Raw genomic sequence first — 57,671 nt, 5'->3', positions numbered from 1 at the left:
GGAAAACCGGTAGTATTTGAGGTAACAGTTAATACCATTAAAGAAAAGCAGACTCCTGAGCTGAATGATGCGTTTGTTCAGGAAAACACAAAGTATAAGAATGTAGATGAATATAAGGAAGACAAGAAACAGACTCTCATTCAGAATAAGAACGATGAGGCAGATCAGAATGTGAAAGGCAGCATTTATGAAGCTGTTTTAGCAAATTCCAAGGTTGAAGCGAATCAGGAAGCCATTGATGCCAATGTTGAGAATGTAATCGCCAGATATACCAATCAGGCAGCATCTTATGGTATGGATTTCCCTTCATTTATCACAGCGTTTACCGGAATGAAGGAAGAGGACTTCAGAAATACAGTGAAGACCCAGGCAGAAGGAATCGTAAAACAGAGACTGGTATTAAATGCCATTGCTGATAAAGAGGGAATCACGGTCAGCGATGATGACCGCAATGATGTGGCACAGAAAATGGGCTACGAAAATGTAGACAGCATGATCCAGGCTGCAGGACAGTATGAAGTGGATGATTATATCATCAGCAACAAAGTACTGGATTTCTTAAAAGAGAACGCAAAGATAACGGAATAAATCACATACCATAGGGGGAACCTTTATGCAGCTTTTAAAGGACAGAATACGGAAGGACGGAAAGATCAAGTCCGGTGACGTACTGAAAGTAGACAGCTTTTTAAATCACCAGATGGATATTAAGCTGTTCGTGGAGATCGGAAAAGAGTTTAAAAGACGATTTGCAGATGAAGAAGTCAATAAGATCCTGACCATTGAGGCTTCCGGTATCGGTATCGCATGCATCGTAGCACAATATTTTGATGTACCTGTGGTATTTGCCAAGAAATCCAAGACGAAGAATATAGCAGGAGATGTTTATACCACTCAGGTTGAATCCTTTACCCATGGCAGAACCTATGATGTTATGGTATCCAGGGAATTTATAGGAGCCGGTGACAAGGTGCTGCTTATCGATGATTTCTTAGCCAACGGGAAAGCGCTGGAGGGACTTGCAGCAATAGTAAAAGACTCCGGTGCAGAACTGGTCGGAGCCGGGATTGTTATTGAAAAGGGATTTCAGCCCGGCGGAGACAGCCTTCGCTCGGAGGGTATCCGGGTAGAATCCCTGGCAATCGTGGAAAGCATGGATGAAACCTCTGGTACCATCTGTTTTAGGGGTGATCGATGACCGGGAAGAGAAAAGCCCTGTTTTTTGATATTGACGGCACACTTTTTTCGGAAATTAACCGCAATGTACCGGAGAGCGCAAAACATGCCATTGTACAGGCAAGGGAGACAGGGCATCTGGTTTTTATTAACTCCGGACGTACCTACTGCCTTACCAGTCCAATTCGGTCTCTCCTGCAGGTGGATGGCTATTGCTGCGGCTGTGGGACACGGATTGTAGCGGGGGAAGAAGTTCTCTACTCCGCTACAATTCCTCATGAAACGGGTATAAAAATTAAAAAAATGATTCTGAAATATGGTCTTGACGGGATCTTAGAGGGAACAGAAAGCTGCTATTTTAATAAAACGGAATCACGGATCGCTAAGGTCAGAACCATGAAGGAAAATGTAGCACTTGAGGGAAACTGCTCTCCATATAGCTGGGATGAAGATTGTTATGATTTTGATAAATTCTGCGTTATGGAGGATGAGCAAAGTGATATGAAAGGATTCGCCCGGGAATTAGGACTGGATTTTGAGATTATCAACCGGGGCGGCGGATTCTACGAATGCATTCCCGCAGGACACTCCAAGGCGACTGCCATTGAGGCAGTGATAGCGCATTATGGAGTGGAACTTGAGGATACCTATGTATTCGGTGACAGTACCAATGATTTATCCATGTTTGAGTATGCAAAGAACTGTATTGCCATGGGACATCACAGCGTGGAACTGGAGCCTTATGCCACGTTTTATACAAAAAATGTGGAAGACAACGGAGTTGCTTACGCAATGAGAAAGCTGGGAATAATTTAACTGATGGATCAGGTATAGATAAAAACATGGGATCGGCGATAAACCGTTCCCATGTTTCTTTTTTAACTCATTTTATTTAAGATGCTTCTGGCAACGCTGATACCGTTAGCCGAAGCCTGCTGAAGCCCTCTGGTTACAGATGCACCATCTCCGATGGCGCGAAGTCCCAGAACACTGGTCTCAAAATCACTGTTAACGACAACTTTATTGGAGTAGAATTTAACCTCCACGCCATAAAGAAGAGTTTCATCGCTGGCGATACCCGGTGTAACCTTATCCAGAGCCAGGAGCATCTCTTTGATATCAACCATAATTCTGTGAGGGAATACCAGAGACAGATCGCCGGGAACCGCATCCTTTAAAGTAGGAATGATATTGTTACGGCATAAGCGCTCTTCTGTGGTACGTCTGCCTCTCTGGAAATCACCGAAGGTCTGTACCAGAATTCTTCCGTCACACAGCATGTTGCTTAGCTGTGAGATATGCTTTCCATATTCGATGGGTGTTTTAAAAGGCTTAGTAAAGTTTTTAGATACAAGTATCGCAAAATTCGTATTATTGGTTTTAAACTCCTTAGACTTGTAGGCGTGTCCATTGACTACTGCAAGTCCATTTTCATAATATTCAGTCGCTACTTCACCAGATGGATTGGTACAGAAGGTACGTACTTTATCATCAAAGGTTGGTGTATAATAAACCAGCTTTGCTTCGTAAAGATTCTTATTCAGGAATTCCATTACTTCATCTCTGACTTCAACACGGACTCCGATATCAACGGTTCCCACCTTTGTCTCAATTCCATGATTTCCGCAGATATGACTGAACCAGTCAGATCCTTCGCGGCCGATGGCAGATACGATCTCAGATGCCTCATAGATCACATCCTTATCAGTGATAATCCCATTTGCCTGATTATCCTCAATCAGGATGTCCTTCACCATGGTATTAAATTCCATCTCCACGCCCTGTTCCAGTAAATGCTCCTGCAGACGGGTGTAGATTTTATAGCCTTCCTCCGTGCCAAGATGGCGGATGGGGCATTCGATCAGTTTTAAATTGGCGTTAATGGCTTTGCGGCGGATCTCCTGGATCTCCTTTTGCTTGTCCACACCGTATACATTGGTGTCAGCGCCGAATTTTAAATAAATATTATCAGATTCCTTTAACAGTTCCACGGTTTTATCATATCCCAGTATTTCAGGAAGATTCCCTCCTACATCCGGGGATAACGATAACTTTCCGTCTGAGAATGCTCCTGCACCTGCAAATCCAGTGGTAATGGAGCAAGGTTTGCAGCCTACGCATACTTTGGTTGTACGTTTGGGACAGGTACGTTTTTCAATTGGGCGGCCCTTCTCAATCATGAGGATCTTTAGATCCGGTTTTTTCTCGATCAGTTCATAGGCGCAGAAAATGCCGGAGGGGCCTGCACCGATGATGATCACATCGTATTTTTTTGAAGCTTCCTTCATGAACATCACTCCTTTTTCCTTCTAACTCTTATAGTCAACTATTGAGGTAGTTGGTAGAAACGTTCAACCAATTTTGAACTTATATAAGCGCAACGGTATTATTCTATCATAATGCCTGGAGATATGACAAGGTACAATATACCATTTTCATCAACTTTTTGTTTTGATATGCTGCTTTATGGCCCGGTTGATTTTATTTCTGATTAATATCAGATATGCTGCTGATTTTGGATAAGTCTTAAATGTGATCGGTTCCGACAAATCCTCTTCCAGAAGCGTTATAACTGCTTCCCTGCCAATATACTGTTCTAACAGCTTTAATGCCCTGTGATCCTGTATGGCTTCGTATAAAACCATAAGGCGGATGGATTCTTCCGGCTGTCTGTCTGCTTCGGGGTAAACTAAAAATGCATCGCCAGAAGGGAAACTTCCACCGCTGTCAGTGACCAGATAAGGATTTATATGATCTACGGAATATTCGGAATTATAAAAGTTAAAACCCCAGTGAAGAATTCCTTCCATCCCAAACTTATAGACCTGAATTCCATAGATCCGGTTTCGCGGTGATGGCATGGCCATAAAACGGTTGGCGACACCGACGCATTGCGCAGTGCAATAGTAGCTCCATAAATGAGGAACACCATGCTGTAAAAACGGTTCGATATGGTCGGTGGCACAAACAGGCCTCTCGGCCAGACCTGCCTCATAAAAAGAATAGTCCGAAAGAGCATCGATCACCTTACAGCCTTTTAAATGGCTCATAACGGATTTTCTTGCTGCGGCATAGGATTCTAAATGATCATTTCTTGGCTCGTCTGAGATATGAAACCAGGTGTCATCTAAAATATCCAGAAGCGTTAACTCCTCTTTCAGTGCCGGCAGGAACTGATTGAGAAAACAGGTATATTCCCCTAGGGCAGGGGTATGCCACCCAAAACGTTTCACGGTTTTCCCATTTTTAATAACCAGGATCTTTGGTGCAAAGCCCGCGCCCCATTGGGTGAACAGATGAGCCATCTCAAAATATTTGATTCCGCAGGCTTTACAGATTGCAACCCATCGCCTCAACCGGGTGAAGTCAAACTGATAGCAGCCGTCCGCTTCGGTTATGCCGACCAGCTGTATTGTGGTTCGTTCCCCGCCTTTTGCAGTATCAAGCGGCGGTGTAAAGATGGGGGTCAGTATCATATTCATACCCCGTTTTCCATAAAGAGCAATAAAATTTCCAAGGATTTCCCAGTGTTCGTTTGAAAATACAGGAACATGATAATAATCAGCCAGACAGTCTCCATGAAACCATTCAGTATGAATCAGTTCCTGCCTGGGCAATGAGGCAGCAATGACTTCGATTGTGGCAGTTACTGAGGCAACGATCTGTTTATCTTCGTTTATTATGGAAACTGTGACGGGATAAATACCCGCGGGAATTTCACTGGTGAGACTAATCTCAGTCCACAGGCTCTGCCATTTGCCGGGTACCAGTATGAGCTGATTCTTGTCCGGGCTTCGAAGAAGATCGGGATAAAGACCTGGTGTGTGGCGCAGATAATTGCTGTCTCGCTTCTCGTGGGCAGGATATGCTGAGGGGACAGAAATCACCTGGCGGATGTTTATATATTTTTTCAGAGGAGAATCTATAGTAACTTCCATTGTCTCCTTTTCGTTTCCGGAGAAAGAACAGGCGGCCTGAAACGAAACCGTCTCTCCCCAGAGACCGCTAAGACGGCAGCATTCCGGATAAAACAGAGGCTCTTCATCAGTAAATACTTTAGTCAGTGAACTTAGAAGGATCATTTGGTAAGAACTTTTATATTGTTCCATGTCAGGTTCCTTTCTTAAATATTTACATTATAACTTCCTGTATGCAGGTTTTCAATGGAATTAAATTATTCTGTGATTCTATCTTTACATCCTTCTTTGGAACTGTTAAAATGATATGAATCGCGTTAGGTACCCCTGTGAGGGAAATCTAACGCTTTTCGGGCGTTCATAAAACACCCGGATCAGTCATGAAATGCAACTGCAGTTAATATAGACAATAATAAGGAGAATTATCATGTACATCATCGCAGGATTGGGTAATCCAACAAGAGAGTATGATAAAACAAGACATAATGTAGGTTTTGAAGCTATTGATGTTCTGGCGGACAAACTGGGAATCAGGGTAACGGATAAAAAACATAAGGCTGTTTACGGGCTGGGAATGGCAGGATACCAGAAGGTGATTCTTTCTAAACCTCAGACCTATATGAATTTAAGCGGAGAGAGCATCCGTTCTATGGCTGACTTTTATAAGGTAGAGCCGGAGAACATTATTATCATCTGCGATGACATCAATCTCACAGAGGGACAGCTTCGGATTCGTAAGAAAGGAAGTGCCGGGGGGCATAATGGTCTGAAAAATATTATTCAGCATTTAGGAACCCAGGAATTCCCCAGAATCAGAGTGGGAGTTGGTGAAAAACCTAAAGAGATGGATCTGGCAGATTATGTGCTGGGACGTTTCCCTAAAGAGCAGGAGATGATTATGGCGGATGCTTACCAGGCAGCAGCAGATGCGGCGGTCATGATGGTGGAAGACGGGGCTGATCAGGCGATGAATTATTTCAACAGGAAGAAATAAGGAGATTTCATGAACGATCTATTTGAAAAACCATTAAGAGAACTAAGGGACTTCGAAGGTCTTTGCTCTGATCTTGCAAAGAAGGCCGGACCGGTTATAGCAAGCGGATGTATGGACTCCCAGAAAGTTCACCTGATGTATGAAGCGGCAAAGCAGACAGGCCTGAAGCTGGTAGTAACCTATGACGATACCAGAGCAGGTGAGATCTATGAAGATCTTCGCTTTTTTGATTCCAATGTGTGGCTTTATCCGGCAAGGGACTTGCTGTTTTTCAATGCGGATATCCATGGAAACCTGCTGACCAAGCGGCGAATGGCGGTTTTTCGTCATTTAATGGAACAATCATCCGGGTGGGTGGTTACAACCTTTGATGGTCTGATGGATCATTTGATGCCGCTTGCTGATATGAAAAAGCAGACACTTCTGGTTGAGGGCGGCCAGATTATTGATGTGGAGAAATGGAAAAAACGGCTTGCAGAGCTTGGATATGAACGGATGGCACAGGTGGATGGAATGGGACAGTTTTCCGTCCGTGGCGGTATCATAGATATTTTTCCTCTCACAGAAGAGCTTCCTGTCCGTATAGAGCTTTGGGACAATGAGGTGGATTCTATCCGTACCTTTGATTTAGAGAGCCAGAGGTCAATCGAGCAGCTTGACGAGATCCGTATCTACCCGGCAACGGAAATGATTCTTACCTCGCAGCAGATCAGCGATGGTATTGATGCACTTCAAAAAGAGCTGAAAAAATACGAAAAAGATCTTAGGGCACAGTCAAAGATTCAGGAGGCAGCCAGGATCCGCTCCATTATATCAGAACTATTAGAAGGATTAAGAGAGGGCTGGAAGCAGCACGGCCTGGACGGATATATTCATTATTTTTGCAGAGACAGCGTATCCTTTCTGGATTACTTTTCGCCTGAGAATACGGTGTTTTTCCTGGATGAACCTGAACGGCTTAAGGAAAAGGGAGAAGTTGTTGAGGCGGAATTCAGGGAGAGCATGATTCACCGACTGGAAAACGGATATCTCCTGCCAGGTCAGACAAATCTTCTTTATCCGGCAAAGGAGATGCTGGCCAGAATCCAGATGAAGAGCAGCGTGTATTTAACAGGCCTGGAACAGAAGCTATCAGGTTTTGTGGTAAAAAACCGCTACAGCTTTCAGGTAAAGAACGTAAATTCTTATCAGAATAGTTTTGAGCTGCTGATTAAGGATTTAACCAGATGGAAGCGGGAAGGCTATCGTGTGATCCTTCTTTCTGCTTCCAGGACCAGAGCCAGCCGTCTTGCCGGGGATTTAAGGGAATACGACTTACACGCCTACTGTCCGGACGATCAGGACGGAGAGCATGACGTAAAACCAGGAGAGATCCTGGTTACCTACGGTAATATCCACCGGGGCTTTGAGTATCCAATGATTAAATTTCTGGTTATTACCGAAGGTGATATGTTCGGTATGGAGAAAAAGAAGCGCAAACGGAAAAAGACGGTTTATGAAGGTACCAGAATCCAGAATTTTTCCGACCTTTCCGTAGGGGATTATGTGGTACATGAGGATCATGGGCTGGGAATTTACCGGGGTATCGAAAAAATTGAGCAGGACGGCGTGATTAAGGATTACTTAAAGGTGGAATATGCGGATAACGGCAATCTTTATCTTCCTGCCACACGGCTTGACGGAATTCAGAAGTATGCAGGTGCTGAAGCAAAGAAACCAAAGCTGAACCGACTGGGAGGAGACCAGTGGAACAAGACTAAAACCAGGGTTAAGGGGGCAGTAAAAGAGATTGCAAAGGATCTGGTCATGCTCTATGCGGCCAGACAGCAGACACATGGATTCCGGTATGGCGAGGATACCGTCTGGCAGAAAGAATTTGAGGAAATGTTTCCTTATGATGAGACAGAAGACCAGTGGGACGCAATCGAAGCAGCCAAAGCAGATATGGAAAGCGGAAAGATCATGGACCGGCTGATTTGCGGAGATGTGGGATATGGTAAGACTGAGATCGCGCTAAGGGCTGCATTTAAAGCGGTTCAGGATGGGAAGCAGGTAGTTTATCTGGTACCCACTACGATTCTGGCACAGCAGCATTATAATACCTTTGCCCAGAGAATGAAAGATTTCCCGGTGCGGGTGGATTTAATGTCCCGGTTTAAAACCTCTTCCCAGATTAAGAAAACCGTGGAAGACTTAAGAAAGGGAATGGTGGATATTGTGGTAGGCACCCACCGGGTCTTATCTAAAGATGTGCAGTTTAAAGATCTGGGACTGTTAATTATTGATGAGGAACAGCGGTTTGGTGTTGCACATAAGGAAAAGATCAAACAGTTAAAGGAAAATATCGACGTTCTCACCCTGACAGCTACCCCTATCCCAAGGACTCTTCATATGAGCCTGGTGGGAATCCGGGATATGAGTGTTCTGGAAGAACCTCCAGTTGACCGTATGCCCATACAGACTTATGTGATGGAGCATAACGACGAGATGGTGCGGGAAGCAATTCACAGGGAACTGGCCAGGGGAGGTCAGGTCTATTATGTATATAACCGGGTCAATAATATTGACGAGGTGGCGAACCATATAGCAAAGCTGGTCCCGGAAGCAGTGGTAACGTTTGCCCATGGACAGATGCACGAGCATGAACTGGAGCGGATCATGTTTGATTTTGTAAATGGTGAAATTGATGTTCTGGTGTGTACAACGATCATTGAGACCGGGCTGGATATCTCCAATGCCAATACGATGATTATTCAGGATGCAGACCGCATGGGACTTTCCCAGCTTTACCAGTTAAGAGGCCGGGTAGGGCGTTCCAGCAGGACCGCTTATGCATTTCTTATGTATAAACGGGATAAAATGCTAAAGGAAGAGGCTGAGAAACGACTTCAGGCAATCCGTGAATTTACAGAGCTTGGCTCTGGTATAAAAATTGCCATGAGAGATCTGGAAATAAGGGGTGCCGGCAATGTCCTGGGTGCGGAACAGCATGGTCATATGGAAGCGGTTGGATACGATTTATACTGTAAGCTTCTAAACCAGGCTGTTTTGGAACTGAAGGGAATAAGACGGGAAGAGGATACCTACGAAACTGTGGTAGACTGCGATATTGATGCCTATATTCCGACTTCTTATATTAAAAACGAATATCAGAAACTTGACATTTACAAGCGTATATCTGCCATTGAAAATGAAGATGAGCATATGGATATGCAGGATGAACTGATGGACCGTTTCGGCGAGATGCCAAAGCCAGTTGAGAATCTTCTTAAAGTTGCTGCATTAAAGGCCCTGGCACACAGCGCATATGTGACGGAGGTCAATATAAACCGTCAGGAAATCCGCCTGACGATGTATAAAAATGCTAAGCTGAAGGTGGAAGGAATTCCAAAGATCATTGAAGAATACCGGGGTGATTTGAAATTCCACATGGGAGAAGAACCGAAGTTTGCCTACCTTGACCGGAAGAAAAATGCGACAACTGACACAATGATAAGTCAGGCAGAGATCATCTTGAAGCAGATTGGACAGTTATCTGAATAATAGAAAAATATAGAAAAAATAACTAAAAAAACATGGCTTGTCTTGTTGATTTTTTGTCATTATGTGATATACTAATAGTAGAAGTGGGATTTAGTCCCGGATGCTTTCTTACTTCAATTCATTTTGTTTCGAAGAAAGGTGGTAGCTATGGACGTTTTAGGTATGTATCTTCTCCAAAGAGTTTCAGATGAATTAACCATTCAGCGCTATGGTTCTTTTGAAAACAGATTTGTGGCGCCTGTCCCCGACAGTGAGGCAGCAAAAGTGGCACATGAGGCATATATATCCTCTTCAAAAGAAGTTCCCCATCGTGTCAGGCAAGGTGATTTTTAATCTGGGAATGGAATATATCCCTCTTCGTAAAACATTATAATTATCAGTAAGAATCAGGGTTTGACTTAAAGTTTAAGTCTGACCCTGATTTTAAATTTTGGGAAAAATGGCAGACTTAAGTATAATCTGGTGTATTCGAAGCAAAATAATATCAGTGATATTAAAATGCACACGATGGAGGAATATTAAATATGAAAGCAACGGGCATTGTAAGAAGAATTGACGATCTTGGACGTGTAGTAATACCAAAAGAGATCAGAAGAACACTCAGACTTAGAGAAGGTACTCCGCTTGAGATATTTACAGACAGAGAAGGTGAAATAATATTAAAAAAATACTCCCCAATGGTGGAGCTGACTGCTTTCGCATCCCAGTATGCAGAAGCTATGGCCCAGACAACCGGACTGACCGTATGTATCTGTGACCGGGACCAGATTATTGCAGTAGCCGGCGGATCAAAGAAAGAACTCCTTCAGAAAACAATCAGCAAACAGCTTGAGTCTGTCATTAATGAGCGCTCGGTTGTTGTGGCAGGAAAGGATGATAAGGGATTTATTGCATTAACAGGGGAAACTCTGGAAGGAATAACGGCCCAGGTTATAGCCCCCATTATCTGTGAAGGCGATGCGATTGGAGCGGTTGCTCTTTTGAGCAGGGAACCAAGAGCCCGGTTTGGGGATATGGAAACAAAACTGGCAACTACAGCAGCAGGATTTTTAGGACGGCAGATGGAAGGGTAAGGAGGTGAGAAAATGAGAGTTTTTATGCCAGAAGAAGACGACTACAGCGATGGCGATATTCCTGAAATTGATACGGATCCCTACAAAGATGGCTTTTATGTAGAACCGCTGCCAGAATCAGAAAGGCCGAGACGGGATGGTCCGGGCGGGGATTAAAAGAACAGGAACAAAACAAAAAAACGGCAGCCAGATATTAGTATGGCTGCCGTTTTGGTTAAGAGTTTATGGGTTAGTAGATAATCTGGTCTCCATCTTTAATACAGTAATTAACTTTTACACCCAGATCTTGCATCCACTGTCTGGTCTCCAGGGTCTTCCAGTCACCGCTTCCGATTCCCCCGCCGTTGTCATTATTCCAAAGCCAGAGGGGACAGGGCCATAATGCAATCTGAGGTTGAATGGCAGCGTAAACATCACGGTTTACACCGTATTGGCCATGGTGTGACATCTGGACAATATCGCTTTTTAAACCTGAGGCTCCCGTTTCTTTTAAGAGAAGCTCGCCTGCTTCTGGTCCCATATCTCCAAGCACCAGAATGCTGACGTTGTTTAAGAAAAATTTGTAAGCGACGGAACTGTTATTAACTGATGTCGAATCCAGAAGGTAGGGATCATTAAGAACCCTGGCTTTTATGGAGCCAATCTGGAGCTCCTCCCCTTTTTTTACGGTATGGAGACTTTCTGCCGGAAGAGTGGCTAAAGCGGAACGTAAATCAGAAGCCAGCTGGGATCGGGAAGATTCTACCCGGTCATACCACGACTGGTCCGCCAGGGAGCTGTATACATGGTCAATGGTGATCTTGCGGTCCGGATTGTTTAAAATCTTAACCAGTGCTCCCACGTGATCTGAATGGGGGTGGGTGATGAACCAGGCGGATACATGCCCTCCTTTTGATTGAATGACATCGCTTAAATGATCCGCATCAATATCCCAGCCGCCGTCAATGACCACCAGTGCGCCGTCTTTATCCTGCAGGATCATGGAAAGCATCTGGCGGTTGTCATAATCTGCAAGAAGGGAAAGGCTTCCACCATGAAAGAGTTTGCTGCCAGGTCCGATATTTAAAGAGGTGCCGATGCCCATGCGCATGGCCGTTAATTCATCGGCAGTCCTTCCTGGAGTCACAATTTCAGGTGTAAAGGCACTCAATGCAATGTTAAGAAACAGCAGGCAGGCTGCGATCCGTTTCCATATACTAAAATGTTTCATGATTACCTCCGGTTTATTAAATTAACACTCATTATAATAGATATACCGTATTTTTAACAGGGGTCCGGATCAAATGTCAGAAAATCTTCAGAAATGGAAACAGATTCCTCTGGATCTGACCGGTATGTGTTATAATGGAGAAAAGGAGGTTACGTGTATGTATACTTTTCAGGATTTAGTAGATATTACAAATAAACTGCGGTCGGAGGAAGGCTGTCCCTGGGACAGGGAGCAGACTCATGAGAGCTTAAAAAAGCATCTGGAGGAAGAGAGCGAGGAGGTATTCCTTGCAATTGACCATAAGGATATGGACAACCTATGCGAGGAGCTGGGGGACGTTTTATATCAGGTAATGCTTCACAGTCAGATTGCAAAGGAGAATCAATGCTTTTCCATTGATGATGTGGTAAATGGAATCTGTGAGAAAATGATCCGAAGGCATCCACATGTTTTTGGTGATAAAAAGGTGATTTCGTCGGAAGAGGGTGAGGCAGTCTGGAATGCGATAAAAATGCAGGAGAAGTCCCGTGAAAACAGCAAAAAACCTTGACAAAAACAGGAGAAACAGCTATAAATGATATAGTAATCGTGTCAACGAGAAAATTAGTAGCCTGGTGCTACATTCTAGGAGGAAGATATCAATGAACAAAGCAGAGTTAATCGCGGCAGTTGCAGAGAAGGCAGAGCTGTCCAAGAAGGATGCAGAAAAGGCAGTGAAGGCTTTAACAGATGTAATATCTGAAGAATTAGTTAAGGGCGAGAAAATCCAGTTAGTTGGCTTTGGTACATTCGAAGTATCTGAGAGAGCCGCAAGAGAAGGAAGAAATCCTAAGAGCGGTGAAGTAATGAATATTCCGGCTTCCAAAACTCCAAAGTTCAAAGCAGGTAAGGCATTAAAGGATATGGTGAACGCATAATTCATGAGACTTGATAAGTTTCTTAAAGTGTCCAGAATCATTAAGAGAAGAACCGTAGCGAACGAAGCCTGTGATGCGGGCCGCGTGCTTGTTAATGAAAAACCTGCAAAAGCTTCCCTGAATATTAAGGAAGGTGATGTAATTGAAATTCATTTCGGTACCAGTTCCGTTAAGGTAGAAGTTCTTGATGTCGCGGAAACTGTAAAAAAAGATGAAGCAAAAGAGCTTTATCGATATCTTTAGTCTTTGATGTGATACAAAAGATCAATTTCAGGAATATTGGAGCTTGCCTCCTAATATACTTTATAAGGTATATTAGGAGGTTTTTTTATGGAAGAAAAGCTAAGCGTACGCCCTCACAGGCTGACAATAGATAATCGTGCTTCCAGTACGATGACCGGAATACGGGATGTAGTATCCTTTGATGAAAACCAGGTAGTGCTGGATACGGATATGGGTCTGCTGACATTAAAGGGGAAAGATCTTCATGTCAGCCGGTTAACTCTGGAAAAGGGAGAATTGGATTTAAACGGCAGCATTGAAAGTCTGAACTATTCCTCCAATGAGGCTCTGCGCAGATCGGGGGAATCCCTTCTGTCCAGGCTGTTTAAATAAAATCCAGAGGGAGTCATATGAGCGTTCATATCGTATATGAAGTAAAACTTCTGCTCTACAGCTTTTTAACAGGTGCAGGGCTTATGATGACATATGACCTGCTGCGAATTTTCCGTATTTTTATTCCACATTCCTATGTGTTCACAGGAATCGAGGACATGATCTATTGGGTTTATGCCGCACTGGTGACATTTTCCCTGTTATATGAGCAAAATGACGGAGGATTGAGAGGATATGTCATAGCCGGGATTTTTCTGGGGATGTTTTTATATGACCGGCTGGTCAGCAGGTTTTTCTTAAAATCCTTGAAAAACCTTCAGAAATATCTTAAAATGAGAGTGGATAAGTGGATCCGACCAAAAAAGCGGCAATAGAAACAACTGGTGAGTGTATGAGAGAGATGAGAAAGTCAAGAAGAAAAAGAAAAGATAGATGGGGCAACCGCATGACGCTGATTGGAATCACCTTTGTGGTTTTCAGCCTGGCAGTGATTGTCACGATAAAAGGCGCCTCGCTGAAGGAGAAAGAACTGGAATATCAGTACCGCCTGCAGAATCTTCAGGCGCAGGTGGACAAGGAGCAGAACCGTGCCAAAGAACTGGAAGAATACCGGGTATATGTCCAGACGAAGCAATATATTGAAGAAGTGGCCAAGCAGAAGCTGGGGCTTGTAAAACCCGATGAGATTCTGCTGAAGCCGCAGAAGAAGTGATATTGTGTCGTACAATTTTAAATTTGAATCAGCAGTTTTGACAAAAATTTCCCTTCGCTCTGTATATAATGATTTAAAGCATGATACAGGCAGGAGGGATTTTTGTGTTCAGACGTAAAGCGGCACATCACGATATGGCTGATGTGAATGTATATACGGCAAAGAGATTAAACGACATGGCAAATTCGCTAGGAGAGCTTGCCAGAGCGTGCACAGATGAGCTGTCCGCAGATCAGGGACTTACAAAGGAAGATGGGATCGCAGCACTAGAGACTGCTGCAGCAATGGTATGCGCAGGCTGCAATAAATGTATTGTATATCCCGGTAAGGAACAGGACAACCAGTATTATCTGCAGTATTTAATTCGTGCGTTTGAACAGAAGGGAAGCGTAGATTACGGGGACATGCCCCGTTTTTTTCTGGAAAGCTGTAAAAGAAAAGAGGAGTACCTGGTTCACTTAAACCGGGGACTTGGCCGGGCGACCATGAATCTTGCGTGGAAGAACCGGTTTCTGGAAAGCAGAGATGCAATTATTGTACAGTTTAAAGAGCTGGCAGTGATTTTGGAGGAATTTTCCCATCAGGTGGAGAATGCCATTGACATTACTCCGGACTGGGAGGATGAAATCAGACGGGCATTCCGTAAAAATCATATTGTGATAGAGAAAATGCTGCTTCTGGAGTATGAGAACCAGCAGAGAGAGGCCTATCTTACCATGAGAACTCTAAACGGATGCTGCGTTACAGTAAAGGAAGCAGCGGAGATTTTAGAGGATGCCATGGAGGATGGGGAGTGGACAGTGGCCCCTGACGGGAGAACGCTGGTTACCAGGTCGGCGGATACCATCCGATTTGTTGAAAAGGGAGATTACCAGATTATTTATGGTGCGGCTAAGGCCATTAAAACCGGAGAAGAGATATCTGGAGACAACTATACCTTTGGACATGTTCAGCCCGGCCAGGTGATCATGAGTCTGTCAGACGGCATGGGAAGCGGTAAAATAGCGGAGGAAGAGAGCAGGCAGGTGATTGAATTAACCCAGAGACTTCTGGAGGCAGGATTTTCCACCCGGGCGGCGCTTAAAATGGTCAATACGGTACTGCTTCTCACCGGAATATCCCAGCATCCGGCCACATTGGATTTATGCTGTATTGATTTAAAAACCGGTATTATGGAAGCCATGAAACTGGGGGCAGCAGCTACCTATATCCGCAGCGAACGAGGCGTGGAGCGACTGGAGGCAGGCGAAGTCCCGATGGGTATATTAAGCCCGGTAGAGCCGGTACTTTTATCCAAGAAGCTTTGGGACGATAACCGGATCATTATGGTAAGTGACGGCGTTTTGGATGCGCTGCCTGCAGATGACAAGGAGCTGATGCTTCAGGAATTCATTGCAGGAATGCCGGTAAAGAATCCCCAGGATATGGCGGATCGGATTCTGTTATTTGCAAGATCATTTACGGAAAGTGCTGCAGATGATATGACAGTGCTGACTGCCGGGATATGGAAACGAAAATAATAATTGCAACAGATATGATTTGCGGGTATATTTATGTAAGAGAGGGGAGAAAATCAACTAAGGAAGGTGGCTTAATGTACAAGACGATTTTGGATTATGTCAGACGGAACCAGCTGTTTGACCGGGGAGACCATGTAATTGTGGGGCTATCCGGAGGAGCCGATTCTGTCTGTCTTCTTGTAATCTTAAATGAGATGAAGCGGGAATTTGATTTAAAATTAAAGGCAGTTCATGTTCATCATGGGTTAAGAGGAGAAGAAGCGGACAGAGACAGTAATTATGCCAGGGAACTTTCGGAAAAACTGGGAGTGCCCTTTTCCTGCGTTTATGTAGATGCGGCAGGTTATGCGAAAGACCATGGAATGTCTGTGGAAGAAGCGGGAAGGCATTTGAGATATGAGATTTTTGAACAGGAAAGAAAACAGTTAAACGGGACAAAAATAGCAGTGGCTCATCATGGAGATGACCAGGCAGAGACAATATTATATAATCTGTTCAGGGGAACCGGTTTAAAAGGGCTGGGAGGAATGCGTCCGAAGAGAGGGAATATTGTGCGCCCTCTTTTGTGTGTGGGAAGAGAGGAAATTCTTGCATATCTCAGTGAAAAAGGGATATCTTATTGTGAGGATTCAACCAACAATGGAATCGAATATGCCAGAAACCGGATCAGAAAAGTAATCCTTCCCCAGGTGAAGGAACAGCTCAATGCAAGGGCTGGCGAGAACATTCTTCATGCGGGAATTATGGCAGCCCAGGCAGATGCCTACCTGGAAAAGCAGGCAGAGAATCTTTTAAAGAATCATGGAGAAAGAAAAAAAGACAAAACCGGGTCCGTTGTTCAATGTGCAATTGAGACGGATTTACTCTTAAATGAAGATGATATTATAAAAAACTATGTGATCCGGCGTATGATCAGAATCGTCAATCAGTCCATGAAAGATATTACTATGATTCATGTGGAAAGCGCATCAGCGCTTCTTTTTGGTCCTGCAGGCAGGCAGATTGACCTGCCCGGAGGACTGATTGCAGTTAGAACCGGGAAGAAAATGTGGATAAAAAAGAAAAATGTCGAAGATCAGGTGGATAACCTCCAGGAGGTTTGTCTCCCAAATGTGGATTTTTCTATTTTTTCCTACAAAAAAGGCATGGAAATTCCCAAAAACGGGTATACGAAATGGTTTGATTATGATAAAATCAAATGTGCACTTTCTGTGAGGTATCGGGAAACCGGAGATTACATGACACTGGCCGGAGGCGGAAGAAAGACATTAAAGTCTTATCTGATCGATGCCAAGGTTCCCAGAGAGGAACGTGGAAAAATTCCACTTGTTGCGGAAGGTTCCCATGTCCTATGGGTAATCGGATACCGGATCAGTGAATACTATAAGATAACAGATGATACCCATACAGTAATACAAATGCAGCTAGACGGAGGAAAAGTTAATGGATGACAAGATACGTGTGATGCTATCAGAGGAAGAGATAGCAACAAGAATTAAGGAAATAGCGGAAGAGATCAGCAGGGACTATAAGGGAAAGCCTCTTCACCTGATTTGCATTTTAAAGGGAGGCATTTTCTTTACCTGTGAACTGGCAAAGAGGATCGAGCTGCCGTTAACCATGGACTTTATGTCTGTTTCCAGCTACGGATCCGGAACTGTATCAAGCGGAATCGTGAAAATAATAAAGGATTTGGATGACCCGATCGAAGGCAAGGACGTATTGATTGTGGAGGATATCATTGATTCCGGCAATACTCTTTCTTACTTAATTGAGGTTTTAAAACAGAGAAATCCAAACAGCGTGGAGTTATGTACCCTGCTTGATAAGCCGGAGCGCCGCGTGAAGAAACAGGTTGAAGTAAAGTATACCTGCTTTACCGTGCCGGATGAGTTTATCATCGGTTATGGTCTTGACTACGATCAGATATACAGGAATTTGCCATATATTGGAGTGATAGAACAGCAATAAGGAGGCAGCATGTTGAAACAACAGCAACCATTTAAAGGCTTGGGATTCCTGCTCCTTCTGGCTATTATGCTTTTATTTGCCAGTAGACTGCCCCAAAAGAGCGGAATCATTACAAACCAGGAACTTATGCAGGCGATAGACAATGGGACCATTACTTCGGCCACAGTCAAACAAAGCGATCCGCCCCCAACCGGCAAAATCGAGATGACTATGACGGACGGTTCATCAAAGCAGGCCAATGTATCCAATGTAATTGAAATTCAGGACCTTCTGGACCGGAACGGAATTACCTATACGGTGGATGCAGTTCAAAAAGAGAATCTTTTTCTGGTCGTTACTCTTCCCATTATTTTAACAGCAGTAGCGCTGGTTTTTCTGTTTATGTTGATGAATGCCAGGGCCGGAGCCGGCAGTGCTAATGCCAAGATGATGAATTTTGGAAGGAGCCGTGCTCATCTTGCCAAGGATGCCAATAAAGTAAACTTCAGCAAGGTAGCAGGACTTGAGGAGGAAAAAGAGGAACTGGAAGAGGTTGTGGATTTCTTAAAGAATCCGCAGAAATACACTGGAGTGGGGGCCCGTATTCCCAAGGGTATTCTTCTGGTTGGACCTCCCGGAACAGGAAAGACACTACTTGCAAAAGCGGTGGCTGGAGAAGCAGGCGTTCCCTTTTTCTCTATATCCGGTTCAGATTTCGTAGAGATGTTTGTCGGAGTAGGCGCATCCCGCGTGAGAGATTTATTTGAAGAGGGCAAGAAGCATGCGCCCTGTATTATATTTATCGATGAAATCGATGCAGTTGCCAGAAGAAGGGGAACCGGAATGGGCGGCGGCCATGATGAGAGGGAGCAGACGTTAAATCAGCTTCTCGTTGAGATGGACGGATTCGGAATCAACGAAGGAATCATTGTAATGGCAGCGACCAACCGTGTAGATATTCTGGACCCGGCTATTTTAAGACCCGGACGTTTTGACCGTAAGGTCAGTGTAGGAAGACCGGATGTGAAGGGAAGAGAGGAGATCTTAGGAGTTCACTCCAAGGAGAAACCTCTTGCAGAGGATGTAGATTTAAAAAGAATCGCTCAGACCACATCGGGATTTACCGGCGCGGACTTAGAGAATCTGATGAATGAAGCTGCTATTTATGCAGCAAGGCACAGCAAGAAGTATATTAATCAGTCTGATATTGATAAAGCCTTTGTAAAGGTGGGAATCGGTGCAGAAAAGAAGAGCAAGATTATCACTGAGAAGGAGAAGAAGATTACAGCCTATCACGAAGCGGGGCATGCAATCCTTTTCCATCTGCTTCCGGATGAAGGACCGGTTCACACCATCTCCATCATTCCTACGGGAGTCAGTGCTGCCGGATATACCATGCCTCTTCCGGAAAGTGACCATATGTTTAATACCAGAGGTAAGATGCTGCAGGATATTATGGTAGACTTAGGCGGACGGATTGCAGAAGAGATTATCTTCGGCGATATCACCACAGGAGCTTCCCAGGATATTAAACAGGCGACTGCTCTTGCCAGAGCCATGGTTACCCAGTATGGAATGTCAGACCAGGTTGGTATGATTAATTACGACAATGACAGCGATGAGGTATTTATCGGGAAAGATCTGGCTCATACCAAGAATTACGGAGTCCAGGTTGCCAATACCATCGACAATGAAGTTAAGAGAATTATTGATGAATGTTATGTAAAAGCGAAAGAGATTATCTTAAAGCATGAGGATGTTCTTCATTCCTGCTGTAAACTGCTGATGGAAAAAGAGAAAATAGGCCAGAAGGAATTTGAAAGCCTGTTTCCTGCTGAGGCAGAGCCTGATACGATCTGAGCATTGATATGAGAGAGAAGCACAGAGAACCGGTAAAATATCTAAGTTTTTGCCCGGGTATCTGTGCTTTTTTGTTGTCTGTGGTGTACCAGAAAAAATATGCATAAAAAATTATTCGTAAAAAAATGATGTTTGTGCACACTTATTTTCTCAGGCATGGTATATTAATAATCGTAACCCCCCCCAATACATTATATAGTTTTTGCTACACCCCATAAGAAACGAAATACCTTCTCCGAAAAACGGTCAGCTACCCCGCTGACCGTTTTTTATTTTATAATAGAAAGGTGGGTTGTATAATTGTTTCCAATCAGATAAAATAATAGTAGAGTAGACGTGAAAGGAAATGAAGAACCTATGTGCTTCCAAACAGAGGCGTTAAATAAAGATGCATTATTTACTGATGAGACTGACAGCTTCCGGTTCCCGTCGGAACCTGAGGAAGGAGACGAAGTAGTTCTTCTTTTTCGGACAGGATTAAATAATGCAGATTCTGTATGTTTTATAGAGGCGGGCAGACAGTCTGAGATTTTCATGACAAAATCAAATTCAGACGATTTGTTTGACTATTTTGAATACAGACTGAAGACAGGCAGTGACCCAATAAAATATTGTTTTCTGGTGAAAAAGGGAGACGAGATCTGTTATTATAACCGTCTCGGACCTATAGGGCAGTATCCGGATGCAGGCTGGTTTACCATTGTGCCGGGATTTACTACGCCTGACTGGGCCAAGGGTGCTGTGATGTATCAGATATTTGTGGACCGCTTCTGTAATGGAGATCCCTCCAATGATGTGGTAAGTGAAGAATACCGCTATCTCGGACAGAAAGTGACAGCGGTGGATAGCTGGGATAAATACCCGGATCAGTTTGATGTGGGCTGTTTCTATGGCGGAGATTTAAAGGGAGTCTGGGATAAGCTTGATTATCTTGAGAATCTGGGGGTGGAAGTGATATATTTAAATCCCATATTTGTTTCTCCCTCCAATCACAAGTATGACTGCCAGGACTATGATTATATTGATCCTCATTACGGTGTGATTGTAAAAGACGGAGGAGAGACGGTGGCAGCGGAAGCTTCCGATAACCTCAGTGCTACAAAATACATGATTCGTACAACCGATGATTCTAACTTAAAAGCAAGCAATGAGTTTTTTGCCAGGTTCGTCAGGGAGGTTCACAAACGGGGAATGAAGGTGATTCTTGACGGTGTATTTAATCACTGCGGTTCCTTCAATAAATGGCTGGATGGGGAGCGGATCTATGAGCTGTCGGGCAGCTATGAGCCGGGAGCATATGCATCGGAGAACAGTCCTTACCGTACCTTTTTTAAGTTTACTGATAAAGAATGGCCTTATAATAATTCTTATGATGGCTGGTGGGGACATTCTACACTGCCAAAGCTTAATTATGAGGGTTCTGAGATACTTTGCCGCTATATCCTGGATATTGCCGCAAAATGGGTTTCTGAGCCTTATAATGCCGATGGCTGGCGTCTTGACGTGGCAGCAGACTTAGGTCACAGCAGTCAGTTTAATCATAAGTTCTGGAAGGATTTCAGAAAAGCTGTAAAAGCAGCAAATCCTGATGCTATCATACTGGCAGAGCATTATGGAGATCCGTCTGCCTGGCTGCAGGGGGATGAATGGGATACCGTTATGAATTATGATGCATTTATGGAACCTGTTTCCTGGTTCTTAACAGGTATGGAAAAACACAGTGATGAAATTAATTCAAAGCTTTTGGGAGATGGCGAGACATTCTTTCGCTCCATGAATTACCATATGAGCCGTATGACGACGGGATCGCTTTTAACAGCGATGAACCAGCTATCCAACCATGATCACTCCCGGTTTCTAACAAGAACCAACAGAAGAACCGGCCGTACTTCAACGGAAGGACCAGAGGCGGCGTTGGAGGGGATCAGCTATGGGTTGTTCCGGCAAGGTGTTATGATCCAGATGACATGGCCTGGAGCTCCTGCTATTTACTATGGGGACGAAGCGGGAGTCTGCGGCTGGACGGACCCGGATAACCGCAGGACCTATCCCTGGGGTAATGAAAATTTAGAACTGATTGAGTTTCACAGATATATGACTGAGCTGCACAGGACCATTCCGGCGCTTCGCCTTGGTTCTTTAAAGCCCCTGCTGACAGGAGATCATCTGATTGCATATGGTCGTTTTTTAAATGACAGTATCTGTGTGGTTGCAGTCAGCAACCACACAAATGAGCAGGAGGTTATAATTCCTGTATGGCAGCTGGGTATGAAGGACGGAGATACCATGTCACGGGTTATGCTTACTTATGAGAATGGCTATAATGTGGGCAAGATTTCATTCACAGTTGAACCGGGCGGGGTACGAGTTCAAATGCCACCTTTAAGCTCCGTTTTGCTGGTGGGGGACCGGGAATAACTTGTACATTTTTGTTATAAAATTTTAAAAATGCCTTGATTTTTTTGATTCTCTATGATAAAATAACACTCGCTTGTTAATAAAGCATGGGTGGGTTCCCGAGCGGCCAAAGGGGGCAGACTGTAAATCTGTTGTCTACGACTTCGAAGGTTCGAATCCTTCTCCACCCATTTAATTATAAAAAGGCGGTGTGTTCAAGTGAACACACCGCCTTTTTTGACACCAATTACTCAGCCTGGAGAGCTGCCATGGTAAAGTAATTATATGGCTGGTTGAAATGCGGAAGGAAAAAGATATCTGTCAGCTTTAGCCGGTCGATAGTCACCTGTTCCTGAATCGCAAGAGAAAACATGTGGATAGCCATGGAGATATCATATTCGGAACACATCTGGGCACCCAGGATAACCCTTGTTTTTTTATCATAGACAATCCGGATTTTAACCTTATAATTGTCATGTTCTATAAATGCAGGCTTCTGTGTATCCTCATAATCAGCAGCAGCGGCATCATATCCCAGCTTTTTGGCTTTTCCCAGAGTGATTCCGGTGGATACCATCTTAAGATTCCAGATGCAGATACCATTAGATCCCTGAACGCCATTGGATTCAAGAGGAGTGCCACAGGCATTATGCGCTGCTACAATTCCGGAACGGACTGCGTTTGTCGCCAGAGCGATGTAATTGGTTCTCTGAATGGAGTTATCAAATACGGTAGCACAGTCTCCGATTGCATAGACGTCAGAAACGCTTGTCTCCTGGTGCAGGTTAACCAGATAGGCTCCGTTCTTAAACAGCTTCAGAGTGTCTTTGCCAAGCTGGTTGTTGGGTTTAAATCCAATACCAAGCACAACCATGTCTGCTGCATATTCATTTTTATCCGTTACTACTTTTTCTACTTTATCGCTGCCCTTAAGACTGGTTACGGTCTCTCCAAAGGCCAGTTTGATTCCATGGCTTTTTAAGTTTTCAGACATGATCTCTGTAAACTCAGGGTCATAATAACTGGACAGGCAGGTATTCATATTATCAATCAGAGTAACAGTCTTTCCGATTCTGTTAAATGCCTCAGCCAGTTCCACTCCAATGTATCCGGCACCGACAACTACCACATTGCGGATCATTGGGTCGTGAAGTTTATCAATGACCTCTTTTGCATTTTGATATAATTTAACATATTGTACATTAGTCAGGTCCGTACCTTCAATATTCGGTGTAATAGGAAGGGAACCAGAGGCTATAATCAGCTTGTCATAGGGCTGTTGATAGCTTTGCCCATCTTTTCCTGTAGCGGATACCAGCTTTTTCTCAAAATCAACATGATTTACAATGGTCTCTAAATAAACTTTTGCTCCTTTTTGCTCAAAAATTTCTTTACTGCAGTAAAACAGTCCATCCGGTGAAGTGATCTGATTACCGATCCATAAAGCCATACCGCACCCTAAAAAACTGATATTATTATTAGAATCAAATATAATGACTTCTTTATCTTTGTAATTATCAAGTATTGTGTTAATTGCAGCAGTACCTGCATGATTTGCCCCGATTACAACAATGCGTTCCATAAAGTTACCTCCATAATTGTATTTTTTTTAATTATAACACATCGTTAAAATAAAAACAATTACTATTATTGATAAAGTGATATTATTTTTCCATTTAATACGACCGAAAATAGTTGACAAAAAAGGTGTCTTTTTGTATAATCGATATGTTGTTCAGTGCTGAGGCATTGAGAGCATAAGTTGCCGGCGTGGCGGAACTGGCAGACGCACAGGACTTAAAATCCTGCGGGACTTACCTCCCGTACCGGTTCGATTCCGGTCGCCGGCATAGCAATAGGCTGTTGTACTTTTTGGTACAGCAGCCTTTTTTGCATTCCGATAATGCTATTTGTTTCATTGTAATGCTCAAACTATTAGGAAAGGCTGCTTAAATCAATGAGATCGCTTGAAAAAGCGGCTTCAAGTGTTGCTTTGGATTCTTTCAGAAGGTTAATGACAAAATTCAGCTTTTCTTCTGAATAACGATAAGAAGGAATAGAAACACTTAGAGCTGCTATAATCCTTCCTTTGTTACACAAAGAAACACCGACGCAGTGGACGTCAGGGGTAGATTCTTCATGCTCAATGGCAAATCCACGTTTATTAGTCTCTTCCAATTCTGCTAATAAACGGGGCCACCGGGTAATGGTATGAGGCGTAAATTCCGTTAAACCGTCGGGGTATAATGCATAAATTTTTTCTGGTTCCATATCTGCTAAAATAGCCCGTCCAATTGCAGTACAGTAGAGAGGAAGTTGTTTACCTACATATGATACCAGGCGGATAGGCTGGGAAGAATCTTCTTTTGCAATATAGAGCAGATTGCTTCTGCTTTGAATTCCTAATTGGCACGTCTCATTGCTTTCTGCTACGATATGTCTCATCTCAGCCTTGATAAATTCCAGTGCGTCAATGTGGTTTGTATAGGAGGATCCTACGGAAAAAGCCGCGATTCCAATAAAATATTTGAAGTTTTCTGGATTCATATAGATGAATTTTCTTGTAGTCATGGTATGTACCAAAGGCATAATGCTGCTCTTTGGAGCATTTAAAGATTTTGATAATTCTGTTAATGTCATCCCATTTCCATTTGTTGATAGTAGTTCAAGTATATCCAGAACCCGTTCCGTGGGCCGATGTTCATTTGAAGGCATATGTGACACCTCATTCATTCAGATTTATTTCCATTATATCAAAGTGCAGGATAGAATTCTATAGGATTCATTTGTGAATACTGCATAAAAAGTAAAATAAAATATGTCAGATCAAACGAAAACAAATCTATTTTCTTTTCTTTATTGACATTATTAAAGGTTAGTGCTAATGTTTAGTTTATGAATACTTATATGCGTACTGAGTACGTATATAAGTACTAAACAAAAAGGGAGGCATATGATTTATTTTGGGGATGGTTGTGTGAAGCTGGTGGCAGGTGAGTAAATTAATTAATGTTTAAAAAGGAGAAGAACATGATGGAAAGAAGCGGTAAAATTTTATGTGGATTACAAAATCAATACTATCGGGCTACGTACAAATCAATGGGATTTACTACGGAAGACTTAAAACGTCCGATGATTGGAATTGCCAATGCCTGGAGTGAGTGTGTACCCGGACATTTTAATCTGCGCCAGGTGGCACAGCGTGTAAAGGATGGAATTTACCGTGCTGGTGGAACTCCGGTGGAATTCGGAGTAATCGGCGGATGCGATGGAATGGGACAAGGCCATGATGGCATGCACTACATACTTCCGTCAAGGGAAATTATAGCCAATTCAATTGAATCCATGGCTCAGATTAATCTTTTTGATGGTATTGTGCTCCTTGGCTCTTGCGATAAAATTGTTCCGGGGATGCTAATGGCGGCAGCCAGACTGGATATTCCCTGTATTTTACTTCCAGGCGGTCCCATGGAGGGAGGGATCGAATTCGATGGCCGTAAATCAGATCAGACATCCAGTACAGAGGCTTATGGAATGCTGTCTGCAAACAAGATCACAGAAAAGGAATACACATCATTGGAGAACTTAGCCTGCCCAACCTGCGGTTCATGCGCTTATCTGGGAACGGCGAATACCATGTGTTCCCTTTCAGAGGCCCTTGGAATGACGCTTCCGGATGGCGGAATTATTCCGGCTGCCAGTGCAGCTCGTCTTGCTGTCGCGGAAGATACTGGTATCAAAATTGTGGAGCTGGTGGAAAAGAATATTACCGCCCGCCAGATTATAACAAAGGAAAGCATGAGAAATGCGATTAAAATATGCCTAGCCATGAGTGGAAGCACCAACGCTGTCATGCATCTGACTGCAATTGCTCATGAGGCAGAACTTGATATGAATGTTCTGGAAGAATTTGACCAGTTATCAGGAGTAACCCCTCAATTGGCAAAAATCAATCCGGCTTCTGAATATAATATGGTTGACTTTTACCGTGCCGGTGGTGTATCAAGACTGTTGGAAGAGATGCAGCCCATTATCTGCGCAGATGAAATGACTGTAACAGCTCATACCGTGTTGGATAATATAAAAAATCACATATACCAGTATCCGGAGGATTGCAGGGTAATAAAAACCATGGCTGATCCATTTGGATATCAGGGAGGTGTGGCAGTACTTCGTGGCAATCTGGCACCGGATTCCGGTATTACAAAGCCAGGGGCATTTGATGAAAGTCTTCACCATTTTACAGGAGAGGCCATTTGTTTTGATTCAGAAGAGGCTGCAGAGGAAGCGATTCTGAAAGGGGTAATCCGGGATGGACATGTGGTCGTAATCCGATACGAAGGTCCTAAGGGAGGACCGGGAATGCGTGAAATGTACAAAGCTATGAAATATTTATACGGGCGGGGGTTATCTAAAACAACTGCGTTAATTACAGACGGACGTTTCAGCGGAACCAACAATGGCTGCTTTGTGGGACACATCTCACCTGAGGCTGCAGAAGGCGGAGCAATTGCCATTATAAAAGATGGAGACAGAATTGAAATTGATGTGGAAAAGAGAAGTATTAATTTGCTGGTCAGCAGCGAAGAAATCGAAAACCGGTTAAAAGAGTGGAAACGTCCGGAACCCAAGTTTAAACGGGGCTATCTGGGATTATATTGTAAGATTGCTGCCTCTGGTTCTGAGGGTGCTATTTTGCAATATGACAAGCTGTAAGGAGGTGCTGAAATGAATATTTCTGCATTTGGTGCGATCCTTGCTCTTGTGATTGCAATTATTCTCATACTAAAAAAAGTGGAGCCTACTTATGCCATGATTTTTGGAGCTATTTTTGGCGGGCTATTGGGCGGAGCGGGATTAACCGGAACAGTAAGCTGTATGATTACAGGTGTTCAGGGAATTGTATCTGCAATTGTCAGAATTGTTACAGCAGGTATTTTAGCCGGAGTATTGATTGAGAGCGGTGCTGCAGCGCGTATCGCAGAAGCTATTATAAGTAAAATGGGGAGCAAGCGTTCCCTGGTTGCCATCATGCTTGCAACGTGGTGCCTGACAGCAGTAGGAGTATTTGGAGATGTGGCAGTTATCACGGTGGCTCCCATAGCGATTCAACTGGCAAAGCGGTCTGGTTTTAAGAAGCTTGGTATTTTAATGGCTCTTATTGGTGGCGTGAAGGCAGGAAATGTAATGAGTCCCAATCCCAATGCAATTGCTGCTTCCGAGGCATTTGGAATACCTCTGACCTCCACTATGCTGGCTGGAATTGTACCAGCAATTGCTGCTCTGATTGCAACCACCCTTCTCTCCCGGGCATTAATACATAAGGGTTCGGATTTTGAAGGGATGGAAGAGGCCGTTCTGGAAAGTGAACTGCCTGGTCTCTTCGGTGCGGTTGCAGGACCTGCAGTCACGATTGGTCTGCTGCTGTTACGACCCCTATGCGGGATTACAGTGGATCCTCTGATTGCGCTACCCGTAGGAGGAATTTCCGGTATTCTTGCCATGAAGAAGGGGAAACATATCTGTTTTTATTTTACTTCCGGATTAAAAAAGATGAGCGGAGTTGCTATGCTTTTAATAGGAACTGGAACACTGGCAGGTATTATTTCCAACTCTAACTTAAAGGATGTCATTATTCAGGGAATTGAACTGGCAGGGCTTCCGGGCTTTTTGCTGGCGCCCATATCCGGTATTTTAATGGGAGCAGCCACTGCATCTTCCACAGCGGGAACAACTCTCGCAAGTCAGATATTTGGCCCCACGGTTATGATGGGAGGAATATCTGCAATTGCGGCGGCGGTTATGACGCATACAGGAAGTTTCGTTTTTGACGGTTTACCTCATGGTTCATTTTTCCATGTAAGCGCAGGAGCGCTGAATATGGATATTCGGGAAAGATTGAAATTAATTGTGTATGAATTCTTAAACGGATTGTTCATGGTTATTGTTGCGGTATTGGTTTATGGGGTGATGAGGATTGCCGGATAAATGATGAGAAAGGATAAAGATTATGTATAAAATTATTACTCCGGTAGTAACTGTCTTTGACAGAGATGAAAAGCCGGATTATGAAGCAAATAAAAAGGTCATTGATTTTTTGGTACAAGGAGGAGTGGACGGGATTCTGGTACTGGGATCCACCGGAGAATTTACCGGACTTTCTCAAAAAGAAAAATCTGATTTCTTTCACTTTTATGCTGATTATACCAACCAGCGTGTTGAATTATATGCAGGTACAGGAAGCACTAATTTTAAGGAGACGGTAGAACTCTCCAATGAAATATATTCTATGGGTTATGTGGCTCCTATGGTAATCGGACCATATTACTATGGACTTGATCAGGAAAAGCTGTTCATATTTTATGATACACTGGCTAAATCCTTAAACGGTGATTTATATGTTTATAATTTTCCGGCAAGAACAGGACATTCCATTGCTCCGGAAACAATAAAAAAGCTTTTACAGCAAAATAAGAATATTGTAGGTTTAAAAGACTCTGTTACAGAGCCAAACCATACAAATCTGATCTGCCGGGCGGCTGATAGACATCCATTTTTGTCTTATTCGGGATTTGATGATCAGTTTCTTTATAATATTTCTTCTGGAGGAAATGGCTGTATCGGAGGATTATCAAATATAGTGCCTGAAATCTGGAGCGATCTGGCAGCAGCGGCCAATAGAAAAGACTTTGAACGTTCTATTAAGTTGGAGAATCTGATCCATCAATTAATGCCTCTATACGATATGGATTCCAATTTTTCACTTTTATTTAAAAAATTAATGATAAAAAGAGGAGTAGAAATTTCTCCCCAGGCAATTTTTCCATTTAATCAAATGAATGAAGAGACTTATTGCAGGGCAGCGGAATTAATGGATCGAGTAATAGCCCAGTACAGGGATTTTGTAAGAGTGGATATTTGACCAGTTTTTAAGTAACATTTATTAGGAAGATATTATATTACGTCAGGCAGAGTTAGTATAACGCGGCATCCGCCGCCAGCAAGGTTGGAAAAAGAAGCTGTGCCATCGTGAACGTTAATAATCTGCCGTACAATGGTAAGCCCAAGCCCGTGATTATCAAGGGCCATCGGCTCCAAAGGCAGATTAAGCCGTTCCAGTGTCTGCAATGGAAACCCGGTTCCATTATCTGTAACAGACAGAAGAGTGGTTTTGAAACCACTGGACAGCCGGATTCTAATATCACAGCCGTCTGGGTTATGTTCCATGCTGTTTTGAATTAAGTTGGTTATGGCCCGGCGGATCAGCTGGCTGTCCCCATTTATAATAATGTTCTGTGCGTTCTCATCTATTAAAATATCCAAAGTATGTTTGTCTGAAATACTGCTGTTTAAAACATCAGCCGCCAGACTGCGGATCAGGGAGGTCAAGTGGATTTCTTCTTTGCGTAAGGGCTGCATGTCATATTCCAGTTTGGAAGCCAGATTCAGATCATTAATTAATGCTTTGATTTTCTGACACTGGCTGCGGATAATGACAAAAAGATCCTGCTGGTCTCTGGTGAGCGATTTGTCTTCTTCCATCTGACCGGCATATCCCATGATTACGGAGAGAGGCGTGCGGATGTCGTGGGATATACCCGCAATCCATGTTGTGCGTGCATTATCCCGTTTATTTAAAGCTGCCTCCTGACGTTTCAACTGTGATGATGCATGGTTTATACCTGAAGCCAGATCCCCAAGAATACCCTGGGCAGGAAGTGACACCGGCTTCATTTGAGCTAAATTTTCAATCCCTGCGGTAAGTTTTTTTAAGGAAAGAAACAGCCGAAGACCAAAAAGCAGTGCAAGTATTACAGCAGTAACAAGATTCAGAATTAAGAATATTGGTACCCAGAACCGGGAGTTGTCCATTGTTTTCATAGGGAGTTCTATACCGATTTTCCACATGCTGTTTTTGGGGCTGCCAATTACAAACAGCCCGTCCTTGTGCTGCCATACCTTTACCGGATAATCCCTTAAATACCATCGGGACAGTCCAGCCACATCAGTAAGTGTATAGGTCATGGGTACATCCGATGGGAGATTTCTGTTCCATATAACATTCCCTTCTCTGTCTATCAGCATAGCCCATAGCTGATGCTGATCCAGTTTAGCGGCGATCGGGGCAGAGAGTGAAAATTCTCCGTCAGACAGAGCAAGTCCGTCCGCCATCTGACTAACCGTATAGTTTTTTCCGTATTCCCTGGCTGACTGAAACAGCCATGCAGCAAGAATGGTGAAATTAATGATCAGCAAAAGAATCGCTACTGCTGCGGCAGATAGTACATATCTGGATAAGATTTTAATCATGGTTTTCAAGTCAAAGTCACCCCCACCAGTTTATAGCCCAGTCCCCGGACGGTTATCAGGCAGATAGGGTCGGAAGGTTCCGGCTCTATTTTTTCGCGCAGCCGCCGGATATGTACCATCAGTGTGTTCTCGTATCCGTAGAGAGGGTCTCCCCATGCTGCAAGGCACAGACTGTCTCCTGTCACTATTTTTTCTTTGTTATCAAACAGCTTTTCAAGGAGTGCAAACTCCTTTGCCGTAAGAGTAAAGTTTCCTTTGGCAGAAGTGACTGTGCCGCTGTTAAAATCGATTCTGGTCTCCCCCAGATAAAATACAGCTTTTTCTTTCGGGTTTAAAACAGCCGGAAAATAGGTGCGGCTTAATACGGCATTAAGACGCAGGATTAATTCTCTTGGCAGAAACGGTTTGGTAATGTAATCATCTGCACCCAGCCCCAGACCCAGAAGCCGGTTTTCATCTTCATCTCTTGCGGAAAGAAACAAAACAGGTGCTGTGGATATGGATCGGAATTCCCGCATGAGGGTAAAGCCATCGCCGTCAGGAAGGGATACGTCCAGTATTACGCCATCTGGTTTTTCAGAAGTAAACAGAAATCGTGCATGACTGCAGTCTGCTGCAAAAATAATTTTTTTAAAACCATTTTGCTTTAATATATTGCCAACCATTTTGCGAAGCTCCGGTTCATCGTCAACAAGAAGGAGTTTACAGTCAAAGATATCGTTCATGGCGTTGGTTCCTTTCCGTCCGTTTTGATATTATTATAACCGAAATGAAGGGTTTTTGAACGAAAAAGTAAATGTTTAAGGTAAATGTAAGGTGGCCTACAGGTCGGTGTAAGGCTGCTTTGTTAGACTGAGACCATAAAAGCAAAGGAGATGAACAGAATGACAAATATTATTACTACCAATGGTCTTTGCAAACAATATGGATCTGCCATGGGAGTAAAGGATTTAGACCTTACAGTACCTGAAGGGGTGATTTACGGATTTCTCGGTCCGAATGGAGCAGGAAAATCCACCACAATGAAGATGATACTGGGACTTGCAAAACCAACATGCGGGACTATTACTGTATTTGATAAACTGGTAAACAGTAAAAACCGCCTTTCCATTTTAAAAGAAACGGGTTCTCTCATTGAATCACCAAGTTACTATGCACACCTTACAGGAAAAGAAAATTTGAAAATAATCAGTACCTTAAAAGAGCTCCCGGATCATGAAGTTGACCGTGTGCTGAAGCTTGTCCGCCTGGAAAAACAAAAAGATAAAAAGGTGGGTCAGTATTCTCTGGGAATGAAGCAGAGGCTGGGGCTTGCCGCCGCACTGTTAGGAAATCCCAAACTACTTGTTTTAGATGAACCCACCAATGGACTGGATCCTGCCGGTATCCAGGAGATACGGGAGCTGATTTGTTCGCTGCCTCACTCTTTTGGTATGACGGTAATGGTATCCAGTCACTTACTAAGCGAAATTGACCAGATGGCCGGGCATATTGGTGTGATCAGCAGAGGAGAACTGGTTTTTCAGGATCGGCTGTCTGTGCTTCATGACAGAAGTGACAGTTGTATTGCAATTCGTACTCTTAATAATGAAGCGGCCAGTAACGTATTAAGCAGCCAGGGGATTTCCTGTCAGGAAGATGGGAGCTTTTTACTGATCCCCAGACTTTCTGACAGAAAACTGGCGGAATATTTTCTGCAGTTTTTAAAGAATGAGATTGGTGTTGTCCGGATAGAAGAACGGAAAAAAACGCTGGAGGATATATTTTTGGAATTAACGGGAATGGCGGTGAATCTTTAATGAAAGGAATATACCTTGAATTTTATAAAATGCGAAGGAAAAAAATATGGGTTACGATTGTGGCGCTGTTTGGAGTTGAGTGTCTGTGGGCATTATGGGCATTTCGGGATATGAATGCCAAAGAGCTGTCACAGGGGTATATGCAGTGTCAGTATCATTTTTCTGTTCTCAATACGATTTTGATGCCTATGATTGCGGCAATAACAGCTTCCAGAATCTGTGATCTGGAACATAAGGGACAGACCTTTAAGCTGCTCCTGACGGCGATGCCCGCAGGTGCCCTGTTTGATGCGAAGTTTATTTGTGCCTCCCTGTATATGGCGGCGGTAGGCACTGCCCAGACCTTATTCATTATCATTCTGGGAAAAACGGTGGGATTTACAGGAACGTTTTCACCGGGGTACCTTGTTTACGGTCTGATTACTACGGTTACGGTGACTATTACCATTTTAGCGCTTCAGCAGGTGGTTTCTTTATTATTTTCCAATCAGATGATTCCGTTGATCGTTGGAATTACAGGAAGCTTTGCAGGACTTTTTTCCCTGTTTCTGCCACCTGGCATACAAAAAGGAATCATATGGAGTTACTACGGGGTTTTAACACCGGTAAAGATGAATTGGGACAGTCAGACTAAAATCGCGGATCTGCAGTATATTCCGGTTGACTGGAGTGGCTTTGTGCTGCTTTTGGGATTGTTTGCAGCAATCTATCTGACAGGACGCTGGTGCTTTATCAGAAAGGAGCGATAAGAATATGTTATGGAATGTACTTTGCGGGGAACGGATGAAGTTAAGACGCAGCCCTGTATGGCTGGCTTTTCTTATTCTTCCTGTTCTCCCTGCTTTTATGGGGACATTTAATTATCTTCAAAATATTGAAATTCTGGAGGACGGGTGGTACAGTCTCTGGACTCAGCATACGTTGTTCACCTGTTATTTCTTTTTGCCTGCAACAATTGCTGTTTACTGCTCTTACCTTTTCCGGCTGGAGCACACCAATCATAACTGGAATTGTGTCATGACGCTGCCTGTTCCTATGCTGTATTTATATCTGGCAAAACTCATTGCGGCATCTGCCATGGTGATGATGACTCAGATTTGGGTAGGGATTTTGTTTATACTTTCCGGAAAGTTATCGGGTCTTTCAGGTCCGGTTCCGCCGGAGCTTTTTGAATGGCTGGCGTTTGGGACTCTGGGAGGAGTTGTCATCTGCAGTGTCCAGCTTTTCCTTTCACTGATTATCCGAAGCTTTGCGGTACCGGTAGGAATTGCAATGGCTGGAGGAATTCTGGGAATTGCAGCTCTTTCCAAAGGGTTTGGAGCTTTCTATCCCTACACATTGTTAAGCCTGGGAATGAGGGCTAACAGTCCGGGCGGCCCGATGGCATGCAGTCAGGGGCAGTTTCTGGCAGGCTGCCTGTTTTATCTGACAGCATCAACAGGAGCAGCTATCATATGGTTGAGAAAGAAAGATGTCGTGGCTTCCTAGAAAGGAAGTAATTGTGTAAGCATTTGGTAAAAATTGTAAAATATTGGTAAAGCATCTATACTTATCAGAATATTATCCGTTATAATAATCCTGTCTCTTTCCATAATGGAATAGAGCCATACGTTTATATCGGAGGACAGCAGGAATGAAGAGACGTAAGATAGCAGGAATCAAAAGAGAATTGATCTTATTTACTATGGGTTGTATCATTTTTATTGTATTTATTTTGTCTGCGGGATCTGTATATTTTTCTTATAATTTAAACCGCAGAACTCTGAACAAATGTTTAAAAGAGACGTCTGAACTGGTGTCAGAAAAAATCTCTCAGCAGTTAAAAGAGTATTCGGTGATTGCTGAATCCATTGCTTTGTATCAGAAGGGGAATGTTGCGCGGGGAGGAAATATAGGGCTGTTTTTAAACATGTCCAGCTCCCAGTATGGTTTAAACAGGATTGATATACTCTCCAAGGACGGAGTTTCTATTGTAAACGGAGATTCCTATAGTCAGGATCCGGCATTTATGAAGGCGGAAGAAGGAAAGCCTTCCATATCAGATCCAATTATAAAAGAAGGAAAAGTTTCTTACGAATACATTTATCCCTATGGAGACATTGTAGTTGTCCTGGAATTTCCATACTCTGTATTTGAAGAAATTATAAAAGATACCAAACTGGGAAATACAGGAAGCACTTATATGATAAACCGGGAAGGCAGGAAAATGGCTCATGAAGATTTTTCACTTGTTTTATCCGGCCAAAATGATATTGAAGATGCAAAAAAGGATCCAGGAGCATATGCAGAGGCTGCCAGCCTGGAGAGTTCCATGATAAAAGGTGAGGCTGGTTTCCGGTTTTTCCGGATAAACGGAAAGAATAAAATCGGGGCATATACTCCTATAGCAGATACGGATGGCTGGTCTGTGAATGTAACGGCTATGGAGTCGGAATTTATGTCAGAGGTAACAATCTCTATTCTGGGATCCCTGCTGCTTGGGATTGTTTCCATGATACTTGCGGGTCTGGCAATGCTGCACATTGCAAACAGAATTACAAAACCCATCGGACAGGCGGCAGAGGCAATTGAACGGCTGTCAGGAGGTGATTTAAATCTGGAATTGTCTGTTCGCAGGAGTGATGAAATAGGACAGATTGTACAGAAGGTCAATGAGATGGCAGGAAAATATAAAGAAATCATCTCGGACATATCCCGGTTTCTGTATGAAATATCCTGTGGAAATTTACAGGCGGAAAGCGGCTGTGAGTATCCTGGTGAATTTAATGGAATCCGGACTTCCATGGAGGCAATTGCATATCGGCTCAGAGAGACGCTTCTGCGCATTAAGGCATCCGCACATGAGGTGACGGAAGGCTCCGGGCAGGTCTGGGATGGGGCCCAGGAGCTTGCAAAAAGATCTGCGGAGCAGTCCGGTGCCATAGAAGAACTGCAGACTTCTATAGCAGGGGTCTTTCAACAGTCCGTAAAAAATGCTGAGTATGTGAAGAAAGCTTCATCTTATGTAACAGAATCCGGAAAGAAAGTGGAAGAAGGGAATTTACATATGCGCAGATTAAATCAGGCAATGGAAGAGGTGGACTTAACTTCCAGAAAAATCAGCGGCATTACAAAGCTGATTGAAGATATCGCTTTTCAGACCAATATACTGGCTTTAAATGCTGCAGTGGAGGCAGGCAGGGCAGGAGCTGCAGGAAAAGGCTTCGGAGTTGTTGCAGATGAAGTCCGTAATCTTGCTGCAAAATCCGCAGATGCAGCAAAGGAAACCAAGGGGTTAGTGGAGCAGTCCGTCCATGCGGTTTCAAAGGGCAGGAGTCTGGCAGTAAATACGGATCGGGTCCTGAAGGAGATAGCTGGACAGGCTGGTCTGACGGAAGAAGTAATCAGGGAGATAGAAAACTCCTCCATGGAACAGGTACAGGTGATGGAACAGATCAATCAGAGTCTTTTAACTGTGTCAGAAGCAGTTCAGTCAAATATGGAGACTGCGAGAGAAAGTTCAGAATCCAGTGAACGGCTGACAAGACAGGCACAGGCTCTTCAGACAGAAGTGTCACATTTTCAGGTAAATGAAAAGCAGATTGAATCAGATCAGGAAGAAGCCTGATTCAATCTGTTTTTCTATAGTTACGCCTCTGTTTTCCAGAAACCATGAAGATTGCAGAACGCATAAGCTGCTCTGGGAGAATCGCCTTCCTCCAGGGTAAAATGGGCAACTGGTTCACAATCTGGCGTAAAATGGATTCTCATCTGGCATCCGGCCTTCGTCTCAAGCATAATCCAGGTAATACTGTGTTCTTCTGTCATAGGGTGGAGCACGCTTCCTACCTTAACTGTGACGTGAAGTCCCTTTGTCTCCAGGACAGGTGCGTGCTTTTCCGATGCGGCATCGGAAGTATTAGGTTCCAGGATTTCAAAGGGCTTTAAACTATCTGGAATAGCAGCGTTTGGTGTTCCAAGAATTGCTTCCAGGATGACGTTTCGATTTTTATCAGTAAAAAATAACGGTTTTTGGTTCATTGTGTTCCTCCTGTAATAAAAATTATTTTTTTGCCTCATACTAATAAAAAAGAAAAGAGGTGCAGGTATGAGTGCTGATGCAGAATTACTTAATTTCATTTATCAGAATTCCCAGATGGGAGTGGAAACATTACACCAACTTTTACCAATGACGGATAATGAAGCCTTCATTAAACAGATTCATGAACAACTGAAGGAATATACAGTCATTCATGAGGAGGCAAAGGAACTATTAAACAAACATGGGTATAAGGAAAAAGAAATAGGGCAGCTTCAAAAAGTGATGACCTACCTGACTATTGATATGAAGACGATGATTGACAAAACTGCTTCCCATATGGCCGAAATGCTGATCCTTGGAAGTGTACGGGGTATCATTGACTGTATTAAAAGAATCCGTCAGTATGAAGGGGAAGCAGAAAAAGAGATTGTGGAATTGATGAAGCGTCTGCTGAAGTTTGAAGAAAACAATGTAGAACAGTTGAAAATATCACTTTAACTAAATTAAGAATGCTGCGTTAAAAAAACGGTGACTGATTCCGGTTTTTTAACGCAGCATTTTTATGAATGATTTTGTTCCAGCAGTACTTGATACGTCCGATCTATGAGAATGGCGCCCAGCGGAGCGGTGACCAGGATTGACAAGACGGCAACTGTTAAAACAATGTCTCCACAAGACAGTCCCATGGCAAGAGGAAGTCCGCCGATGGCAGCCTGTACGGTTGCTTTTGGCATGTATCCGAATGCGGTAAATATGCGCTCTTTTTTATTGAGGGGAGTTTTTATCAGACACAAGAATACGCCGGCAACCCGAAAAGCAAGGACGCATAATATTAAAAGAACAGCCATAATTCCGGCCCTGAGTGCGTATTGAATGTTAACAGTAGCGCCTACCAGAACAAACAGAAGAACCTCTGCGGCAACCCAGAGCTTGGAGAATTTAAGCGAAAGTCTTCTGGATAGTTCATATTTTTTCTGTCTGAGTGTAGCGCCAAGTGCCATAATTGCCAGTAGTCCGGAAAATCCAATGTTACCCTTAATGTAATTCTCAGCCGTTACAAGAAGAAACGAAATGGAAAGGATCAGCATAACTTTTACGCTGTCTCTTAAGTGAAAACGCTGAAAGAAAAAGGACAAAAGAAGACCGGCAACAGCACCGCCCAAAAGTCCGAATACAATTGAGGTAGGTATGGTGAGAAAATCAGATGGACGGATTGCTTTTCCGCCTGCCAGGCCGGTAAATGCAGTAAAGAGTACAATTACGTAAACGTCATCAACTGAAGCGCCAGCCATAATAATCTGGGGGATGCTTTTTTTTGTCCCGTAACCGCTTTCTATAAGCTTTAACATTCTGGGTACAACTACCGCCGGTGAGACCGCGGCCACAACCGTTCCCATAATTGCAGCATCTAACCGTGTGATGTTCAGAAACATGGGAGCGAAAATCACCATAGCGGCAATCTCGCAGCTGGCGGGGATAAAGCACATGAGAATAGCAGGGCGCCCCACTTTCTTCAGATCCTGGATATCCAGGTTTAAACCGGCCCTGGTGAGGATAATAATAAGTGCGACTTTACGCAGATCCGCCGATATTCCCAGAATAGATGGATCGAGAAGGTTAAGAACGTAAGGACCAAGCAGCATGCCGGTCAGGATCATTCCCAAAAGACTGGGAATCCTCAGTTTTTCAAAAAGGGAACCCAGAGTCATTCCAATAAGAAATATAAGTGCCAGTGATAATAACATATTGTTTCTCCATTCTTTGCAGACGATTAAAAAAGCTGATACGTCTGCGATATTTTATCACAGAAGTCATCAGCTTAATAAGCGGTTTAAGGACTAGCCTTAGGGAGAACCTCATTCCCTGCTTTTCGTATTATAATACAATTATTTACAATTTACAATTATTTTTTCTGTTATTTTATGGATGCATAATGGGCCGGATACCATTTCTGGAACCATTTTGTAAAAAAACCAAGCAGAAAAGGAAGTGAGGTATTGAGGATGGTGACTGGCAGCCTGTAATTAAAGTTCAAAAACAAATACGTCCACAGAGTGGTGAAAAGATAAAGAACTCCCCAGCATGCTGTCAGAATCCGATTGGTTTTTATAAAGAGAGGAATATTTAGTGCACGTTCTCCGCCAAATCCATACATGGAATAGTGCGCGGACAATGGAATTTTTATAAATACGGTCACAGTCCACATCAGTCCAAACAGGAGATAGGAAATGGGTATAAGATACAAGGGGGGAAATCCGGTTATAGCAAGGAGTCCAAGAAGCGCCGCCGAAAACCCGGAGAACACATCAAAACGGGTGGGCAGATACCGGAAAAAAAAGAACGGTATGGCTGCACTGATAATAATTGTTAGAATACCCCCAAAGACAGGGTGATAAAAGCCTGTAAACCACAGAGGAAACCATGGCAGCAGCATAAGGGTCATATTGCTTTTTTTAACTGGAGCCGTTTGGTGGACCTGAGACTTAGAAGAAAGACCCATATAATCATCCCAGTGAATTAACAGCTGAAAATCACCATCTACCTGATAAAGATGCTTCATCAGTGCAGTCTGGCCGTCAATTTCGCCTTTTGCGATTTGCATCCACACAGAAAGGGGCGTTGTGATTCTGGTGGTATATGGTTTGAAATTCTGGGTTAAAACCTGACAATCGTCCTTGCCCATAATTAACTGTACGGATATATCTTCATCCGTATAGTGCATTTCCAGAACAAGATCCTTGCCTTTCCAGGAATTCTTCTGGTAAAGTGCCGCCATCTGTCTGGTAAATGTAACAGCCTGATCTGATTTTTCCTGTTTACTGTCCTGGTTCAGTGGTTCGACTCCCCAGCTTGCATTTGCCATGTGTTCAAATACATCTCTTGGATAAAGCATTTGGTTTAAGAGGTCTCTGGTTTCCCGGGAGACCCTGCTGTCTGCAAATTCTCTGCCTGCTGCACGGACAACCTCCCGATACTCGTCGGTTCGGTTTTTCAGTTCGGGAACGGAAAAAAGCTCACCCTGTCCGCAGTAGATGCTTTCGTAATTGTCCTTACCCAAATGGTGGGTAAACTGGGCATCAATTGCTTCATAATTGCCTTTGGCGGTATAAAAGCCGCAGGTGGAGATCAGGACATAACGTTTGTCTGAAGTGCTGTACCGTGAAGGATGGGAACCGCTGTGGTCTCCTTCGTTCATAAAAGGCAGTACCATAGGAAGCTGTCTGTCTATCAGCGCCTTTAATGGGGAAGGAAGACCGTAATAATATAGGGGGAAGCTGTATATGACCACATCAGCAGCCAGAATCTTTTCTATTACCATGGTCATATCATCGGATATACAGCATTTTCCCGGTGTCTCCTTCCAGCAGTGGAAGCAGCCCAGACATGGCTTAATACTGAGCTGGGAAACGGTAAGCGTTTCTGTGTGAACAGGAGTGCTTTCTTCCATTCCCTGAACAAATGATTCGGTCAGTTTCAGAGAATTGCTTTTAGTGCCCCTGGGACTTCCGTTTATAATCAGTACATTCATGTTAGTTCCTCCAGTCGTTTGATGGATCTGCGGGCCCAGTCCATACACATTTGTATGTAGCTGTAGCCGAAATCTGCAGATAATTCCCAATACAGCCTCTGGTCTGTTTTTACCAAGCCGCTGTAGTGACTGATGCTGTCAGGAATCTGCTGCATTTCACCCTCATAAAGGCTGCAGTCACTGATAAAATCATTAAGCATATCAATGCACTCTCTGGGTGGTCTGTTTCCGGAGAAGAATACTTTCATTAAAAAAGCATTTTTATTTCCCTTGGTAAATTCGTGATTCTCCTCTGAGAGCCAGCGGAAAAATTCTTCTTTGCCTTTTGATGTGATAGAATAAAGCTTTTTGTTTGGTTTTTCTGTCTGGATAATGGTTTCGCAGGTGACGAATTCCTTCTTTTCCAGTTTAGTCAGTTCTAAATATATATGGCTGGTCTGGGCGTACCAGAAGAAACGGACAGATGAACCAAATGCTTTGGCAAGATCGTATCCGGTCATACTTTCATAAGATAAAAAACCCAGTATGCTGTGGCTTAAAGACATGGTTTTTGTTTACCTCCTGCAATATTATAAAATTATAATATAATAAAATTATAATATAGTCAACAGCAAACTGTTATTATTTTATATTTTTTTGCAAAATTAAAAAAACTTGTCTTGACAATTGAGGAAAAATCTTGTAAAATTACTGATGTTGCAGGAGAATAGGCCCAGATAGCTCAGTTGGTAGAGCAGAGGACTGAAAATCCTCGTGTCGCTGGTTCGATTCCGGCTTTGGGCACTGTGCTTTTCGAGGCGCATTTGAAATCTTTCTGAGATCCTTGCGGGTGTAGTTCAATGGTAGAACACCAGCCTTCCAAGCTGGATACGTGGGTTCGATTCCCATCACCCGCTTTATAATTAAAACGGGCAGCCTTGTTTCTGAGGCAGCCCGTTTTTGATATGTAAATTAACTTAAACAATCATGTTTATCTTCCTTTTAATAAACAAAGAGTGCGGTTCTGGATATAAAATTTCAGAATCGCACTTTTGCGTTATAGGTGCAGGCTTATTCGACGGTCAGACAGACAATCAGTAATTAATATATTTAGAAATATGAGCTTGTTTGCATAATAATATATGTGTTATATTTTACAAAAGAGATGAAGTAAATAATATTTTACATCGAAACGTTTTAAGATGATAATTAGAAAATGGACAGGAGAAAAAGAAATGAGTATAAAAATCCCTTATGACACAATGAGAGAAACCGTTGAGAAGGCGCTGCTGCAGGCAGGATTATCAAAAGAAAAGGCAGAAATCTGTGCTAAGATTCACACCGAGTCTAGTGCAGACGGAGTGGAAAGCCATGGGTTAAACCGAGTTCCACGATTTGTAGAATATGTATTAAAAGGCTTAATTGATCCGGAAGGAGATCCGGAATTAGTCGGTGGCAAGGGTGCAGTTGAAAATTATGACGGACATCTGGGCATCGGCATCACCAATGCCCTGTTTTGTGCAGACCGTGCCATGGAACTTGCCAAAGAGCATGGAATCGGCTGTGTTGCTTTGAAAAACACCACGCACTGGATGCGGGGCGGCACCTATGCCTGGAGAATGGCGGAAGCCGGATATATGGGAATGAGCTGGATCAATACAGAAAGCTGTATGCCGCTTTGGGGAAGTGATGAACCGGGAGTAGGGAACAATCCGTTCTGTATCGCAGTTCCAAGAGAAGATGGTCCCATCGTACTTGATATGGCAATGAGCCAGTATGCCTACGGAAAGCTTGGCGTGTACCGTCTGGCGGGCAAAAAGCTGCCATATCCCGGCGGCTTCGATAAAGACGGCAGTCTAACAGATGATCCGGGAGCGATTGAAGAAAGCAGAAGGATACTTCCTGCAGGATATTGGAAGGGAAGTTCCATGGCCATTGCTCTTGATTTGGCGGCGGCTCTTATGGCCAATGGAAAAAGCGGTCTTAATATGGATGAGGAAGGCAGAGGAAGCTGTACAGGCTGCTGTCAGATATTCATTGCTTACGATCCATATCTTTTCGGCGCAAAGGAAGAAATTCAGGAGATGTTAAACAGAAGAGTTGAAGCTGCAGATAACAGCCATCCGGAAAAAGAGGGAGGTAAAGTTGCCTGCCCCGGTGAACGTACCATGGAAACCAGAAAGCACAGTATGGAAAACGGAGTCACCGTTGACGAACAGATCTGGGAACAGATCTTAGCGATCGCTTCGGGGAATCTGGATACTAAGGATATTGCAAGCAAATAAAACACAGATCTGACAGCCGTCTACCAGCTGGGATTTTATCAGATTAAATTCATGCTAAGAGGCATCATGAGATGAGCAATCAGAATCTGATAAGCCTGATCTGTATTTCCACTTTTCAACTGATGATAAAAATTCTCATGCTCCTCTAACGTAGCCTGTGTCCTGCCTGTAACAGTAAGGGCATTGGCTGTAGTCAGATGGATCATGTAAAGAAGGCGCTGGAACAAATGATCAAATTCACATTCCTGTTCCCACCCATGAGTTTGTGGTAGAGATGATACATGCTCTGGAAGAGAAAAACCGGTAAAGAAGGAATGGACACCGGCAGAACGGATAAAAAGTTACAAAATATTAAAAAATAATTATATATAAAAAAACTTGTTACTATATAAGTTCTGTGTTATAATCTTACTGCTTTCGATTTTACATATAAAAGCAGGGGAATTGCCAATAACAATTGACAAGGAGAGATTATGAAAAAGAGAATTTATGGTATTTTACTGACTTGTTTACTGATTGCAGCACTTGCAGGCTGCAGTAAAAAGACTGAGAGCACAGCAGCAGACACAACAGCAGCAGAATCACAGACAGCGGCAGAAGAAAGTAAGGCAACAGAAGAGAGCACCGTCGCTGATGGTGCAGATGCATTCACAACGTTTGAAGACCCCAATGGAATGTTTACAGCCAGCTATCCGGGAACACCTAAAGAGATGAAGCAGTCCGTTTCTTCTGAAGGAACTGCAATAGATCTGTATTCCTATATGCTTGAGCAGGAGGATGCTCTTTATAATGTAATGTACAGTGATATACCAGAGGCTGGTAATACAGACCCCGCAGCCATGCTGCAGGGAGCCGTTTCCAATATTCCATATACGATTGAAGACACCAAAGATATTACTCTTGGTGAGTATATGGGAAAAGAATTAAAATACAGTGCTCCGTTAGAATCTGATACAATCACCTTCTATCACAGAGTTTACATTGCCGGAGATCGTATTTACCAGCTTCAGGCTGTTTCCAGTACTGGAGAAAGAACACCGGAGATTGATACGTTCTTTGAATCCTTTGCACTGACAAAATAATAGATAGCATCATTTAATCAGGATTCCCCAATTCTGTTCATTATGTATCGTTTGAAAGATCCCCGTTTTACAGACAGGGAAAAGCCCCGTGCAAGAAAGTATGAGTCATACTGAATGCACGGGGCTTTTTAATTACTGAATAAACGTTCCTGCCTGAATCTGACCTACAATTTCTTTATACTGAGTCTGAATATCCTCAGGAACTGCATTTGAGAATGATCCAATGCTTAAGCAGCCGTTGCCTAAATCGCCGTAGATGGTCTGGCCGCCGAAAGTATCTGCTTCTACATCCTTCATACATGCCTTTAATAATGCCGCATTATCTGTTACCACAGAGCAGATGATGATCTTGTCATCAGCAGAACCTAAATCTCCGGGCTGACCAATATCGTATCTGCCTTCTGAACCAGACAGGGCTTCCCGTGCACCGGTATCAACGGCGGAAGCATCACCGAACATTACATCAACGTCATAGGTGGATACCATGGAGGAAGCAATCTCCTTGCCCTTGGCAGTATCACTGAAAGATCCGGCATAAGCAGAAGATACTTTAATATCAGGATTTACCTTTTTTGCAGCCTTTTCATAACATTCCAGCTTCGCTTTGGTAGTATCCAGCTCCATACCGCCGATAAATCCGATGTTGTTTGTCTTGCTCATGAGACCGGCAAGAGCGCCTGCCATGTAGCCGATCTGCTTTGCATCAGGGAGAATGGAGGTAATGTTTTCTGTTTCAACGGTACCATTTAACAGAGCAAAATTGATTTCCGGATATTCCTCTGCTACCTGCTTTACAGCATCGGTATACTGATTTCCAGGTGCAAAGATCAGGTTATAGCCCAGCTCTGCATAGTCTGTCATAACAGTGGCATAATCAGCAGTAGCAACATTGTCGGTATACACAGTTTCCCAGCCGCTGTCCTTAGCTGCATTAACCATAGCCTGATAGCAGCTTGCTCCCCAGCCTCCGTCAGAAACAGAAGAATCAAGGACCATGGCTACCTTAAAGCCGCCAGCTTTTGTGTCAGCGGCCGCCTGGGTGTCACCTGCTTTTGTGGTCTCTGCTGCTGTAGTCTCTGCTGCAGATGATTCTGTCTTTTCTGGAGCAGCTGTACCGCCGCATGCAGCAAGACTCATGGCGGTAAGAACTGCAGCCATGATAAGTGAAGCTGTTTTCATAGTCTTTTTCATAAAAATCCTCCTTTTATGTTGAAAAAATATATATTCGCAGGGCTATCCTGGAATTATCATCAGCGTTCTTCTCTGTAATAGGGCTGACCGTTGGCCTTCGGACCGTTTTTGCGTATTCCGAAAAATGCAAGAACAAACAGGGTGCACAGATAGGGAATCATCTGGAGTAACTGGTAGGGCGTTGATGGACTTAAAAGCTGGAGCCGGATCTGCAGTGCATCGCAGAAACCAAAAAGCAGGCAGGCTAACATGACACCGGAAGGCATCCAGCGTCCGAATATAACGGCTGACAGGGCGATAAAACCACGGCCTGCCACGATTCCCTCGGAGTAAGTACTGGTGTAACAGATGGTTAAATATGCACCGCCGATTCCTGCAAGTGCACCACAGATAACGCAGGCAAGGTATTTCTGGAGCACCACATTGATTCCCAGTGTTTCTGCAGCTTTTGGAAATTCTCCTACGGCTTTAAAGTTAAGTCCGGCTTTTGTCCGGCTAAAGAAAACAGCCGTAACGGGTACCAGAAGATATGCTGCATATACCAGAGGGATGTGGTGAAAGAACAATGGACCAAGAACCGGTATCCTGTTTAGAACCGGAATAGGAAGCGCCTTCATGGATACGCCCTGAATGAGTGTGGAGGTATCAGAAAAGGAAAGGCGGTAAATAAAGGAAGCCAGTGCCGGAGCAAAGATATTAATCGCCATACCGTATACGATCTGCGGCGCGCATAACTGGATGGTACAGAAGGCATAAATCATATTAATGGCAATTCCCGACAGGGCTCCGGCAAGAATCCCTACCACAGGGCTTCCGCTGCGATATCCGATCAGGAATCCGATTAATGCGCCAAAGGACATGATGCCGTCAAGACCGATATTGACTAAGCCAGCCCGTTCCGAATAGGTTTCAGCCAAAGCAACAAACAAGATTGGAGTAGCCATGCGAATGGTGGAAAGCAGAAGCTCTGTAAGAAAATTCATGTTTAAAAATGCATCCATCAGTTAGTGACCTCCTTTTTTCCCATATGGCTGTTTATGTATTGTCTGATTGCAGGAAGTTTTAAAAGTGCAGTGCCTGCCACTGCAAAAATAATGACCAGTGCCTGAATTATATCAACCACTGCAGTGGGAATCTGCATGCCGGTCTGTAAGGTGCTTGCTCCCTTTCTCAGAATGGCGAAAATAAATGCCACAGCGGCGGTTCCGATGGGATTAAGCTGTGCGATCAGTGCGATTGCAACACCGTCAAAGCCGAAGCCCTGACCAAATCCGCCCATCAGTCTTAATTGTTTGCCGTGAAGTTCCACGCTTCCGCCAAGTCCAGCCACCGCTCCTGAGGCGATAAAGGAGAAGAGTACATACCGGTTAACAGGAAAGCCGTTAAAAAATGCTGCAGTGGAGTTTAATCCAACTGCTCTCAGCTTAAACCCTTTTGAGGTATAGAAAAGAAAATAGTAGCCTGCAAATGCAAGAGACAATGCAATCCAGACACCCCAGTGAACCGGAAAGCTTTTTGAAATAACTGACAGTTTGGTGCTGGCAGGAATGGCAAAAGTCTGAGGCACGCTTCCATCACGCAGAAGTGTGGTATAAACGTAACCCATAAAAAGAGTTGCTACATAGTTCAGCATAATGCTGACAATCATTTCATTTAAGCCTCTTGTTATTTTCAATATTCCGGGAATGGCACCCCACAATGCTCCGGCTGCTGCTCCGACCATGAGGCTTAACAGAATTCCTGCTATTCCCTCCATTCCTGATTTTGTTACAAAAAAGATGCTTGCAACAGCGCCCATTACAAACTGACCTTCTCCGCCAAGATTGAACACACCGCATTTATAGGAGAAGGCAGCGGTCAATCCGGTAAAGATTAAAGGACAGGCAATCACAAGGGTTTGGGCGATTTTTCTGCTGCTTCCGAATGCCCCTGAAAACAGAAATCCATATGCCTGAAAGGGGTTCTTACCCAGGCAGATAATAATAATTCCTCCAATGATGAATGCCACAAGAATGGATAGTACGGGCACGATGACTTTCATTAAATTTTCTTTTTGTTTCATGTCCTAATTCCCCTTTCCTGCCATTGCAAGTGAGATTTGTTCTATGGGCGGATTGACACCTGAATAGGTTCCCATGACCTGACCTTCGAACATAACCAGAATCCGGTCGGACAGATTAAGTATCTCATCAAAATCTGCACTGATTAAGAGAATTGCGCAGCCCTTATCCCTGGCAGCAGCCATGGTATCATGCACATAACGGGCAGCTCCGATATCTAATCCTCTGGTGGGATGAACTGCGATTAAGAGCTCCGGGTCATTCTCCATTTCTCTTGCCAGTATTATTTTCTGCTGGTTGCCTCCGGAGAGGTTGCGCACCTCTTGCTCGATGGAAGCGCAGCGGATATCATTTTTTTCCTTCATCTCAAGAGCAAATTTAGTAATAGCTTTATTCTTTAACAGCGCGCCGTGTCCATAGGAAAAACGGTCTTCTTCTGTTGCTTTTAAAACCAGATTTTCCCTGACTGTCATATTGCCGATGAGTCCCATTTTATTACGGTCTTCCGGGACATGAGAAACATGGGAGAGAATGAAGCCATTGGGTGCAAAGCGGGAGATGCGGGAGGCCTTTAACAACACGTTTCCTTCCTCCGGTGCAATAATTCCTGCAGCCAGCTGCGCCAGCTGTGACTGTCCGTTCCCGTCCACTCCGGCAATGCCCAGGATTTCACCCTTCCGGACTGTCAGGCTGACATCGTTTAAGCCGCTGTGTTTCTGCTGCTTTTGATAACTGATCTGCTGAAATCTTAAGACTTCATCTCCTGGAGAGGTGACTTTTTTATAATTACTGGGTACCATTTCTCTTCCGATCATTAAATTTGCCAGCTGGGTGCCATCGGTATCTTCTTTATTTAATGTGGTGACAGTTTCCCCGGTCCGCAGAATTGTAATCCGGTCACTGATGGAAAGTACCTCTCTCATTTTATGGGATATAAAGATCACGGATTTCTGTTCTCTGGTCAGCTTGCGGATAATGGAAAAAAGCCCTTCCGCCTCCATGTCGGTGAGGGCCGCCGTTGGTTCATCCAGAATAAGAAGCTCCGCTCCCCGGTATAAGGCTTTTAAAATTTCCACTCTTTGCTGAGCGCCAACAGAAATCTCAGTAATCAGCTTGTCCAGCTCCACATCGAGACCGTATTTTTCTGAGAGAGCAAGAATTTCTTTTCTGACCTGATCCTTTTTTATGAAAACAGAGGAATCCTTCCGGCTTCCAAGAATAATGTTTTCCAATACGGTCATGGCCTCCACAAGCATGAAATGCTGGTGAACCATGCCGATTCCCATCTTTACTGCTGCCTTTGGAGAATCAATTTTTACTTTTTCTCCACGGAGAAAAATGCTTCCTCCTGTGGGCTGGTACAAGCCGATTAAAATATTCATCAATGTGCTTTTTCCAGCGCCGTTCTCCCCCAGCAGAGTATGTACCTCTCCCTCTCTCACAGAGAGATTGATATTGCGGTTGGCATATACATCCCCAAACTGCTTGGTGATCTTCTCCATTCTCAGCAATTCCTTCATTGGTTCCTCCTAGCCTCTGATCTCCCGGATCAGGATTGATTTGCAATAGGCAAAATATAAATCTAAATCAAATGCTTCCTTGTCAACCAGAAACTGAACCGTGGCTCCCTCCAGTAATGAGACGGCAATTCCTGCAACCAGATTCTGTTTTGCCAAAGGCATATCAGGTGCAAATTTTTCTGTGATTTCCCGTATTTCGCTCCGCCAGTTTTGATAGGAGCGGCAGAATTCCTGATGCATGTCAGGATCCAGGCGGGATTGATTCCAAAAATCCAGCTCAGCAACATCATATTTATCTTCTATTAAAATTGTGTAAATCTTTTGTTTTATAAAAATGTCCAGATGATCTTCCAGGGTCGCTTCCGGACCAATTCCCGATTGGTTTATGGATTGCTGGCGGATTTCGCGGTAACGGTTTAAGACTTTTCTTTGAACAGCAAGGAGAAGTTCTTTCTTACTGTTATAGTAGTAGTGAATATTGGATTGAAATAAATGTGCTTTTTCTGCCACCTGCCTGATTCTCAAGCCTCCGATGGTCTTTTCCTGAATGATTGTAAGGGCTGCATCCAGAATTCGGTCTTCTGTTGATAAAATTTGCCCCATATCATGCCCCCTTTTGGTCAGATGACCAATTTCTTGCATTATACGGAACCGTCAGAATGGTGTCAATGAAAAATCAGAATAATTGGATATATTAAGTGATGGATTAAGATTATAAAATAAAAGCACTTCAAAATTAATATAATTAGGAAAATAATAAGGGATAATGGGTGATATTACCAGTGATTTGCTAAGATACAGTAATGGATAAAGTTTCCAAATTATTAGAAATGCACATTTGTTTTATATTATTTCTGTAATAAAAAAAATTAGAAATCTATTGCAAATTTGTCCCGCATATGGTATAATGCCAGTGTTGTGAAACAAATATATATATGCGCGAGTGGCTCAGTTGGTGGAGTACGACCTTGCCAAGGTCGGGGTCGCGGGTTCGAGTCCCGTCTCGCGCTTTTAAGAAAAGCTAGTGTTTATTCGGATTTCCGGTTTTCGGAAGTCTTCTTTTTGTTTACATAAGTAAAAGTACTTAAAGTTTTTCCTTAAAGTTTTTGGGTAACTAGGGTAAATCATGATATAGTCCTTTCTATACAAACATAGTTATCAATTAATTCTTTCTGCATATCGGTATCAGTTTGAGTATAAAACTGGATCAATGTCTTAGGACTGTTCCCCATAATTGATGAAATCAAAGCTGCATTCGGAAAACGCCGCATGTTATTGGTAGCGAAGCTCGTTCGAAATCCATATAAAGATATGTAAGATAATTTCATTTCACCTTTTGGTAATTTTCCATGTGCGTTCTCATACTCTTCCATACTCTTAATATGAGCAGTAAGCAATCTCTTAAATGCTCTTGCATATTGTTGGGGCTTTATAGGGTTTCCATGTTGACTGACAAACAGATAATCGTTATCACACCATATTTTATCCTCGAGGTGGTTTTTCTTTTTCCATATCAATCTTTTGCGCAGCAGATGCGCTGTGTGATTCTGACGAATTGGGAACTAATGAGTTAGGAGCATTATGGCGTATAGGATTGTTTCAACTGAGTGGTAACGTGCCAGTAATTACATAACCTTCCGACCTTATTAGGTTGGAAGGTTATAAGAGAAAAACATAGGGGTATCAGAAATAAAAGTAGCGATGTAATTCTCACTGCCTAATCTATATCATAAGATTTTAAATTGAAAAATTATATGGGGCAGGATAATTAATTATGGGAACAGATATTACGCTTTCTCTATTTATAAAGATTTCTACCTCATTATGAATGGAATCTTCCAGTATAACACTTGCCAGCCAAGGTTTAAATATTTCATTACAAAGTTGATCAGGGGAGGAATAATCAATAAATAGATGTGCTTTACCTGGATCCATAAAATAGTGAATATCTCCAGGATATGTGCCAGAAATGGTCACTTTATCACAAACACTTACAGAGTCGGATCTTATTAAAACCATAACAGTATCTTGAATACGGTAAGCATAAACAAAATTTATATACATAATTAGCCTTTCAAGAATATAATCTCCAGAATATTATATTCTTAATATAAGAAAGTGCCACATTATTATAAAAAAACGTGAAAAAGCAACTGAGCTTAAGAGGATTTAATTAGGAAAAGGAGGCTGATCATGTGTCGAATAGAATATTTAAACAGTTTTGGTTGTCTAGAAAACTGTTGACAATCCAAAACAACGTATTTACAATGATAAGGTAACTATGGTAAACTATAGATTACAAGGAAATTACCTTGCCAAGGTCGGGATAGCGGGTTCGAGTCCCGTCTCGCGCTTTTTCAGAAAAGCTAGTGTTTATTCGGATTTCCGGTTTTCGGAAGTCCTATTTTTTATTATATAGTAAGTATAGAACTTATGTGATTAGTATTCTGTTTATCTTCTTTGCCATATCGACCTGTTTTATCAAAGCTTATAAGTAAATGCCCAACAATAGGATAAATTAATAGAATTATGAAAAGGAGTTTTGATGTTATAATTAAAACGATAGTTAAGAAATAATACTTTATGATTCATGTATTATATTCATAACAAATATATTAAGGGGGAAATGATATGTATTTGCACAAAAAGATTATTGCATTATTAGGGGCATGTATCTGCATGATGGCGACTCCGCTTACATCCATGGCTTCAACTGACACAATAAAGGAGGTAAGAATTATTATCGATTTACAAAGTGATGGGAACGATGTTGAAGCCAGTGTAACCACTGATTCCAATATGTACTATGTAGATGATGTAACTGTAATTAGAGGAGCTGATATTAATTGGACTGATGATGATGCACATATTCTGAAAGTTCGACTGAAGGCTGATCATAACAATACATTTTCTGATGGAACCTTAAAAAAGCGTATATCCGTCAGTGGAGCTAGTGGAACGTTAGCAGATTGCACGTCAAATGGTTGGGATATAACAGCATATATTGCATTAGATGTCTTTTCTGGATATGACATTATTGTGCGTGATTTAGCTTTAAGTGATCTGGAATGGGATGAGATGAATGGGATAGCCAGATGGAACGCAGCGGGTGACTCAGATAAGTATGAGGTACAGCTTTTCTGTGGCAGCCAATCCGTAACTTCTGTGTTAAAAACTGAGGAAACAAGTTTTGATTTTTCCGATCATATCACAAAATCTGGTTCCTATACCTATAAAGTACGTGCAATAACGGATTCCTTGCTTAAGGGGAGCTGGAAAAAATCCGATTCCTGGCATGTAAATCCGAAAGATGCTGAAAATATAAGTTCCGGTGGCTCTGCTGATACGCTGACAGGCCCTGGGGATCTGCGCAGCGGCAAATGGATAAAAGATGATAAAGGCTGGAAGTATCGAACTGACAATACTTATACGGTCAGTAACTGGCAGTATATTAATGGTAACTGGTATTATTTCAATGAATCAGGTTACATGGTGACCGGCTGGGTCAATTGGAAAGACAAGTGGTACTATTGTGGAGATGATGGTGCCATGGATATCAATACGAAGACACCGGATGGGTATCGGGTAGGAAACGATGGAGCATGGACGGGAGCCTGATAGTGTTTATATTCTATAGTATCTGAACTTGCATTTATAACCTTTAAAAAGCCTTGTATTACAGGGCTTTTTATTTTATAGGTTGCATTTTTCGCTGTACAACCTTAAGATATTAGAAATGGAATTACGGTTTATTGCGTAAATTATTTGTGAAAGGGCGGGTCTGGTATGCGGCTGTTCCATGTGAGTGAAAAAGGTTGTTTTTTATCCCAGAATTCCAGAGAGAAAGGAATTAGATAAAAGTGTTGGATTAGTATGGTCTATCGATGAAAAACATTTACCAAATTTTCTGTTAATATGCCGTATGCGTAATGCCCAGAAAAGATTATAAAGAAGATATTATGTCAGCCTCTCTTTTTATTAATTGGCACCCGAAATCATACATAAAAGAAATTAGGAGGATTTATAATGAGTTACGATGCGTTAATAATTGTTGATATGCAGACCGCTTTGGTAGAAGCAGAACCTTATAACAGAGTGACTGTAATAGAGAATATAAAGGTATTATTGGATTCCTGCAGAAAAGAAGGTATCCCTGTCATTTACATTCAACACGATGGTGGAAATGGAGATGAACTGGAGCGTGGCAGCCTTGGCTGGACAATATATAAAGATCTCGCTCCGCTGCCGGATGAAAAAATATTCGAGAAACAATATAACAGTGCATTTAGAAAAACCGGATTACATGAGTATTTGCAGGAAAAAGGTATAAAGAAAATTATTTTATGTGGAATGCAGACGGAGTACTGTCTGGATGTCTCCTGCAAAGTGGCTTTTGAATATGAATATGAGGTAACCATACCGCAGTCAACCACCACCACATTTGATAATGCTTTTGCAAGCGGTAAAGACCTGGCAGAATATTATGAAAAAAAATTTGGAATAACCGCTATGCGCAAGTTGTCAGAATAGATGAGATAAAAGGCTTGTTGAAATAAGTGATTGACTCTCACACGATGTAAGGGTTTATACTAATCTGCATAACAATTGAGAACTGGAGGTAAAAAAGTGGCTTTTGATTTTAAGAAAGAATATAAAGAATTTTATATGCCAGGAAACACACCGCAGATAATAACTGTTCCAGTCACAAATTATATCGCAGTGAGAGGCAAAGGGGATCCAAACCAGGAAGGCGGAGCATATCAGAAAGCATTGGAGATTTTATATGCGGTTGCTTATACCATTCGAATGAGTTATAGGGGGCCACATAAAATAGAAGGTTTTTTTGAATATGTAGTTCCTCCTCTGGAAGGCTTCTGGTGGCAGGATCATGTCGAAGGTGTGGATTACACAAGTAAGGACACTTTCAATTGGATCTCAGTTATTCGCCTGCCGGATTTTGTAGCAAAAGAGGATTTTGACTGGGCAGTGGCAGAAGCGGGCAGGAAGAAAAAGCTTGATTGCTCATTGGCGGAGTTTCTGACGGTAGACGAAGGCGTATGTGTACAAATCATGCACATAGGACCATTTGATGAGGAACCGGCTACCGTCGCTATCATAGATGAGTATCTGCATGAAAATGGGTATATAAATGATCTTTCAGATATCCGTTTACATCATGAAATTTATCTTTCAGATACCCGTAAAGTGCAGCCCGCAAAATGGAAGACAGTCATACGGCATCCGATAAAAAAGGTCTGCATTTAGCATTATACCAGGTTATTGGGAGTGCGTATTCAGTAAATGGCCCCCACTCCGGTATTCGCTTGGCTGAATCCCCACACAGGATTTAAAAACTCTACTAAAGTAAGCGCTATCCCGATAACCGGATAACTCCCCTATCTTCTGTATCTCCATATCCGGGTTATGTAGCAGCAGCCGTTTGGCTTCATTGATTCGTAGTCTGGTCAGATACTTGGAGGGAGTTTCTCCGGTTCTCTTCTTAAAAATCTTCCCCAGATATTCCGTTGTAAATCCCAGCTTTTCACTGATTTCCTGGAAGAAAACTTCCTGTTTATAATTCTCCTGAAGATATTTTTCCATAAGTCTGCAAATGGATTCCTGGCTCAGTCTGTCATGATCCGTACAGTAAGATTCCAGGACATCTGTTTCAGACTTCATGGTGATCAACAGCTTTTGAAGTGATTCAAACAGATTTTCCACTGTAACTGGTTTTAATAAATAATCCACGACTCCATAGCGGATGGCAGACTGGGCATAAGAAAAATCATCGTATCCGCTGATTATTATAATCTTAACTCCGGGATGATTTTTCTTTAAATAGCCTGCCAGCTCAATCCCGTCACACTGGGGCATCCGGATATCGGTGATAATGAGATCCGGGCAGCTTGCTTCTGTTAATTCAATTGCTTCCAGTCCATTCGCAGCTTCACCGGCCAGCTTAAGAGGCAGATTTAATGAAGTGATTTTTTTGATCAGGTTTTTTCGAATCAGGCTTTCATCTTCCGCTGCCAGATAACTATAGCTCTGGATGTTGTTCATAGTATTCCTCCCGTGACTGATAGACAGGTCCTCCCACAATAAAACTGGTCTTTTTTGAACTGGAACAGTCAATCTGAAAAACTGCTTCCGCTCCATAGAGCAGTCTTAAACGCAGACAGACATTTTTAAGTCCCATGTTACCGATCTGCAATGAATTCCATTCTTTATCCATATCCAGGTTTTCATAGAGTCTTAACAATTCGTTTTTCTTTTCCTCACTTAAGAGTCCTCCGTTATCCTCCACCTTTAAATACCACCGTCCATGTTCCGCATAGGAAGAGATGGAGAGCTGCCATGGAGGAGAGATCTGAAATCCGTATTTAAACGCGTTTTCCACAATTGGCTGAATAATGAGTTTTGGTATGTAAAATTGCTCTGTTTCCGTTGCTATGTCCATGGTATAGGAAAAACCTTCGTGAAAACGCATCTGCATACAGTTTAAATAACACTCCGTATAGAAGATTTCTTCCTTCAGCGGGACAATCATATCTCTGGAAGAAGAAATATAACGGAAGTAGTCACAAAGGTACTGGCACATCTGTACGATATCCTCATTCATCTCTTCTTCCGCCATCACAGATATATTGGTCAGGCAGTTATAAAGAAAATGAGGGTTGATGAGTGACTGGGCGGCCTGGAATTTGGCTCTTGTTTCCTCGGATCTGGACAGTAAGACTTCCTGTGAAGTGAAACGCAGTTTTTCGTACATGCTGCGAATGGATTCACACAACAGGGAAAGTTCTTTAATGCGGCTGTCGGCTGAGGTTAAGTTCACTTTTTTTTCGTTAAGAACGCGGCTGATGGTGATTTTCCCCGTGGCTGCCGTCAGCTTTTCCAAAGGTACCGTGAGGCGTTTGGAGATAAAAAAGCAGATGAAAAGGGTTACCAGAATGGATAATGCACCGATCAGGAAAAATGTTATTCTGAAAAAGGACAGGGAACGGTTAAATGCGGATTTTGGTTTGATTAAGATCACAGTCCAGTCATAGCCCTCAATCGTCTGCTCAGCAAAAAGATATTTGCCGCTGCTTCCTGTATTTAAGATTCCAGCCTTATCGTCTTTCGATGAAGCCTGAGTAATCATGGTATAGTAATTTGGATACGAAGAATCCGACTGGTAAGGATAGACAAGTTCCTTCCTGGAATTATAGATAAAGACCCAGCTGTCCGGATTCTGGCTTTCAAGCTGGGAGCAAAGGGAGAATATCCGGTCGCAGTCCTGTACCACTTCAACAATCCCCTCCGGCGTGCCGTCCGGCTCCAGAAAGAGGCGTACCAGGGATATGAATTTCTGGGATTTCTGATTTTCACCTTTTGCAGGCAGCTGCCTGTTTACAATCGGAGCTGTTATGTATTTATGACCGTTTAATGCAAGGACCTGGGAATACCAGGGGAGGCGCTCTAAATTCACAGAAGTAGTCTTAAGCCAGTAACCGGCTTCCACGCAGGAACCATCCATTGTATATAAATTAATTTCAGAGGCACTCTGATAGGCTCCGATCATGGCGGTGACGATATCATGGATTGCCATCGCCTTTTCTCTGGAAGCTGCCTGATGAACAGGTGCCGTACCGTTTCGCTGATAAGAGGTGGAGAACTCCCTGAAATTCATTTTTATAGCATTGGAATATACAACGTTCATGGAGATGGATGAAAGGCTGTCAAGCTGGGTTCTGACGGAGCTTTCCACCGAAGCACACATATTCTCCAGATCCTTGGAGGCATCCTTTAAGGCATTTTTGCGGTAATGAGTGTAGGTGAAAATAAAGAAAATAGCCAGTAGTACCAGGATAAAAAGACCATATATAATAAAGAGATACCATTTTTGGGAATACTGTTTTTCTGACTTTTTTATAGAAAAGCACCTCCCTTTTTGAACAACATTATACAATGTAGTTCAAAAAAATGCAAATAGTAGTTCGCAATTGTCTATTTTGACCCGGTTTCGCTTGTGGTATTATGAATTTATAACAAAACATTATTTTTTCCTGATGCTTATATGGAAAAAATAACGAATCTCTCGGTGAGAAGAATAAAGGAGAATGTCATGAAAAAGAGTGGAAAGAAAGTGATCAGTCTGACTTTGGCGGTATTGCTTGCAGCAGGATTAACGGCGGGCTGCAATACGGGAGCCAGCAGTGGGAAAAGCAATGAGAGCGGTGATACAAAAAAGAATGTGACACTGACATTTGGCAGTCATCAAAGCGGTCTTCCTACTTCTGGTATTGTTCAGGAGCTTGCTAAAGAGTTTGAAGGTGAAACGGGAATCAAGATTGATTTTCAGATTTCCCCGGATGCACAGTGGAGAGATTTAATTAAGGTGAAGCTGGAATCTGGAGAAGCACCGGATATTATATGTGCAGATACGCCTATAGACCTTGCTTCCAGCACTCATATGGATCAATACTGTGCAGAGCTGTCAGACCAGGGCTGGGTAGACCGGATGGATGCAAGTGCACGGTCTGCAGTTTCTGTTGATGGAAAGGTATACGGAATCACCTTTCCAGGGGCGAAAATGTATTTTTACCTCTATAATAAGCACATTTTCAATCAGTTAGGACTGAAAGTTCCCTCCACCTACGCAGAATTCAAAGAAGTCTGCCAGAAAATCAAAGATTCCGGGACAACACCGATTTATGAAGCAACTACCAATGGCTGGCACCAGGTACTTCCGCTGTTTGAGACAGGCGGATTGTGGCTGGCCCAGGACCCTGATATCTACCAGAAATTAAATGACAACAAGATTGATCTGGATCAGATTCCCTCTCTTCTGACGATTATTGAGCAGTTAGATGAATGTGCCAGAGCAGGTTATTTCGGAGACGATTATTTAAGCAATGCATGGGAAAACGGAAAAGAGGCAATGGCTTCGGGCAGATGTGCCATGACAATCGCGGAATTAGGCTACCGGGGTGAGATTGATGCGGATTATCCGGATTTTAAAGCTGGTGAAAAATTAGGGGCGTTTGTGATGCCGTGGGGAGATAACCAGATCGTTGGAGTTAATCCTGCAAGCAATGCTTATTTTATTAACAAGGACAGCAAATATGTGGAAGAGGCAAAGCAATTTTTTGAATTCCTTTCCAGACCGGAAAACTTACAGAAACGTCTTGACGGACAGCCGGAGCTAAGCAACTTATGCTGGTCTGAGATTAAGAGCAAATATTCTGATGAGGATCAGAAATTTCTGGATTCCCTTCAAAAGGCCAATGTAGTCCAGACTTCTGTAAACTATATTGACAGTCAGTGGATGGACGTAGGAAAGGATCTGGAATCCATGTATACAGGCGCGATGAACCCGAAGGATGTACTGGACTCAATTATGAAGCGGCGGACCGAGCAGGCGACTCTGCAAAAAGATCCGGGCTGGATAAAATAAAGGAACGATGTAAATGAACAGAAAAAAAATATATCCGTGGTATTATGCTGCAGGTGCGGCCATTCTCTTCTTTCTTCTGTGCTTTTTGCCGGGCGTGCTTGGAATAGCATATTCCTTTACAGACTGGAATAATTTCAGCAGTGAGATACATTTTGTGGGGCTGGCGAATTATAAAGCGATTTTTCAGGGAAAATCGGAATATTTGAAATACATATTTAATACCCTGTTATTCACAGTAGCCACAACGGTTCTGAAAACAATTGTGGGGCTGGCTCTGGCCCTGTTATTAACCAGGTCTTTTATCTGGGGTAAAAATGTCCACCGTATGATTATATTTTCGCCCCAGGTTATGTCCTATCTTGTGGTAGGTCTGGTTTTTCGGAGCATGCTTCACCCAAACACTGGCTTTTTAAATAATTTCCTGAGAGGAATCGGTCTTGCGGGACTGGCAAAGAACTGGCTGACTGACTTAAAACTTGTTTTTCCTACTGTGATTTTAGTCGATACCTGGAAGGGTATGGGATATATTATGGTGATTATAATTGCGGGGCTGCTTTCTGTAGCCCCGGAAT

The 57,671-nt window shown here is 43.0% G+C and carries 55 protein-coding genes, 5 tRNA genes and 2 riboswitches (2 of these 62 cut by a window edge); of the genes, 39 read left to right on the top strand and 21 right to left on the bottom strand.

Annotated elements, in window-relative coordinates:
* The 3 genes in view from tig to RZO55_RS22505 are tightly spaced (at most 25 nt apart) and all read left to right on the top strand, a layout consistent with a single transcriptional unit that may run on beyond the window.
* On the top strand, positions 1-588 hold the 3' portion of the coding sequence (gene tig, locus RZO55_RS22515; protein WP_318066494.1) for a trigger factor. Its footprint begins 516 nt before the window's first position; only the last 588 of its 1,104 coding nucleotides appear in the window; the start codon falls outside the window, past its left edge; the stop codon is at positions 586-588.
* 25 nt (positions 589-613) lie between these two features.
* Positions 614-1,198, top strand: coding sequence for a xanthine phosphoribosyltransferase (locus RZO55_RS22510; RefSeq protein WP_318066493.1), 585 nt, complete (start codon positions 614-616; stop codon positions 1,196-1,198).
* Positions 1,195-1,992 carry an HAD family hydrolase gene (locus tag RZO55_RS22505; RefSeq protein ID WP_318066492.1) on the top strand — a complete coding sequence of 266 codons (798 nt, stop codon included), beginning with the start codon at positions 1,195-1,197 and terminating at the stop codon, positions 1,990-1,992. Before RZO55_RS22510 ends, RZO55_RS22505 begins: the two co-directional genes overlap by 4 nt.
* A gap of 62 nt (positions 1,993-2,054) precedes the next feature.
* On the opposite strand, the gene RZO55_RS22500 is transcribed toward RZO55_RS22505, so the two are convergent.
* On the bottom strand, positions 2,055-3,464 hold the full coding sequence (locus RZO55_RS22500; protein WP_318066491.1) for an NAD(P)/FAD-dependent oxidoreductase: 1,410 nt from the start codon (positions 3,462-3,464) through the stop codon (positions 2,055-2,057).
* 11 nt (positions 3,465-3,475) lie between these two features.
* A riboswitch (purine riboswitch) is annotated at positions 3,476-3,571 on the bottom strand.
* Positions 3,572-3,614: 43 nt separating this feature from the next.
* The gene (locus RZO55_RS22495; RefSeq protein WP_318066490.1) at positions 3,615-5,285 is read right to left on the bottom strand and encodes a DUF4091 domain-containing protein; all 1,671 of its coding nucleotides are present in this window, start codon (positions 5,283-5,285) and stop codon (positions 3,615-3,617) included.
* Between the two features lie 235 nt (positions 5,286-5,520).
* On the opposite strand from RZO55_RS22495, the gene pth reads away from it, so the two are divergent.
* From pth to RZO55_RS22470, 5 genes are all read left to right on the top strand, one after another.
* Positions 5,521-6,087 (top strand): aminoacyl-tRNA hydrolase, encoded by a 567-nt coding sequence (gene pth / locus RZO55_RS22490; protein ID WP_318066489.1) that lies wholly within the window; start codon positions 5,521-5,523, stop codon positions 6,085-6,087.
* Positions 6,088-6,096: 9 nt separating this feature from the next.
* A complete protein-coding gene (gene mfd, locus RZO55_RS22485; protein WP_318066488.1) occupies positions 6,097-9,630 on the top strand; it encodes a transcription-repair coupling factor in 3,534 nt (1,177 codons plus the stop codon).
* A gap of 147 nt (positions 9,631-9,777) precedes the next feature.
* Complete coding sequence (locus RZO55_RS22480) at positions 9,778-9,963, top strand: hypothetical protein (RefSeq protein WP_097005395.1); 186 nt, start codon at positions 9,778-9,780, stop codon at positions 9,961-9,963.
* Positions 9,964-10,154: 191 nt separating this feature from the next.
* Positions 10,155-10,703, top strand: a complete 549-nt coding sequence (spoVT, locus tag RZO55_RS22475; protein WP_318066487.1) for a stage V sporulation protein T — start codon at positions 10,155-10,157, stop codon at positions 10,701-10,703.
* Between the two features lie 12 nt (positions 10,704-10,715).
* Entirely contained in the window at positions 10,716-10,859 is a 144-nt protein-coding gene (locus RZO55_RS22470) for an AE-binding protein (protein WP_097005393.1), read from the top strand.
* Between the two features lie 73 nt (positions 10,860-10,932).
* Here RZO55_RS22470 and RZO55_RS22465 read toward each other — a convergent pair whose 3' ends face one another.
* Entirely contained in the window at positions 10,933-11,913 is a 981-nt protein-coding gene (locus RZO55_RS22465) for a ComEC/Rec2 family competence protein (RefSeq protein WP_318066486.1), read from the bottom strand.
* Positions 11,914-11,986: 73 nt separating this feature from the next.
* Between RZO55_RS22465 and RZO55_RS22460 the strand changes: the two genes are divergently transcribed.
* The 12 genes from RZO55_RS22460 (at position 11,987) to RZO55_RS22405 (ending at position 22,075) form a co-directional block, all read left to right on the top strand.
* Positions 11,987-12,463 (top strand): MazG family protein, encoded by a 477-nt coding sequence (locus RZO55_RS22460; protein ID WP_336624350.1) that lies wholly within the window; start codon positions 11,987-11,989, stop codon positions 12,461-12,463.
* Positions 12,464-12,527: 64 nt separating this feature from the next.
* Positions 12,528-12,830, top strand: a complete 303-nt coding sequence (hbs, locus tag RZO55_RS22455; protein ID WP_268875600.1) for a non-specific DNA-binding protein Hbs — start codon at positions 12,528-12,530, stop codon at positions 12,828-12,830.
* A gap of 3 nt (positions 12,831-12,833) precedes the next feature.
* The gene (locus tag RZO55_RS22450) at positions 12,834-13,073 is read left to right on the top strand and encodes an RNA-binding S4 domain-containing protein (protein ID WP_097005390.1); all 240 of its coding nucleotides are present in this window, start codon (positions 12,834-12,836) and stop codon (positions 13,071-13,073) included.
* An 87-nt stretch (positions 13,074-13,160) separates the two neighbouring features.
* Positions 13,161-13,445, top strand: a complete 285-nt coding sequence (yabP, locus tag RZO55_RS22445) for a sporulation protein YabP (protein ID WP_318066485.1) — start codon at positions 13,161-13,163, stop codon at positions 13,443-13,445.
* A 17-nt stretch (positions 13,446-13,462) separates the two neighbouring features.
* Entirely contained in the window at positions 13,463-13,819 is a 357-nt protein-coding gene (gene yabQ, locus RZO55_RS22440; protein WP_318066484.1) for a spore cortex biosynthesis protein YabQ, read from the top strand.
* Entirely contained in the window at positions 13,792-14,157 is a 366-nt protein-coding gene (locus RZO55_RS22435; RefSeq protein WP_369293251.1) for an FtsB family cell division protein, read from the top strand. Before yabQ ends, RZO55_RS22435 begins: the two co-directional genes overlap by 28 nt.
* Before the next feature lie 104 nt (positions 14,158-14,261).
* A complete protein-coding gene (locus RZO55_RS22430) occupies positions 14,262-15,677 on the top strand; it encodes a SpoIIE family protein phosphatase (RefSeq protein WP_336624349.1) in 1,416 nt (471 codons plus the stop codon).
* Positions 15,662-17,128 (top strand): tRNA lysidine(34) synthetase TilS, encoded by a 1,467-nt coding sequence (gene tilS / locus RZO55_RS22425; RefSeq protein ID WP_318066482.1) that lies wholly within the window; start codon positions 15,662-15,664, stop codon positions 17,126-17,128. The genes RZO55_RS22430 and tilS overlap by 16 nt, the downstream gene beginning before the upstream one ends.
* Entirely contained in the window at positions 17,121-17,648 is a 528-nt protein-coding gene (hpt, locus tag RZO55_RS22420; RefSeq protein ID WP_318066481.1) for a hypoxanthine phosphoribosyltransferase, read from the top strand. The genes tilS and hpt overlap by 8 nt, the downstream gene beginning before the upstream one ends.
* A 9-nt stretch (positions 17,649-17,657) precedes the next feature.
* A complete protein-coding gene (gene ftsH, locus RZO55_RS22415; protein ID WP_439100071.1) occupies positions 17,658-19,487 on the top strand; it encodes an ATP-dependent zinc metalloprotease FtsH in 1,830 nt (609 codons plus the stop codon).
* A gap of 336 nt (positions 19,488-19,823) precedes the next feature.
* A complete protein-coding gene (locus RZO55_RS22410) occupies positions 19,824-21,905 on the top strand; it encodes a glycoside hydrolase family 13 protein (protein WP_336624348.1) in 2,082 nt (693 codons plus the stop codon).
* Between the two features lie 88 nt (positions 21,906-21,993).
* Positions 21,994-22,075 (top strand) — tRNA-Tyr (locus RZO55_RS22405).
* Positions 22,076-22,131: 56 nt separating this feature from the next.
* On the opposite strand, the gene nox is transcribed toward RZO55_RS22405, so the two are convergent.
* Positions 22,132-23,466 (bottom strand): H2O-forming NADH oxidase, encoded by a 1,335-nt coding sequence (gene nox, locus RZO55_RS22400; protein ID WP_318066480.1) that lies wholly within the window; start codon positions 23,464-23,466, stop codon positions 22,132-22,134.
* A 182-nt stretch (positions 23,467-23,648) separates the two neighbouring features.
* Here nox and RZO55_RS22395 point away from each other — a divergent pair.
* Positions 23,649-23,734, top strand: a tRNA-Leu gene (locus RZO55_RS22395).
* 85 nt (positions 23,735-23,819) lie between these two features.
* Here RZO55_RS22395 and RZO55_RS22390 read toward each other — a convergent pair.
* Positions 23,820-24,599: an IclR family transcriptional regulator gene (locus tag RZO55_RS22390; protein WP_318066479.1), complete on the bottom strand. Its 780-nt coding sequence runs from the start codon at positions 24,597-24,599 to the stop codon at positions 23,820-23,822.
* Positions 24,600-24,914: 315 nt separating this feature from the next.
* Between RZO55_RS22390 and ilvD the strand changes: the two genes are divergently transcribed.
* From ilvD to RZO55_RS22375, 3 genes are read left to right on the top strand one after another with little or no spacing between them, the layout of a single operon-like run.
* The gene (gene ilvD / locus RZO55_RS22385; protein ID WP_318066478.1) at positions 24,915-26,600 is read left to right on the top strand and encodes a dihydroxy-acid dehydratase; all 1,686 of its coding nucleotides are present in this window, start codon (positions 24,915-24,917) and stop codon (positions 26,598-26,600) included.
* Between the two features lie 12 nt (positions 26,601-26,612).
* On the top strand, positions 26,613-27,872 hold the full coding sequence (locus RZO55_RS22380; protein ID WP_318066477.1) for a GntP family permease: 1,260 nt from the start codon (positions 26,613-26,615) through the stop codon (positions 27,870-27,872).
* 22 nt (positions 27,873-27,894) lie between these two features.
* Positions 27,895-28,806 carry a dihydrodipicolinate synthase family protein gene (locus RZO55_RS22375; RefSeq protein WP_318066476.1) on the top strand — a complete coding sequence of 304 codons (912 nt, stop codon included), beginning with the start codon at positions 27,895-27,897 and terminating at the stop codon, positions 28,804-28,806.
* 32 nt (positions 28,807-28,838) lie between these two features.
* On the opposite strand, the gene RZO55_RS22370 is transcribed toward RZO55_RS22375, so the two are convergent.
* On the bottom strand, positions 28,839-30,194 hold the full coding sequence (locus RZO55_RS22370) for a sensor histidine kinase (RefSeq protein WP_318066475.1): 1,356 nt from the start codon (positions 30,192-30,194) through the stop codon (positions 28,839-28,841).
* Positions 30,195-30,199: 5 nt separating this feature from the next.
* Positions 30,200-30,919, bottom strand: coding sequence for a response regulator transcription factor (locus RZO55_RS22365; RefSeq protein WP_318066474.1), 720 nt, complete (start codon positions 30,917-30,919; stop codon positions 30,200-30,202).
* A gap of 159 nt (positions 30,920-31,078) precedes the next feature.
* Between RZO55_RS22365 and RZO55_RS22360 the strand changes: the two genes are divergently transcribed.
* The 4 genes from RZO55_RS22360 to RZO55_RS22345 all read left to right on the top strand — a co-directional run bounded on the left by RZO55_RS22360 (position 31,079) and on the right by RZO55_RS22345 (position 35,600).
* Complete coding sequence (locus RZO55_RS22360; RefSeq protein ID WP_318066473.1) at positions 31,079-31,993, top strand: ABC transporter ATP-binding protein; 915 nt, start codon at positions 31,079-31,081, stop codon at positions 31,991-31,993.
* Entirely contained in the window at positions 31,993-32,742 is a 750-nt protein-coding gene (locus RZO55_RS22355; RefSeq protein ID WP_318066472.1) for an ABC transporter permease, read from the top strand. The genes RZO55_RS22360 and RZO55_RS22355 overlap by 1 nt, the downstream gene beginning before the upstream one ends.
* A 4-nt stretch (positions 32,743-32,746) precedes the next feature.
* Entirely contained in the window at positions 32,747-33,481 is a 735-nt protein-coding gene (locus tag RZO55_RS22350; protein ID WP_318066471.1) for an ABC transporter permease, read from the top strand.
* 145 nt (positions 33,482-33,626) lie between these two features.
* Positions 33,627-35,600 (top strand): methyl-accepting chemotaxis protein, encoded by a 1,974-nt coding sequence (locus RZO55_RS22345; protein WP_318066470.1) that lies wholly within the window; start codon positions 33,627-33,629, stop codon positions 35,598-35,600.
* Positions 35,601-35,620: 20 nt separating this feature from the next.
* On the opposite strand, the gene RZO55_RS22340 is transcribed toward RZO55_RS22345, so the two are convergent.
* The gene (locus tag RZO55_RS22340; RefSeq protein ID WP_318066469.1) at positions 35,621-36,013 is read right to left on the bottom strand and encodes a desulfoferrodoxin family protein; all 393 of its coding nucleotides are present in this window, start codon (positions 36,011-36,013) and stop codon (positions 35,621-35,623) included.
* A gap of 67 nt (positions 36,014-36,080) precedes the next feature.
* On the opposite strand from RZO55_RS22340, the gene RZO55_RS22335 reads away from it, so the two are divergent.
* Complete coding sequence (locus tag RZO55_RS22335) at positions 36,081-36,512, top strand: hypothetical protein (protein ID WP_318066468.1); 432 nt, start codon at positions 36,081-36,083, stop codon at positions 36,510-36,512.
* 62 nt (positions 36,513-36,574) lie between these two features.
* On the opposite strand, the gene RZO55_RS22330 is transcribed toward RZO55_RS22335, so the two are convergent.
* The 3 genes from RZO55_RS22330 to RZO55_RS22320 all read right to left on the bottom strand — a co-directional run bounded on the left by RZO55_RS22330 (position 36,575) and on the right by RZO55_RS22320 (position 40,088).
* Positions 36,575-37,759 carry a cation:proton antiporter gene (locus RZO55_RS22330; RefSeq protein WP_318066467.1) on the bottom strand — a complete coding sequence of 395 codons (1,185 nt, stop codon included), beginning with the start codon at positions 37,757-37,759 and terminating at the stop codon, positions 36,575-36,577.
* 53 nt (positions 37,760-37,812) lie between these two features.
* A riboswitch (Fluoride riboswitch) is annotated at positions 37,813-37,887 on the bottom strand.
* Positions 37,888-37,929: 42 nt separating this feature from the next.
* A complete protein-coding gene (locus RZO55_RS22325; protein ID WP_318066466.1) occupies positions 37,930-39,543 on the bottom strand; it encodes an NAD(P)H-dependent oxidoreductase in 1,614 nt (537 codons plus the stop codon).
* On the bottom strand, positions 39,540-40,088 hold the full coding sequence (locus tag RZO55_RS22320; RefSeq protein ID WP_318066465.1) for a PadR family transcriptional regulator: 549 nt from the start codon (positions 40,086-40,088) through the stop codon (positions 39,540-39,542). The genes RZO55_RS22325 and RZO55_RS22320 overlap by 4 nt, the downstream gene beginning before the upstream one ends.
* Positions 40,089-40,253: 165 nt before the next feature.
* On the opposite strand from RZO55_RS22320, the gene RZO55_RS22315 reads away from it, so the two are divergent.
* The 3 genes from RZO55_RS22315 to yiaK all read left to right on the top strand — a co-directional run bounded on the left by RZO55_RS22315 (position 40,254) and on the right by yiaK (position 41,807).
* Positions 40,254-40,326 (top strand) — tRNA-Phe (locus tag RZO55_RS22315).
* Between the two features lie 42 nt (positions 40,327-40,368).
* Positions 40,369-40,439, top strand: a tRNA-Gly gene (locus RZO55_RS22310).
* A 318-nt stretch (positions 40,440-40,757) separates the two neighbouring features.
* Entirely contained in the window at positions 40,758-41,807 is a 1,050-nt protein-coding gene (gene yiaK / locus RZO55_RS22305; protein WP_318066464.1) for a 3-dehydro-L-gulonate 2-dehydrogenase, read from the top strand.
* A 38-nt stretch (positions 41,808-41,845) separates the two neighbouring features.
* Here yiaK and RZO55_RS22300 read toward each other — a convergent pair whose 3' ends face one another.
* The gene (locus RZO55_RS22300) at positions 41,846-42,013 is read right to left on the bottom strand and encodes a hypothetical protein (RefSeq protein WP_318066463.1); all 168 of its coding nucleotides are present in this window, start codon (positions 42,011-42,013) and stop codon (positions 41,846-41,848) included.
* A 267-nt stretch (positions 42,014-42,280) separates the two neighbouring features.
* Between RZO55_RS22300 and RZO55_RS22295 the strand changes: the two genes are divergently transcribed.
* A complete protein-coding gene (locus tag RZO55_RS22295; RefSeq protein ID WP_318066462.1) occupies positions 42,281-42,889 on the top strand; it encodes a hypothetical protein in 609 nt (202 codons plus the stop codon).
* A 132-nt stretch (positions 42,890-43,021) separates the two neighbouring features.
* On the opposite strand, the gene RZO55_RS22290 is transcribed toward RZO55_RS22295, so the two are convergent.
* Genes RZO55_RS22290 through RZO55_RS22270 form a run of 5 tightly spaced genes read right to left on the bottom strand, consistent with a single transcriptional unit; the run spans position 43,022 to position 48,263 of the window.
* On the bottom strand, positions 43,022-44,080 hold the full coding sequence (locus RZO55_RS22290; RefSeq protein WP_318066461.1) for a BMP family protein: 1,059 nt from the start codon (positions 44,078-44,080) through the stop codon (positions 43,022-43,024).
* A 59-nt stretch (positions 44,081-44,139) separates the two neighbouring features.
* Entirely contained in the window at positions 44,140-45,081 is a 942-nt protein-coding gene (locus RZO55_RS22285; RefSeq protein ID WP_318066460.1) for an ABC transporter permease, read from the bottom strand.
* Positions 45,081-46,142, bottom strand: a complete 1,062-nt coding sequence (locus tag RZO55_RS22280; RefSeq protein ID WP_318066459.1) for an ABC transporter permease — start codon at positions 46,140-46,142, stop codon at positions 45,081-45,083. The genes RZO55_RS22285 and RZO55_RS22280 overlap by 1 nt, the downstream gene beginning before the upstream one ends.
* Positions 46,143-46,145: 3 nt before the next feature.
* Entirely contained in the window at positions 46,146-47,660 is a 1,515-nt protein-coding gene (locus tag RZO55_RS22275) for an ABC transporter ATP-binding protein (protein ID WP_318066458.1), read from the bottom strand.
* Positions 47,661-47,669: 9 nt separating this feature from the next.
* Positions 47,670-48,263: a TetR/AcrR family transcriptional regulator gene (locus tag RZO55_RS22270; RefSeq protein ID WP_318066457.1), complete on the bottom strand. Its 594-nt coding sequence runs from the start codon at positions 48,261-48,263 to the stop codon at positions 47,670-47,672.
* A 334-nt stretch (positions 48,264-48,597) separates the two neighbouring features.
* Here RZO55_RS22270 and RZO55_RS22265 point away from each other — a divergent pair.
* A tRNA-Gly gene (locus RZO55_RS22265) sits at positions 48,598-48,670 on the top strand.
* 114 nt (positions 48,671-48,784) lie between these two features.
* On the opposite strand, the gene RZO55_RS22260 is transcribed toward RZO55_RS22265, so the two are convergent.
* Entirely contained in the window at positions 48,785-49,033 is a 249-nt protein-coding gene (locus tag RZO55_RS22260; protein ID WP_318066456.1) for a hypothetical protein, read from the bottom strand.
* A gap of 364 nt (positions 49,034-49,397) precedes the next feature.
* On the bottom strand, positions 49,398-49,724 hold the full coding sequence (locus RZO55_RS22255) for a hypothetical protein (RefSeq protein WP_318066455.1): 327 nt from the start codon (positions 49,722-49,724) through the stop codon (positions 49,398-49,400).
* A gap of 567 nt (positions 49,725-50,291) precedes the next feature.
* On the opposite strand from RZO55_RS22255, the gene RZO55_RS22250 reads away from it, so the two are divergent.
* The 3 genes from RZO55_RS22250 (at position 50,292) to RZO55_RS22240 (ending at position 52,925) form a co-directional block, all read left to right on the top strand.
* Positions 50,292-51,278: a hypothetical protein gene (locus RZO55_RS22250; protein ID WP_318066454.1), complete on the top strand. Its 987-nt coding sequence runs from the start codon at positions 50,292-50,294 to the stop codon at positions 51,276-51,278.
* Between the two features lie 408 nt (positions 51,279-51,686).
* Positions 51,687-52,190: a cysteine hydrolase family protein gene (locus RZO55_RS22245; RefSeq protein WP_318066453.1), complete on the top strand. Its 504-nt coding sequence runs from the start codon at positions 51,687-51,689 to the stop codon at positions 52,188-52,190.
* A gap of 96 nt (positions 52,191-52,286) precedes the next feature.
* A complete protein-coding gene (locus RZO55_RS22240) occupies positions 52,287-52,925 on the top strand; it encodes a GyrI-like domain-containing protein (RefSeq protein WP_318066452.1) in 639 nt (212 codons plus the stop codon).
* A 12-nt stretch (positions 52,926-52,937) separates the two neighbouring features.
* Here the strand turns inward: RZO55_RS22240 and RZO55_RS22235 are convergent, their stop codons facing one another.
* Together RZO55_RS22235 and RZO55_RS22230 are read right to left on the bottom strand one after the other, a co-directional pair.
* Positions 52,938-53,720, bottom strand: coding sequence for a response regulator transcription factor (locus tag RZO55_RS22235; RefSeq protein WP_318066451.1), 783 nt, complete (start codon positions 53,718-53,720; stop codon positions 52,938-52,940).
* Complete coding sequence (locus RZO55_RS22230) at positions 53,698-55,611, bottom strand: sensor histidine kinase (protein WP_318066450.1); 1,914 nt, start codon at positions 55,609-55,611, stop codon at positions 53,698-53,700. The genes RZO55_RS22235 and RZO55_RS22230 overlap by 23 nt, the downstream gene beginning before the upstream one ends.
* 156 nt (positions 55,612-55,767) lie before the next feature.
* Here RZO55_RS22230 and RZO55_RS22225 point away from each other — a divergent pair, with 156 nt between their 5' ends.
* Both RZO55_RS22225 and RZO55_RS22220 read left to right on the top strand, forming a co-directional pair.
* Positions 55,768-57,099 carry an ABC transporter substrate-binding protein gene (locus tag RZO55_RS22225; protein WP_318066449.1) on the top strand — a complete coding sequence of 444 codons (1,332 nt, stop codon included), beginning with the start codon at positions 55,768-55,770 and terminating at the stop codon, positions 57,097-57,099.
* Positions 57,100-57,112: 13 nt separating this feature from the next.
* A protein-coding gene (locus tag RZO55_RS22220) for a carbohydrate ABC transporter permease (RefSeq protein ID WP_318066448.1) crosses the window boundary here: on the top strand, positions 57,113-57,671 show its 5' portion. 320 nt of this gene lie beyond the right edge of the window; only the first 559 of its 879 coding nucleotides appear in the window; the start codon lies at positions 57,113-57,115; its stop codon lies beyond the right edge, outside the window.

It is taken from the genome of Clostridium boliviensis, assembly GCF_033342255.1.
Classification (GTDB): domain Bacteria; phylum Bacillota; class Clostridia; order Lachnospirales; family Lachnospiraceae; genus Lacrimispora; species Lacrimispora boliviensis.
This window is presented reverse-complemented; position numbering and strand designations above follow the sequence as displayed.

Excerpts from the sequence above, each read along its gene's own strand:
- RZO55_RS22335 (WP_318066468.1), top strand. The coding sequence starts at position 36,081 with ATGAGTGCTGATGCAGAATTACTTAATTTCATTTATCAGAATTCCCAG.
- RZO55_RS22225 (WP_318066449.1), top strand. The coding sequence starts at position 55,768 with ATGAAAAAGAGTGGAAAGAAAGTGATCAGTCTGACTTTGGCGGTATTG.
- RZO55_RS22300 (WP_318066463.1), bottom strand. The coding sequence starts at position 42,013 with ATGATCCATCTGACTACAGCCAATGCCCTTACTGTTACAGGCAGGACA.
- yiaK (WP_318066464.1), top strand. The coding sequence starts at position 40,758 with ATGAGTATAAAAATCCCTTATGACACAATGAGAGAAACCGTTGAGAAG.
- RZO55_RS22375 (WP_318066476.1), top strand. The coding sequence starts at position 27,895 with ATGTATAAAATTATTACTCCGGTAGTAACTGTCTTTGACAGAGATGAA.
- RZO55_RS22355 (WP_318066472.1), top strand. The coding sequence starts at position 31,993 with ATGAAAGGAATATACCTTGAATTTTATAAAATGCGAAGGAAAAAAATA.
- RZO55_RS22270 (WP_318066457.1), bottom strand. The coding sequence starts at position 48,263 with ATGGGGCAAATTTTATCAACAGAAGACCGAATTCTGGATGCAGCCCTT.
- RZO55_RS22320 (WP_318066465.1), bottom strand. The coding sequence starts at position 40,088 with ATGTCTTTAAGCCACAGCATACTGGGTTTTTTATCTTATGAAAGTATG.
- RZO55_RS22470 (WP_097005393.1), top strand. The coding sequence starts at position 10,716 with ATGAGAGTTTTTATGCCAGAAGAAGACGACTACAGCGATGGCGATATT.
- RZO55_RS22285 (WP_318066460.1), bottom strand. The coding sequence starts at position 45,081 with ATGGATGCATTTTTAAACATGAATTTTCTTACAGAGCTTCTGCTTTCC.
- nox (WP_318066480.1), bottom strand. The coding sequence starts at position 23,466 with ATGGAACGCATTGTTGTAATCGGGGCAAATCATGCAGGTACTGCTGCA.
- RZO55_RS22235 (WP_318066451.1), bottom strand. The coding sequence starts at position 53,720 with ATGAACAACATCCAGAGCTATAGTTATCTGGCAGCGGAAGATGAAAGC.
- ftsH (WP_439100071.1), top strand. The coding sequence starts at position 17,658 with ATGTTGAAACAACAGCAACCATTTAAAGGCTTGGGATTCCTGCTCCTT.
- RZO55_RS22465 (WP_318066486.1), bottom strand. The coding sequence starts at position 11,913 with ATGAAACATTTTAGTATATGGAAACGGATCGCAGCCTGCCTGCTGTTT.
- yabP (WP_318066485.1), top strand. The coding sequence starts at position 13,161 with ATGGAAGAAAAGCTAAGCGTACGCCCTCACAGGCTGACAATAGATAAT.
- RZO55_RS22345 (WP_318066470.1), top strand. The coding sequence starts at position 33,627 with ATGAAGAGACGTAAGATAGCAGGAATCAAAAGAGAATTGATCTTATTT.
- yabQ (WP_318066484.1), top strand. The coding sequence starts at position 13,463 with ATGAGCGTTCATATCGTATATGAAGTAAAACTTCTGCTCTACAGCTTT.
- tilS (WP_318066482.1), top strand. The coding sequence starts at position 15,662 with ATGGAAACGAAAATAATAATTGCAACAGATATGATTTGCGGGTATATT.
- RZO55_RS22480 (WP_097005395.1), top strand. The coding sequence starts at position 9,778 with ATGGACGTTTTAGGTATGTATCTTCTCCAAAGAGTTTCAGATGAATTA.
- RZO55_RS22255 (WP_318066455.1), bottom strand. The coding sequence starts at position 49,724 with ATGTATATAAATTTTGTTTATGCTTACCGTATTCAAGATACTGTTATG.
- RZO55_RS22460 (WP_336624350.1), top strand. The coding sequence starts at position 11,987 with ATGTCAGAAAATCTTCAGAAATGGAAACAGATTCCTCTGGATCTGACC.
- RZO55_RS22330 (WP_318066467.1), bottom strand. The coding sequence starts at position 37,759 with ATGTTATTATCACTGGCACTTATATTTCTTATTGGAATGACTCTGGGT.
- RZO55_RS22450 (WP_097005390.1), top strand. The coding sequence starts at position 12,834 with ATGAGACTTGATAAGTTTCTTAAAGTGTCCAGAATCATTAAGAGAAGA.
- RZO55_RS22390 (WP_318066479.1), bottom strand. The coding sequence starts at position 24,599 with ATGCCTTCAAATGAACATCGGCCCACGGAACGGGTTCTGGATATACTT.
- RZO55_RS22250 (WP_318066454.1), top strand. The coding sequence starts at position 50,292 with ATGTATTTGCACAAAAAGATTATTGCATTATTAGGGGCATGTATCTGC.
- pth (WP_318066489.1), top strand. The coding sequence starts at position 5,521 with ATGTACATCATCGCAGGATTGGGTAATCCAACAAGAGAGTATGATAAA.
- RZO55_RS22340 (WP_318066469.1), bottom strand. The coding sequence starts at position 36,013 with ATGAACCAAAAACCGTTATTTTTTACTGATAAAAATCGAAACGTCATC.
- RZO55_RS22505 (WP_318066492.1), top strand. The coding sequence starts at position 1,195 with ATGACCGGGAAGAGAAAAGCCCTGTTTTTTGATATTGACGGCACACTT.
- RZO55_RS22280 (WP_318066459.1), bottom strand. The coding sequence starts at position 46,142 with ATGAAACAAAAAGAAAATTTAATGAAAGTCATCGTGCCCGTACTATCC.
- RZO55_RS22295 (WP_318066462.1), top strand. The coding sequence starts at position 42,281 with ATGAAAAAGAGAATTTATGGTATTTTACTGACTTGTTTACTGATTGCA.
- RZO55_RS22500 (WP_318066491.1), bottom strand. The coding sequence starts at position 3,464 with ATGAAGGAAGCTTCAAAAAAATACGATGTGATCATCATCGGTGCAGGC.
- RZO55_RS22370 (WP_318066475.1), bottom strand. The coding sequence starts at position 30,194 with ATGATTAAAATCTTATCCAGATATGTACTATCTGCCGCAGCAGTAGCG.
- RZO55_RS22350 (WP_318066471.1), top strand. The coding sequence starts at position 32,747 with ATGTTATGGAATGTACTTTGCGGGGAACGGATGAAGTTAAGACGCAGC.
- RZO55_RS22495 (WP_318066490.1), bottom strand. The coding sequence starts at position 5,285 with ATGGAACAATATAAAAGTTCTTACCAAATGATCCTTCTAAGTTCACTG.
- RZO55_RS22365 (WP_318066474.1), bottom strand. The coding sequence starts at position 30,919 with ATGAACGATATCTTTGACTGTAAACTCCTTCTTGTTGACGATGAACCG.
- hpt (WP_318066481.1), top strand. The coding sequence starts at position 17,121 with ATGGATGACAAGATACGTGTGATGCTATCAGAGGAAGAGATAGCAACA.
- RZO55_RS22360 (WP_318066473.1), top strand. The coding sequence starts at position 31,079 with ATGACAAATATTATTACTACCAATGGTCTTTGCAAACAATATGGATCT.
- RZO55_RS22245 (WP_318066453.1), top strand. The coding sequence starts at position 51,687 with ATGAGTTACGATGCGTTAATAATTGTTGATATGCAGACCGCTTTGGTA.
- RZO55_RS22290 (WP_318066461.1), bottom strand. The coding sequence starts at position 44,080 with ATGAAAAAGACTATGAAAACAGCTTCACTTATCATGGCTGCAGTTCTT.
- spoVT (WP_318066487.1), top strand. The coding sequence starts at position 10,155 with ATGAAAGCAACGGGCATTGTAAGAAGAATTGACGATCTTGGACGTGTA.
- RZO55_RS22380 (WP_318066477.1), top strand. The coding sequence starts at position 26,613 with ATGAATATTTCTGCATTTGGTGCGATCCTTGCTCTTGTGATTGCAATT.
- RZO55_RS22275 (WP_318066458.1), bottom strand. The coding sequence starts at position 47,660 with ATGAAGGAATTGCTGAGAATGGAGAAGATCACCAAGCAGTTTGGGGAT.
- RZO55_RS22325 (WP_318066466.1), bottom strand. The coding sequence starts at position 39,543 with ATGAATGTACTGATTATAAACGGAAGTCCCAGGGGCACTAAAAGCAAT.
- mfd (WP_318066488.1), top strand. The coding sequence starts at position 6,097 with ATGAACGATCTATTTGAAAAACCATTAAGAGAACTAAGGGACTTCGAA.
- RZO55_RS22260 (WP_318066456.1), bottom strand. The coding sequence starts at position 49,033 with ATGGAAGAGTATGAGAACGCACATGGAAAATTACCAAAAGGTGAAATG.
- RZO55_RS22510 (WP_318066493.1), top strand. The coding sequence starts at position 614 with ATGCAGCTTTTAAAGGACAGAATACGGAAGGACGGAAAGATCAAGTCC.
- ilvD (WP_318066478.1), top strand. The coding sequence starts at position 24,915 with ATGATGGAAAGAAGCGGTAAAATTTTATGTGGATTACAAAATCAATAC.